This is a genomic window from Streptomyces sp. NPDC041200 (genome assembly GCF_055591805.1).
The window spans coordinates 85,339-140,804 of sequence record NZ_JBVIZF010000017.1 but is presented as its reverse complement, the minus strand read 5'-3'; the positions used below and the strand labels follow the sequence as shown (position 1 = coordinate 140,804).

The 55,466-nt window shown below is 72.3% G+C and carries 41 protein-coding genes and 3 pseudogenes; 28 read left to right on the top strand and 16 right to left on the bottom strand.

Going from position 1 to position 55,466, the window contains the following annotated elements; translation table 11 throughout:
• The coding region (locus ACZ6CL_RS29695; RefSeq protein ID WP_468941017.1) for a spermidine synthase at nucleotides 1–1,261 on the top strand (1,261 nt) is incomplete at its 5' end.
• Between the two features lie 79 nt (nucleotides 1,262–1,340).
• Here the strand turns inward: ACZ6CL_RS29695 and ACZ6CL_RS29690 are convergent.
• Both ACZ6CL_RS29690 and ACZ6CL_RS29685 read right to left on the bottom strand, forming a co-directional pair.
• On the bottom strand, nucleotides 1,341–2,399 hold the full coding sequence (locus ACZ6CL_RS29690; protein ID WP_468941014.1) for a hypothetical protein: 1,059 nt from the start codon (nucleotides 2,397–2,399) through the stop codon (nucleotides 1,341–1,343).
• A gap of 90 nt (nucleotides 2,400–2,489) precedes the next feature.
• Nucleotides 2,490–3,464, bottom strand: a complete 975-nt coding sequence (locus ACZ6CL_RS29685; RefSeq protein WP_468941011.1) for a D-2-hydroxyacid dehydrogenase — start codon at nucleotides 3,462–3,464, stop codon at nucleotides 2,490–2,492.
• Between the two features lie 507 nt (nucleotides 3,465–3,971).
• On the opposite strand from ACZ6CL_RS29685, the gene ACZ6CL_RS29680 reads away from it, so the two are divergent.
• From ACZ6CL_RS29680 to ACZ6CL_RS29665, 4 genes are all read left to right on the top strand, one after another.
• Nucleotides 3,972–5,291, top strand: coding sequence for an MFS transporter (locus ACZ6CL_RS29680; protein ID WP_468941008.1), 1,320 nt, complete (start codon nucleotides 3,972–3,974; stop codon nucleotides 5,289–5,291).
• A 39-nt stretch (nucleotides 5,292–5,330) separates the two neighbouring features.
• Nucleotides 5,331–5,996, top strand: coding sequence for an HAD-IA family hydrolase (locus ACZ6CL_RS29675; RefSeq protein ID WP_468941006.1), 666 nt, complete (start codon nucleotides 5,331–5,333; stop codon nucleotides 5,994–5,996).
• A gap of 54 nt (nucleotides 5,997–6,050) precedes the next feature.
• On the top strand, nucleotides 6,051–7,433 hold the full coding sequence (locus tag ACZ6CL_RS29670; protein ID WP_468941004.1) for an NAD(P)/FAD-dependent oxidoreductase: 1,383 nt from the start codon (nucleotides 6,051–6,053) through the stop codon (nucleotides 7,431–7,433).
• Between the two features lie 97 nt (nucleotides 7,434–7,530).
• Complete coding sequence (locus ACZ6CL_RS29665) at nucleotides 7,531–9,132, top strand: PucR family transcriptional regulator (protein ID WP_468941002.1); 1,602 nt, start codon at nucleotides 7,531–7,533, stop codon at nucleotides 9,130–9,132.
• A 23-nt stretch (nucleotides 9,133–9,155) separates the two neighbouring features.
• Here the strand turns inward: ACZ6CL_RS29665 and ACZ6CL_RS29660 are convergent, their stop codons facing one another.
• Nucleotides 9,156–10,121, bottom strand: coding sequence for a D-2-hydroxyacid dehydrogenase family protein (locus tag ACZ6CL_RS29660; protein WP_468940999.1), 966 nt, complete (start codon nucleotides 10,119–10,121; stop codon nucleotides 9,156–9,158).
• A gap of 73 nt (nucleotides 10,122–10,194) precedes the next feature.
• Here ACZ6CL_RS29660 and ACZ6CL_RS29655 point away from each other — a divergent pair, with 73 nt between their 5' ends.
• Together ACZ6CL_RS29655 and ACZ6CL_RS29650 are read left to right on the top strand one after the other, a co-directional pair.
• Nucleotides 10,195–11,214 carry a ketopantoate reductase family protein gene (locus ACZ6CL_RS29655; protein ID WP_468940996.1) on the top strand — a complete coding sequence of 340 codons (1,020 nt, stop codon included), beginning with the start codon at nucleotides 10,195–10,197 and terminating at the stop codon, nucleotides 11,212–11,214.
• Between the two features lie 286 nt (nucleotides 11,215–11,500).
• A complete protein-coding gene (locus ACZ6CL_RS29650; RefSeq protein WP_468940995.1) occupies nucleotides 11,501–12,310 on the top strand; it encodes a prephenate dehydrogenase in 810 nt (269 codons plus the stop codon).
• Between the two features lie 176 nt (nucleotides 12,311–12,486).
• Here the strand turns inward: ACZ6CL_RS29650 and ACZ6CL_RS29645 are convergent, their stop codons facing one another.
• On the bottom strand, nucleotides 12,487–13,617 hold the full coding sequence (locus ACZ6CL_RS29645; RefSeq protein ID WP_468941035.1) for an MGDG synthase family glycosyltransferase: 1,131 nt from the start codon (nucleotides 13,615–13,617) through the stop codon (nucleotides 12,487–12,489).
• A gap of 133 nt (nucleotides 13,618–13,750) precedes the next feature.
• Here ACZ6CL_RS29645 and ACZ6CL_RS29640 point away from each other — a divergent pair, with 133 nt between their 5' ends.
• Genes ACZ6CL_RS29640 through ACZ6CL_RS29630 form a run of 3 tightly spaced genes read left to right on the top strand, consistent with a single transcriptional unit; the run spans nucleotide 13,751 to nucleotide 16,300 of the window.
• Complete coding sequence (locus ACZ6CL_RS29640) at nucleotides 13,751–14,584, top strand: SDR family NAD(P)-dependent oxidoreductase (protein WP_468940992.1); 834 nt, start codon at nucleotides 13,751–13,753, stop codon at nucleotides 14,582–14,584.
• Nucleotides 14,585–14,597: 13 nt separating this feature from the next.
• Complete coding sequence (locus ACZ6CL_RS29635) at nucleotides 14,598–15,539, top strand: DMT family transporter (protein WP_468940990.1); 942 nt, start codon at nucleotides 14,598–14,600, stop codon at nucleotides 15,537–15,539.
• Entirely contained in the window at nucleotides 15,536–16,300 is a 765-nt protein-coding gene (locus tag ACZ6CL_RS29630; RefSeq protein ID WP_468940988.1) for a polysaccharide deacetylase family protein, read from the top strand. Before ACZ6CL_RS29635 ends, ACZ6CL_RS29630 begins: the two co-directional genes overlap by 4 nt.
• Before the next feature lie 26 nt (nucleotides 16,301–16,326).
• Here the strand turns inward: ACZ6CL_RS29630 and ACZ6CL_RS29625 are convergent, their stop codons facing one another.
• Entirely contained in the window at nucleotides 16,327–17,277 is a 951-nt protein-coding gene (locus tag ACZ6CL_RS29625; RefSeq protein ID WP_468940986.1) for an anti-sigma factor RsbA family regulatory protein, read from the bottom strand.
• 185 nt (nucleotides 17,278–17,462) lie between these two features.
• Between ACZ6CL_RS29625 and ACZ6CL_RS29620 the strand changes: the two genes are divergently transcribed.
• The 3 genes from ACZ6CL_RS29620 (at nucleotide 17,463) to ACZ6CL_RS29610 (ending at nucleotide 19,730) form a co-directional block, all read left to right on the top strand.
• Nucleotides 17,463–18,344, top strand: a complete 882-nt coding sequence (locus tag ACZ6CL_RS29620; RefSeq protein WP_468940983.1) for an alpha/beta fold hydrolase — start codon at nucleotides 17,463–17,465, stop codon at nucleotides 18,342–18,344.
• 173 nt (nucleotides 18,345–18,517) lie between these two features.
• A complete protein-coding gene (locus ACZ6CL_RS29615) occupies nucleotides 18,518–18,841 on the top strand; it encodes a hypothetical protein (RefSeq protein WP_468940980.1) in 324 nt (107 codons plus the stop codon).
• Between the two features lie 52 nt (nucleotides 18,842–18,893).
• The gene (locus ACZ6CL_RS29610) at nucleotides 18,894–19,730 is read left to right on the top strand and encodes an SAM-dependent methyltransferase (RefSeq protein WP_468940978.1); all 837 of its coding nucleotides are present in this window, start codon (nucleotides 18,894–18,896) and stop codon (nucleotides 19,728–19,730) included.
• A gap of 38 nt (nucleotides 19,731–19,768) precedes the next feature.
• Here the strand turns inward: ACZ6CL_RS29610 and ACZ6CL_RS29605 are convergent, their stop codons facing one another.
• From ACZ6CL_RS29605 to ACZ6CL_RS29595, 3 genes and pseudogenes are all read right to left on the bottom strand, one after another.
• A complete protein-coding gene (locus tag ACZ6CL_RS29605; protein WP_468940975.1) occupies nucleotides 19,769–22,573 on the bottom strand; it encodes an AfsR/SARP family transcriptional regulator in 2,805 nt (934 codons plus the stop codon).
• A gap of 147 nt (nucleotides 22,574–22,720) precedes the next feature.
• Complete coding sequence (locus tag ACZ6CL_RS29600) at nucleotides 22,721–23,662, bottom strand: TauD/TfdA dioxygenase family protein (protein WP_468940972.1); 942 nt, start codon at nucleotides 23,660–23,662, stop codon at nucleotides 22,721–22,723.
• A 477-nt stretch (nucleotides 23,663–24,139) separates the two neighbouring features.
• Nucleotides 24,140–25,057, bottom strand: a pseudogene (locus ACZ6CL_RS29595) (IS5 family transposase).
• A gap of 183 nt (nucleotides 25,058–25,240) precedes the next feature.
• Between ACZ6CL_RS29595 and ACZ6CL_RS29590 the strand changes: the two are divergent.
• From ACZ6CL_RS29590 to ACZ6CL_RS29580, 3 genes and pseudogenes are all read left to right on the top strand, one after another.
• The gene (locus ACZ6CL_RS29590; RefSeq protein WP_468940970.1) at nucleotides 25,241–29,650 is read left to right on the top strand and encodes a non-ribosomal peptide synthetase; all 4,410 of its coding nucleotides are present in this window, start codon (nucleotides 25,241–25,243) and stop codon (nucleotides 29,648–29,650) included.
• Between the two features lie 90 nt (nucleotides 29,651–29,740).
• A pseudogene (locus ACZ6CL_RS29585) lies at nucleotides 29,741–30,415 on the top strand (cytochrome P450); the annotation flags it as partial.
• Nucleotides 30,416–30,722: 307 nt separating this feature from the next.
• Nucleotides 30,723–31,727, top strand: coding sequence for a terpene synthase family protein (locus ACZ6CL_RS29580; RefSeq protein WP_468940968.1), 1,005 nt, complete (start codon nucleotides 30,723–30,725; stop codon nucleotides 31,725–31,727).
• 86 nt (nucleotides 31,728–31,813) lie between these two features.
• Here ACZ6CL_RS29580 and ACZ6CL_RS29575 read toward each other — a convergent pair.
• Both ACZ6CL_RS29575 and ACZ6CL_RS29570 read right to left on the bottom strand, forming a co-directional pair.
• A pseudogene (locus ACZ6CL_RS29575) lies at nucleotides 31,814–32,731 on the bottom strand (IS5 family transposase).
• 52 nt (nucleotides 32,732–32,783) lie between these two features.
• The gene (locus ACZ6CL_RS29570; protein WP_468940965.1) at nucleotides 32,784–33,704 is read right to left on the bottom strand and encodes a LysR family transcriptional regulator; all 921 of its coding nucleotides are present in this window, start codon (nucleotides 33,702–33,704) and stop codon (nucleotides 32,784–32,786) included.
• A 121-nt stretch (nucleotides 33,705–33,825) separates the two neighbouring features.
• Here ACZ6CL_RS29570 and ACZ6CL_RS29565 point away from each other — a divergent pair, with 121 nt between their 5' ends.
• Both ACZ6CL_RS29565 and ACZ6CL_RS29560 read left to right on the top strand, forming a co-directional pair.
• Nucleotides 33,826–34,206 carry a YybH family protein gene (locus ACZ6CL_RS29565; RefSeq protein ID WP_468940963.1) on the top strand — a complete coding sequence of 127 codons (381 nt, stop codon included), beginning with the start codon at nucleotides 33,826–33,828 and terminating at the stop codon, nucleotides 34,204–34,206.
• Nucleotides 34,203–35,390, top strand: coding sequence for a flavin-dependent oxidoreductase (locus ACZ6CL_RS29560; RefSeq protein WP_468940960.1), 1,188 nt, complete (start codon nucleotides 34,203–34,205; stop codon nucleotides 35,388–35,390). The genes ACZ6CL_RS29565 and ACZ6CL_RS29560 overlap by 4 nt, the downstream gene beginning before the upstream one ends.
• A 16-nt stretch (nucleotides 35,391–35,406) precedes the next feature.
• Here the strand turns inward: ACZ6CL_RS29560 and ACZ6CL_RS29555 are convergent, their stop codons facing one another.
• Together ACZ6CL_RS29555 and ACZ6CL_RS29550 are read right to left on the bottom strand one after the other, a co-directional pair.
• Nucleotides 35,407–36,066 carry a response regulator gene (locus ACZ6CL_RS29555; protein ID WP_468940959.1) on the bottom strand — a complete coding sequence of 220 codons (660 nt, stop codon included), beginning with the start codon at nucleotides 36,064–36,066 and terminating at the stop codon, nucleotides 35,407–35,409.
• The gene (locus ACZ6CL_RS29550; RefSeq protein ID WP_468940956.1) at nucleotides 36,042–37,202 is read right to left on the bottom strand and encodes a sensor histidine kinase; all 1,161 of its coding nucleotides are present in this window, start codon (nucleotides 37,200–37,202) and stop codon (nucleotides 36,042–36,044) included. Before ACZ6CL_RS29550 ends, ACZ6CL_RS29555 begins: the two co-directional genes overlap by 25 nt.
• A 110-nt stretch (nucleotides 37,203–37,312) precedes the next feature.
• On the opposite strand from ACZ6CL_RS29550, the gene ACZ6CL_RS29545 reads away from it, so the two are divergent.
• The 6 genes from ACZ6CL_RS29545 (at nucleotide 37,313) to ACZ6CL_RS29520 (ending at nucleotide 44,138) form a co-directional block, all read left to right on the top strand.
• Nucleotides 37,313–38,068, top strand: a complete 756-nt coding sequence (locus ACZ6CL_RS29545; RefSeq protein ID WP_468940954.1) for an ABC transporter ATP-binding protein — start codon at nucleotides 37,313–37,315, stop codon at nucleotides 38,066–38,068.
• On the top strand, nucleotides 38,068–40,437 hold the full coding sequence (locus ACZ6CL_RS29540) for an ABC transporter permease (RefSeq protein ID WP_468940951.1): 2,370 nt from the start codon (nucleotides 38,068–38,070) through the stop codon (nucleotides 40,435–40,437). The genes ACZ6CL_RS29545 and ACZ6CL_RS29540 overlap by 1 nt, the downstream gene beginning before the upstream one ends.
• Nucleotides 40,438–40,520: 83 nt before the next feature.
• Nucleotides 40,521–41,663, top strand: a complete 1,143-nt coding sequence (locus ACZ6CL_RS29535) for an inorganic phosphate transporter (protein ID WP_468940949.1) — start codon at nucleotides 40,521–40,523, stop codon at nucleotides 41,661–41,663.
• 52 nt (nucleotides 41,664–41,715) lie between these two features.
• Nucleotides 41,716–41,973, top strand: a complete 258-nt coding sequence (locus ACZ6CL_RS29530; RefSeq protein WP_468940947.1) for a hypothetical protein — start codon at nucleotides 41,716–41,718, stop codon at nucleotides 41,971–41,973.
• A gap of 84 nt (nucleotides 41,974–42,057) precedes the next feature.
• A complete protein-coding gene (locus ACZ6CL_RS29525; RefSeq protein ID WP_468940944.1) occupies nucleotides 42,058–42,903 on the top strand; it encodes a pentapeptide repeat-containing protein in 846 nt (281 codons plus the stop codon).
• Nucleotides 42,904–42,938: 35 nt separating this feature from the next.
• Nucleotides 42,939–44,138: a damage-control phosphatase ARMT1 family protein gene (locus ACZ6CL_RS29520; RefSeq protein ID WP_468940941.1), complete on the top strand. Its 1,200-nt coding sequence runs from the start codon at nucleotides 42,939–42,941 to the stop codon at nucleotides 44,136–44,138.
• 10 nt (nucleotides 44,139–44,148) lie between these two features.
• On the opposite strand, the gene ACZ6CL_RS29515 is transcribed toward ACZ6CL_RS29520, so the two are convergent.
• Genes ACZ6CL_RS29515 through ACZ6CL_RS29500 form a run of 4 tightly spaced genes read right to left on the bottom strand, consistent with a single transcriptional unit; the run spans nucleotide 44,149 to nucleotide 50,636 of the window.
• Nucleotides 44,149–45,417 (bottom strand): alpha-L-fucosidase, encoded by a 1,269-nt coding sequence (locus ACZ6CL_RS29515; RefSeq protein ID WP_468940938.1) that lies wholly within the window; start codon nucleotides 45,415–45,417, stop codon nucleotides 44,149–44,151.
• Nucleotides 45,418–45,421: 4 nt separating this feature from the next.
• Nucleotides 45,422–48,532 carry an alpha-mannosidase gene (locus tag ACZ6CL_RS29510; protein ID WP_468940937.1) on the bottom strand — a complete coding sequence of 1,037 codons (3,111 nt, stop codon included), beginning with the start codon at nucleotides 48,530–48,532 and terminating at the stop codon, nucleotides 45,422–45,424.
• Between the two features lie 11 nt (nucleotides 48,533–48,543).
• Nucleotides 48,544–49,890, bottom strand: a complete 1,347-nt coding sequence (locus tag ACZ6CL_RS29505; RefSeq protein ID WP_468940934.1) for a 6-phospho-beta-glucosidase — start codon at nucleotides 49,888–49,890, stop codon at nucleotides 48,544–48,546.
• On the bottom strand, nucleotides 49,887–50,636 hold the full coding sequence (locus ACZ6CL_RS29500) for a DeoR/GlpR family DNA-binding transcription regulator (protein ID WP_468941032.1): 750 nt from the start codon (nucleotides 50,634–50,636) through the stop codon (nucleotides 49,887–49,889). Before ACZ6CL_RS29500 ends, ACZ6CL_RS29505 begins: the two co-directional genes overlap by 4 nt.
• Before the next feature lie 127 nt (nucleotides 50,637–50,763).
• Here ACZ6CL_RS29500 and ACZ6CL_RS29495 point away from each other — a divergent pair, with 127 nt between their 5' ends.
• From ACZ6CL_RS29495 to ACZ6CL_RS29480, 4 genes are all read left to right on the top strand, one after another.
• Entirely contained in the window at nucleotides 50,764–52,047 is a 1,284-nt protein-coding gene (locus tag ACZ6CL_RS29495) for an ABC transporter substrate-binding protein (RefSeq protein ID WP_468941029.1), read from the top strand.
• A complete protein-coding gene (locus tag ACZ6CL_RS29490) occupies nucleotides 52,044–53,015 on the top strand; it encodes a carbohydrate ABC transporter permease (RefSeq protein ID WP_468940932.1) in 972 nt (323 codons plus the stop codon). The genes ACZ6CL_RS29495 and ACZ6CL_RS29490 overlap by 4 nt, the downstream gene beginning before the upstream one ends.
• A gap of 37 nt (nucleotides 53,016–53,052) precedes the next feature.
• Nucleotides 53,053–53,880 (top strand): carbohydrate ABC transporter permease, encoded by an 828-nt coding sequence (locus ACZ6CL_RS29485; protein ID WP_468940929.1) that lies wholly within the window; start codon nucleotides 53,053–53,055, stop codon nucleotides 53,878–53,880.
• The coding region (locus ACZ6CL_RS29480; protein WP_468940927.1) for a glycoside hydrolase family 2 TIM barrel-domain containing protein at nucleotides 53,880–55,466 on the top strand (1,587 nt) is incomplete at its 3' end. The genes ACZ6CL_RS29485 and ACZ6CL_RS29480, both read left to right, overlap by 1 nt.

Below are 55,466 nucleotides of genomic sequence, written 5' to 3'. Positions count from 1 at the left end.
CCGGGAGACGCCGCGCAACTCGCACCGCCGGGTGCTGGTCATCGGCGCGGGCAACGGCAACGACGTGGCCCTCGCCCTCGCGCACGGGGCCCGGCGCGTGGACGCCGTGGAGATCGACCCGAGGCTTCAGGAGATCGGCGCCTCCCTGCACCCGGCCAGGCCGTACGACAACCCCCGGGTGCACGTCCACATCAACGACGGACGGGCCTTCCTGGAGCAGACCAAGGCCCGCTACGACCTGATCGTCCTCGCGTTGCCGGACTCCCTGACCCTGGTGTCCGGGGCCAGCAACCTGCGGCTGGAGAGCTACCTGTTCACCCGGCAGGCGTTCGAGGCGGCCCACAGCCACCTGGCCCCCGGCGGCGCGTTCGCCATGTACAACTACTACCGGCAGAACTGGCTCATCGACCGCTTCGGCGGGACGCTCACCTCCGTCTTCGGACACGCCCCCTGCATCACCCACTACGGCAACCAGAGGGCCGCGATCCTCGTCGCGGGCACCACCCCGGCCGCCCAGTCCTGCGGCGCCACGTGGAAGGCGTCCGGCCCGGTGCCGAAGGCCGCGAGCGACGACCACCCGTTCCCGTATCTGCTGCACCGCACCGTTCCCACCCTCTACCTCGGGGTGCTGGGCGCGATCCTGGTGGTGACCCTGGCGTCGGTGCGGCTGACCGGCGTACGGCTGCGGCGGACCGTCCGGTACGCCGACATGTTCCTGCTCGGCGCCGCGTTCATGCTGCTCGAAACCAAGAACGTGATCGGCTTCGCGCTGTACTTCGGCACCACCTGGCTGGTCAACGCCATGGTCTTCGCCGGTGTGCTGCTGGCCGTCCTGTCCGCGGTCGAGGTACGGCGGCGGATCGTCAAGCTCAACCAGCTGGCGCTGCAGCTGCTGCTCTTCGCCACGCTGGCCGTCTCCTGGCTGATCCCGGCCCATCTGGTGCTCGGACTGCCCTTCGCGGGGCGCCTGGCCGCCGCGATCGCGCTGGCCTTCGCCCCGATCTTCTGCGCCAACCTCATCTTCTCCGACCGGCTGGCGGTGGCCTCCGACCCCACGGCGGCCTTCGGCGCCAACCTGCTCGGCTCGCTGGTCGGCGGAACCCTCGAATACCTCGCACTGGTCACCGGCTACCAGGCCCTGCTGCTGGTGGTGGCGGTGCTGTACGCGGGTGCCTGCGTCCTGATGCGCTTCACCCGGCCCGGTACGGGCGAGCGCGCCGAACACGAACCGGTCAGCGTGGCCACCGCGCCACGGACGTGACCCGGCCGCGTCTCCTGACGAAGCCGCCCCCGGTCCGACGGACCGGGGGCGGCTTCACGCGCGTCACTGGGATGGCGTGTCACTCGAACATGACGTAGTCCGGCCGTGGCCGCAGGGCCAGCACCTCCTTCGGTGTCATCAGCCGGCTGGTCTCGGCGTCCTCCTCGTAGAAGAGCTTGAAGCCGGTGCGCACGCCCTCCGGCTGGTCCTTCACGAGCTGCCGCCAGGTGTCCCGCTTCATGCCCGGCGAGCCGATGCCGTCCGCGCTCTTGATCACGACGACCCCGGGCTGCGGGCGCAGCGCGGACTGGTCGCGGACCACGGACACCGCCACCTGGTGGAAGACGAGCGGCTTCTCCGGCAGATCGTGTTCCTCGACGATGTCCGAGAGATAGCGCGCCACGTCGGTGAGTTCCTGTCCGCTGGTGTGGCCGTAGGTATCGCCCGGCACCTCTCCCGGGCCCATGTCCCACTCGGGGTCCAGCGCGACGCCCACATCGGGCTCGACGAGCCACTTGCGCAGCGCTTTGACCTCGTCCAGCACCGACGCCCGGCCCGGCTGGATGTTGAGCAGCAGCAGCGCGTCATGGCGCCGGGCCGCTTCGTGGAAACGGCGGACCGTGTCGTCCGGGACACGGGTGCGGTAGGTACCGTCCGGTCCCGCGGAGCTGTTGGTGATGGTCGCGAGCAGTTCGAGGACCGGCAGTGGCTCCCGGTCCGCGGCGTAGTCGCGCGCGGTCTTCTCGATCTCCTTGGCCCGCTGGTTCAGGTCACCGGTACCGAGCCGGCCGAGTGCGGCGGCGCCGGGCAGTCCGCAGTACCCCACCATGCGGTACCTGGACAGATCGCGGCCGCCGCGGGGGAGTTCGGGCCGCCGCTTCGTCGGCCGCGGCGACGGGGAGCGGCTGGCCTTGTTGTCGGAGCCCGCGGCGGAGGTCCCGCCGCCCTTGGAGGGCGTGGGGCTCCTGGAGGGACTGGACCAGTCGGTGTTCTGCTCGCCGCATCCGGCGAGCAGACCGAAACCGGCCGCCGCCGTCACCGAGAGCAGCCCCCGCCGGGTCGGCGGGGTGCCCTGCCCTCTGGCGTTCTCCCGGATCCGTTCGGCGCCGGTGCCCTGACCTGGTGTGGTGTGCGCCACGTTCCCCTCCGTCTGCGGGCCGTTGGTGTTTTTCCCCGTCCTCTGCGGCTTTCCGGCCGGAGCGAGGTGAAACGGAGCGGTGGCCACCACTTACCTGACGTAACCCAGCGCCTTGTCGACCACATTGCGCAGCGGACGGCCCTCGGCCCTGCGGAGCAGGTTGTCCAGGAACAGCTCGGCCAGGTCGTCGCGCCAGCGGATCACCTCACCCGCGGTGTGCGGGGACACGATGACCCCCGGCAGCTCCCACAGCGGCGAGGCGGCGGGCAGCGGCTCCTGGGCGAACACGTCCAGCGCGGCACCGGCCAGCCTGCCGCCGGACAGCGCGTCGATCAGGGCCGCCTCGTCCACCAATTGGCCGCGCCCTACGTTGACCAGCCGGGCGCCGGGCTTCATGGCGGCCAGCACCGAGGCGTCCACCATGCCGTGGGTGGCCGGGGTGAGCGGGGCGGCCAGCACCACGTAATCGGCCTCGCCCAGCCCGGTGCGCAGCGTCGCCGGACCGTGCACCGTGCCGAAGTCGGGGTCGGCGTCGCGCGGGGTGCGGCCCGCGCCGCTCACCCACATGCCGACCGCGCGCAGCAGCCGGGCGACGGCCCGGCCGATCGACCCGGTGCCCCAGACCAGAGCGGCCCGGCCGCCGACGCGCTCGCTGTCGCGCGGCCGCCACTGACGGCCGCGCTGGTGGTCCCACATGCCGGGGAAGTCCTTGGCGAGGGACAGGACCAGCCCGAGGACGTATTCGGCGATGGGCTGGTCGTACACCCCGCGCGAATTGGTGAGCACCACATCCGGGTTGCCGGTCAGCGCGGGAAACAGATACGGGTCCACGCCCGCGGCGGCCACGTGCACCCAGCGGGGGGCCTTCGCGGGGTCGTCCGGCCACGAGGCGGCGACGGCCGGGCTCAGTGGCCACCAGGCGAGCAGGGTGTCCGCGCCGGGGAGGAGGTCCGGCAGTTCCTCCTCGGTCGCGTACACGGTCCGCGCCAGGGACTCGATCCGCTCCCGGTTGTTCGGCAGATGGTCGTTGTACAGGACGATGAGCGGGGCACGCCGGTCACCCACGGCCGCCTCCCGGCGGGTCGCTCAGGCCGCCCGGGGGTTCGCACCGGAGTGTCATGACGGTTCTCCCGAGGTCAGGAAGGGTGCGGATCGGATTCCCACACCCTGACCGCGGCCGCGCTCCGGGGCAACGGGCACAGTGTCCGCCCCGGCGGGCCGTTGTGGACGCTGTGTCCCCGACGGAGCCGCCTCCCGGGACCAAAGTCCTGCGCATCCCCGGTGCGGAGCGGGCGTACAGAGTGTCCACCACCGAGCCGCCGATGGAACAGGATGGCCGTTGACGGTGCCGGACCGCTGAACCATGGTGATGGCCATCCAACCTCCCTTCACCTGCCCGTCCCCGGCAGCACACCCCGCGGCCCCCGCGGCGCCCCGCACGAATGCTTGACGCCCGATGCCCACCCCCTGTGCCGCATCGCCCAGCGCCCCGGCGCCACCTCCTCGTCCCCAGGAGTCTCAAGCATGTCCTTGTCCAGCCCGTCACCTTCGCAAGAAACCACCACTCGAACCGTGAGCCTGGACGAAGCCCCCGTCACCGGCTTTCACCGCAGGATGGTCGCCGTCGCCATGGGCGGGCCGTTCTGCGACGGCTATCTGCTCGGCATCATGGGCGTCGCCCTCAGCCTGATCACCCCGGCGCTCAGCCTGAACACCATGTGGGAGGGGCTGATCGCCGCCTCCGTCCTGGTCGGCGTCTTCATCGGCGGCGCGGTCTTCGGCCCGATCACGGACCGGGTCGGCCGCCATCTGATGTACGTGCTCAACCTGCTGACCTTCGTGGTCTTCTCGGCCCTCCAGTTCTTCGTCACCGAGGCGTGGCAGCTGCTGGTGCTGAGGCTGCTGATCGGCATCGCGATCGGCGCCGACTACCCGATCGCGTCCGCCCTGACCTCCGAGCTGGTCCCGCGCAAGATCCGCGGCCCGGCCCTGTCCGGCCTGGTCCTCGCCTGGTGGGTCGGCTACGGCGTCAGCTTCTGGGCCGGCTGGCTGCTGATGGGCACCGGCGACGACGCGTGGCGCTGGATGCTGGCCTCCGGTGCGGTCCCCGCCGTGATCTTCATGTTCTTCCGGGCCGGAGTGCCCGAGTCGCCCCGCTGGCTGGCCTCCCGCGGCCGGGTGGAGGAGGCCAAGGAGGTCGTACGCCGCCACCTCCACCAGGAGGTCAGCAGCGAGGAACTGCTCGCCGAGAGCGGCACCCGGCGCGGCGGCTCGGGCCTGGGCAACCTGGCGGAGATCTTCCGCCGCGGCTACGCGATCCCCGCCCTGTTCTGTTCGGTGTTCTGGATCTGTCAGGTGGCGCCCGCCTTCGCCGTACGGTCCTTCCAGCCGCAGATGCTGGAGTCGTTCGGGGTGACCAGCACCTTCGGCGCCAGCGCCCTCATCACCACCATCGCGGTCGCGGGCACCGCGGTCGGGCTGCTCGTGGTCAACCGGATCGGCCGGCGGCCCCTGCTCATCAGCAGCTTCGCCAGCATCAACGTCTGCCTCATCGCCCTGATCGTGCTGCCGCTGCACTACGCGTTCCTGGTGGTCGCCCTCTTCGCCGGGTTCCAGTTCTTCGAGGCCGCGGGCAGCGGACTGCAGTTCGTGTATCCGAGCGAGCTGTTCCCCACCGACCTGCGCGCCACCGGCGTCGGCGTCGCCACCGCCATGAGCCGGGTCGGCTCCGCCTCCAGCACCTTCCTGCTGCCCATGCTCACCGCCGACTTCGGCGTCCGCGGCACCCTCGCGATGGGCGCGGGCATCACCATCATCGGCCTCGTGGCCTCCATCATCCTCGCGCCCGAAACCAAGGACCTGGGCCTGGCGGAAGCCAGCCGCCGCGCCTGACCGCGTCCCGCGCCTCCTCCTCTCCGAAAGGACCCCTCCATGCGCAAGCTCGTCTCCTTCGACTGCTACCGCACCCTCATCAACTTCGACACCCAGGGCGCCACCCACGAGATCGTCAAGGACCGGCTCGCCGAGTACGGCGTCGACCCCAAGCAGTTCCACCACGACGCGTACGTGATGCGATTCCAGGGTGTCGTGGACGAGTACCGTCCGTACCGGGAGACCGTCCGCCGCACCCTGCGCAACGTCATGCTGCTGCACGGGCTGCCCTACCGCGACGAGGATGGCGACGCCCTCATCGAGGCCATCAAGCGGTTCAAGCCGTTCCATGAGGTGCCCGACGCGCTGCGCCGGCTCAAGGGCGAATACGACATCGCCATCCTCTCCAACAGCGAGGACGACCTGATCTCCTACGCGGTCGACGAGCTGGGCGTGGAGTGGGACTACGTCCTCACGGCCGAGCAGGCGGGCGCGTTCAAGCCGCTTCCGCAGGCCTTCGAATACCTCATGAAGGCCACCGGCCGCGGGCCCTCGGACATCATCCACACCGCCCAGGGCTGGGAGTACGACATCATGCCGACCAAGCGGTACGAGGGCATGCGGCGGATCTGGGTCAACCGGTACGGCTTCCCCGGGTCGGCCGCCTATCAGCCGTACGAGGAGATCAAGGACCTGTCCGAGCTGCCCGGTCTGCTCGGCGTCTGACGTCCCGGCGTCCGACCCGGCTCCCCGGCCACCCCCACACCGCGAGAGGACCCCATGTCCGCCACCACGGCACCGGTCAACGGGCGCGTCGCCCACTGGTTCGCCGAACTGCCCGCCCCCCGCCCGGCGCTGCCCGGCGACCGCGACGCCGATGTGTGCGTCGTGGGCGCCGGAATGACCGGACTGTGGACCGCCTACTACCTCAAGAAGGCCGACCCGTCCCTGCGCGTCACGGTCCTGGAAGCCGAGTTCGCTGGCTTCGGAGCCTCCGGCCGCAACGGCGGCTGGGCCTCCGGACTGATCCCCGGTGCCCGCGAGCGGCTGGCCAGCATGTACGGCCGCGACGCCGTCCTCGACTGGCAGCGGGCCATGAACGAGGCCGTGGACGAGGTCATCGCCGTCGCCGCCCGCGAGAACATCGACGCGGACATCGTCAAGGGCGGCACCCTGCGGGTCGCCCGCACCCCCGCCCAGGCCACGCGGCTGCGGCACAAGATCGAGCAGGACCACGCATGGGGTGTGCCGGAGTCCGTCCTGCTCACCCCCGCCGAGTCCGCCCGGCACATCGCCATCGACGGGGTGACCGCGGGCGCGTACACCCCGCACTGCGCCCGGCTCCAGCCCGCCGCCCTGGTCCGGGGGCTCGCCGAGACGGTGGAACGGCTCGGCGTCACGATCTACGAGAAGTCACCCGTCACCGCCATCGAGCCGGGCCGCGCGCTCACCGCACACGGCACCGTCCGCGCCCCCGTGGTGCTCCGCGCGACCGAGGGGTTCACCTCGTCCCTCAAGGGGCTGCGGCGGGCCTGGCTCCCGATGAACAGCTCGATGATCGTCACCGAGCCGCTGCCGGAACAGGTCTGGAAGGAGATCGGCTGGGAGGGCCGGGAAACCCTCGGCGACACCGCACACGGCCACATGTACGCCCAGCGCACCCCGGACGACCGGATCGCCATCGGCGGGCGCGGTGTGCCGTACCGCTTCGGCTCCCGCACCGACGACTCGGGCCGGGTCAGCGACCGTACGATCGGCCAGCTCACCCAGACCCTCCAGCGCATGCTGCCGCAGACCACCGGTGTCCGGGTCGACCACGCCTGGTGCGGGGTCCTCGCCGTCCCCCGCGACTGGTCGGCCACCGTCGGCCTGAACCGGGCCACCGGCACCGGCTGGGCGGGCGGCTACGTCGGCCACGGCGTCACCTCCACCAACCTGGCCGCCCGCACCCTCACCGACCTGGTGCTGAGGCGGGACACCCGGCTGACCCGGCTGCCGTGGACCGGGCACCGCCCCGGCACCTGGGAGCCGGAGCCGTTCCGCTGGCTCGGGGTGCGCGGACTGTACGTCGCCTACCGCCTGGCGGACCGGCACGAGGCGGGCGGCCGCACCCGTACCTCGCCCATCGCCACCGTCGCCGACCTCATTGCCCGGCGACCCTGAGATCCTGGAGTCCCGGCGCCCCGTCTCCCCGCGCGCCGCCGGGGCTCCAGAGATCCGCCCGCCACGGCGGGCACCGTGCAGGGAGGAAGCGGGCCGGATGGCATTGCTCACCGTCGCCGACGTACTGCGGCTGCCCGTGATCGCCGCGGGGCTGCCCCGGGTCATGGCCGGGGAGGACCGGCTGAACCGTCCCGTCCGCTGGGTCCACGTCACCGAACTGCTGGACCCGGCGTCGTTCCTGGAGGGCGGCGAGCTGGTGCTGACCACCGGCATGCCCCAGCCCAACGACCCCACCCGGCTGCGCGGCTACGCCGACCAGCTCGCCGATGTCGGCGCCGCCGGGCTGGTCGTGGAGCTGGGCCGCCGGTACCAGCAGGTGCCGCCGGACCTGGTGGCCGCTTGCCGGGCCCGGGACCTCCCGCTGATCGTGCTCTCCCACGGCATCCGGTTCATCGAGGTCACCCAGACCGTCCACGCGCTGATCCTGGACGCCCAGGGCGAACTGCTGCGCCGCTCCCACCAGGTCCACGAGCTGTTCACCGACCTGACGCTGCGCGGCGCACGCCCGGAGGAGCTGGTCCAGGTCGCGGCCGACCTGATGGGACGGTCGGTGGTGCTGGAGAACCTGGTGCACCACGCCGTGATCGTCTGCACGGCGGGCCGCCCCGGCGGCCCGATCCTGGAGGCGTGGCAGCGCCGGTCCCGCGCCACGCCGACGCCCGACCACGCGGCGCCCAGCGGACCGGAGGGCTGGCTGGTGGCCCCCGTCGAACACGACGGGCAGCGCTGGGGGCGCCTTGTCGCGCTGCCCGACCAGACCGGCCCGGCCTCCGGACCCGAGCACACCCTGGTCCTCCGGCGCGCCGCGACCGCCCTCACCCTGGCCCGGATGACCGGCCACACCCAGTGGGACCGGCAGGCCCGCGCGTCGGCCCTGCTGGAACTGCGGCACGCAAAGCCCCTCAGCCGCACCGAGTCCCGCATCCGGGTCGAGGCCCTCGGGCTGCCGACCGTCGGCCACCTCTTCATCGCCCTGGCCGTCGGCCACCGGCCCGACGCCGCCGACCGGGCCGACCTGGACAGCCACCTCGGCGAGGACCTGCGCGGCGCCGGAATCCACGCGCTGGTCGGCAGGCTCTCCCCGGACCGCACCGGCGTCCTGCTCACCCTGCCGCTCGCCGCCGCGTGGCAGCCCGTGGTGGAGCGCATCGGCCGGGTCGCCGAGGAAACCCTCGGCGCCCTCGGCGAGGAAGCCGTCCTCGCGGTCGGCCCCGGGGTGACCGCCCTCGACCAGGTGGCGCGGTCGTTCACCGAGGCCGAGGAGGTCGCGGACGCCATCGGCCCCGGCACACCGCGGCGGCCGTTCCACGTGCCCGCGGACCTCGGACTGCCGGAACTGCTGTACACCCTGCGCGACGACGTCCGCGTCCAGAACTACGTGGAACGGCAGCTGGGCAGGCTGATGCGGTACGACGAGCGGCACGGCGGCGATCTGCTGGCCATCCTGCGCCAGTACCTCGACGCCGCGGGCAACAAGTCCGTCGCCGCCAAACAGGCCGGACTGTCACGGCAGGCCTTCTACCAGCGCCTGCACACCATCGAGCGACTGGTCGGCGGCAGCCTGGAGTCCGGCGCCCAGCGATCGCGGCTCCATGTCGCCGTCATGGCCCTGGACACCCTGGGCACGGGGCCGGGCTGACGCCGTGCGTCCTCCTGCGGCGGCTACGGAGCGGTGAGGACGCGGACCGGCTCGCCCGCGAGATACGCGAGGATGTCCTCCACCGCGTCGCGGTAGTAGCCCTCGTAGTTGCCCCGGGTCACATAGCCCAGATGCGGGGTGCCGAGCAGGTTCGGCAGCGTACGGAACGGGTGCTCCGGACCCAGCGGCTCCTCCTCGAACACATCGACCCCCGCGCCCGCGATCCAGCCGCCCCGCAGGGCGTCCGCGAGGGCGGCCTGATCCACGATGGCCGCGCGGGAGGTGTTCACGAGGTACGCCGTGGGGCGCATCCGCCGCAGCTCCGGCGCGCCGAGCAGCCCCCGGGTGCGGTCGCCGAGCACCAGATGTACCGAGACCACATCGCTGGTCTCCAGCAATTCTTCCTTGGAGGGGACGAACCGCACGCCCTCCTCAGCCGCCCGCTCGGCCGTCAGATTCTGACTCCACGCGGCCACGTCCATGCCGAACGCCTGGCCGATCCGCGCCACCTTGGCCCCGATCTTGCCGAGGCCCAGCAGCCCGAGCCGACGGCCGTGCAGATCCAGGCCGACCGTGCTCTGCCACGGCCCGCCGTCCCGCAGCGCGGTGCTCTCCGTCACGAGGTGGCGGGCCAGACCGAGGATCAGCGCCCAGGTCAGCTCGACGGGCGGCTGGGAGGCGCTCGCCGTGCCGCACACGGTGACCCCGTGCCGGGCGGCCGCCTCCAGATCGACGGACGCGTTGCGCATCCCGGTGGTGATGAGCAGCCGGAGCCGGGGCAGCCGGGCGAACAGCTCAGCGGGGAACGGGGTGCGTTCCCGCATGATGACCACGATCTCGCAGTCCCCGATCGCCTCGACGAGCGCGTCCCGGTCGGTGAAGTGACTCCGGTGCGACACCACGTCCACCGCGTCGCTGACCCCCGACCAGTCGGCCGAGGACAGGGCCACGTCCTGGTAGTCGTCGAGCACGGCACAGCGCAGTTTCATCGTATCCCCTCGGGCTCTTCCAACAGGTCCGTGCAGGTACGTTGTTTCTACCACCCACGGGGAAGGGGGCCCGGTGCGCTACATCATCATCGGAGCGGGCGCGGTCGGCGGCACGATCGGCGCCCGGCTCCATCTGGCCGGTCATGACGTGGTCCTGGTGGCACGCGGAGCGCACTACGAGGCGCTGCGCCACCACGGACTGCGCTTCACCGCGCCCGGGACCACCCATGAGGTCCCGGCACCCGTCGTCACGGGACCCGAGGGCGTCGAACTGGGCCCCGGCGATGTGCTCGTTCTCGCCGTGAAGACCCAGGACAGCGCCGCGGCGCTGGACGCCTGGGCGCCGCGCCCGGTCACCGGCGGCGGCACCGCGGGGGAGCGGCTGCCGCTGCTCTGCGCCCAGAACGGCGTGGAGAACGAGCGGTTGGCGCTGCGGCGCTTCCGCCGGGTCTACGGCGTCTGCGTCTGGCTGCCCGCGACGTACCTGGAGCCGGGGGTGGTCGCCGCGCCGTGCGCCCCGTACACCGGCATCCTCAGCCTGGGCCGTTATCCGTCGGGGGAGGACGACACCATCCGGCGGGTGTCCGCGGACCTGGAGGAGTCCGTGTTCCTCGCGCCGGTCGTACCGGACGTGATGCGCTGGAAGTACGCCAAGCTCATCAGCAACCTCGTCAACGCCGTCGAGGCGATCTGCGGACCGCTCACCGGGGACGAGGCCCAGGCCCTCGCCGCGCGGGCGAAGGCGGAGGGGGCCGCGGTCCTCGACGCCGCGGGCATCGCCCACGCCGACGCCGCCGAACAGGCCGCACTCCGCTCCGGAAAGGTGGAGACGCGCCCGGCCGACGGTGTGGAGCGCGGCGGCGGCTCCTCGTGGCAGAGCCTGACCCGGGGGACGGGCACCATCGAGGCGGACTATCTCAACGGGGAGATCGTGCTGCTCGGACGCGAACGCGGCATCCCGGCCCCGGTCAACGAGACGCTGGGACGGATCGCGGGCACCTGCGCCCGGGAGCGCCGCGCACCGGGCAGCATGACCCCCGGCCAACTCACCGCGCTCGTCGACGCGGCGGCGTCTCCCTCAACCCCTCGGTGAGGACAACACCTCGGTGAGGAAAGCCCGCTGAGGTGGCATGGGGGCGCGCGGTGTATTTCGCGCCTGATGTGTCGTCATCACGACGCGCGCCACCACTCCTGCGGATGACACGGAGGGTCTGACGAGGGGGTTCGTGCCACGTGACTTCACGGAAAGTTGGCTGCTCCGTAGCCGTCAAGGCGGTCCCAGTTGTTTTGCGTGGTGGCACACAGGGCACCGCACACACCTAACAGCAGGCATAATCGCAGCAACGATGGGCGCAGACGCCCAGAAAGGGGACGAAGTGATGGTGAACGCGCTGAGTGCCGACAACAGTGTGGGCTCGACGATCGAGGCACTGAAGGCAGAGCTTCCGCAACTGGAGAAGCAACAGGAGGCCCTCAAGGGTGATTTGGACGCCGTCACCCAGCGGTTGGAGGTGGTCAGTACCGCTCTGAGCAGCCTTCAGGCCCTTTCGGGAGGCCACTCGCTCCCGCAGGCGGGCAACGGTGACATCGCGGAGGCGAAGCCGGTGTCCAAGGACACCGCCACCGCCAAGGCCACCGCCACGGAGGCGGCCACCGAGGGCGAGTCGAAGCAGGCCGCCGAGGCGGCTCCGGCGACCCGGACGCCCGCCGCCACGCGCAAGGCCGCCATCGGCCGTCAGCGCAACAAGGCCGCCAAGTCCACCACCGGCGGCCGGGCCGCGAAGACCGCCACCAAGGCGGCGGCCAAGAAGACCGCCGCGAAGAAGCCCGCCAAGAAGGCGGCGGCCAAGCCCGCCGCCAAGCCCACCGCCAAGGCCACCACCAAGGCGGCCAAGGCCACCGAGAAGAGCGCCCCGGCGAGCGAGAAGGCCACCGCCAAGGCCCCCGAGAAGACGGCCAAGGCGGCGGGCACTTCCTCCGAGCGTTCCACCGGGCTCGCCGAGTCGGTGCTCGGCGCCCTGAGGAAGGCGGGCCGTCCGATGCGCGCGTCCGAGGTCAACGACGCCCTGGGCCGCGACGAGACGCGCACCAACGTGAACTCGGTGCGCAACACGCTGGAGCGGCTGCGCACGACGGACCGCGCCAAGCGTTCCGGGCGTGGCCTGTACGAGGCCGCGGCCACCAGCTGACCGCCGCTCTCCCGTCAGTGCGCCGCCACTTCAGCGGTAGCGGGGGCGGAAGTGGCGTTTGGGGAGGGTGGACCCGGATGTTTCGGCGGCCGTGCGCGCGCCGAACCTGCGGTCCACCCACTCCCGTCCACCCACTCCTTGGGGTCCCACCCACTCCTTGGGGTCCACTCACTCCTTCAGTGGGATTCGCCCACGGCCACGATGTCGGCCAGCCGGGCGGCGACATCGGCGGGATCGGTGGTGAACAGCCGTCGGCCCGCGGTGATACGGCGTTCGCGCAGCGCGGACGCTGCGGTGAGCGCGTCGAGCAGGCGCAGCAGTTCCCATGAGTCCGTCGCGTGGTCCGTCAAACCGAGGGCGGCCATCCGGCGGACCCCTTCGCGCCCATGGCCCGGGATGGGGCGGTAGCCCACCACCGGGACTCCGGTGGCCAGTGCTTCCAGCGCGGTCTGTCCGGCCGCGTTGTCCACCAGCGCCCGCGTGGCGCCCAGCAGTCCGGGCAGATCCGGTTCCCAGCCGAGGGCCGCCACCTGCGGCCACCGGGACAGCCGGTGGCGCAGCCGTTCGTCCCGGCCGCACAGCACCACCGGCAGATAGCCCGCGGCGGACAGCAGCCGCGCGGTGGCCACAAGCCGCGTACCGGCCCCCCAGGCCCCGGCGGACAGGACCACCGGCGGCCGTCCGGGGGCGTGGCGGCCGAAGCGGCGCCGCCAGTCCGCCGCCCCGGCCGCCGGACCGAGAAAACGCCCCGCCACCAGCGGGCCGGTGGCCACCGCGGGTCGGCCGAGGGCCTGCCGTACCCGTTCGGCGGCCTCCTCGGTGACACACAGGTGCAGATCGTTGCCCGGGTGCAGCCACTGGCGGTGCACCGCGAAATCGGTGACCACCACCGCGCTGGGCACGGTCAGCGCCCCGCGCGCCCGCAACCGCCCGGTGAGCTGGGCGGCGAGGTGGAAGACGGGCACCACCGCGTCCGGCCGCAGCTGCCCGGCCAGCGCCAGCAGCCGGTCCTCGGCGAGCGCCGCCAGCGGTGCGGTGCCGGGCCGTGGCCCGCCGCCACAGCCGGGGCCGGGCTGGAAGAACGCCCGGTAGATGCCCGCGTAGACCGCCGGGGCCCGGCGGACCGCCGCCCGGTAGAAGGCGCGCAGCCCCGGTCCGATCCCGGCGGGCAGCAACTCCAGCACATCCACCCGGTCCGCCCGGTGCCCCGCGCGCTCCAGTCTGCGCGCCAGCTCCCCGGCCACCGCGTCATGACCGGCTCCCATGCTGGCGCTCACCACGAGGAAACGCTGCGACGGCAGGTGCATCATCACCTCCGATGGTGCGAGGCGCGGCCGCTCATGGCTCACTGGAGGTATCCGCTCCGCGTGCCGCCAAACCGCGCGCTCGACGGCCGGTGGGTGCCGATGCCGCCGGTCAGCAGCGAGACAGGAAGGTGCCATGGCCCGCCCTCTGCCGGACGCACAGCCGCAGCACGGCGCCGCGCGTGACCTGGCCGGACCCACCGCCACCGGGGCCGCCCCCACCGAAACCGCGGTAGCGCTGGTGACCGGCGCGTCCTCGGGTATCGGCGCCGCCGTCGCGCACCGGTTCGCGGCGGGCGGCGGATGGCGGCTGCTGGTCAGCGGCCGCCACCGGGAACGTCTCGACCGGGTGGCCGCGCACACCTCGGCCGTCGCCCTGCCCGCCGATCTGGCCACTCCCGAGGGCGGTCGCGGCCTGGTCGACGCCGCCTTCCGTACCGCCGGGCGGGTGGACCTGCTCGTCGCGGGGGCGGGCATCGGCTGGGCGGGTCCCTTCAGCGCGATGCCGCCCGCCGCCATCGACCGGGTGGTGGGCGTCGACCTGCTCGCCACCATGCGGCTGGTGCGGCTGGTCCTGCCGCACATGCTGGCCGAGCGGCGCGGCCACATCGTGCTCATCGGATCGGTCGCGGGCAGCGTCGGGGTGCGCGGCGAGGCGGTGTACTCCGCGGCCAAGGCGGCGCTCGGCGTCTTCGCCGACGCCCTGCGCCACGAGCTGCGCCGGGGCGGCGTCCGCGTCACCCATGTGGTCCCCGGCGTGGTGGACACCCCGTTCTTCGCCCGCCGCGGCGTCCCGTACACCCGCCGGATGCCGCGCCCGCTGCCGCCCGAGCGGGTCGCCGACGCCGTGTGGGACGCCGTCGCGCGCGGCCGCGACGAGGTGTACGTACCGGCCTGGCTGCGGGTGCCCGTGCTGGTGCGCGGCGCGGCCCCGGGGCTGTACCACCGGCTGGCCGCCCGCTTCGGGTGAGGGAGACGGTGACATGGGCGCCCTGACCGTCCTCCTCGCGTTGCTGTCCGCCCTGGGCAACGGCGCGGCGTCGGTACTGCAGCGGCGCGCCGCGATGGACCAGGAGCGGGAGGTGCCGGCGGCAGGTGGCGGGCTGGGGCAGACGCTGCGGCATCTGTCGCGGCTGTTGCGGCGGCCGTACTGGCTGGCCGGGGGCGCGGCGATGGTGGTCTCGGCGGTGGCCCAGGTGGGGGCGCTGGCGGTCGGGCGGCTCTCCGTCGTCCAGCCGTTGCTGGTCAGCGAGCTGCTGTTCACCCTGGTGGTGGGCAGCCTGGTGTTCCACCGGCGGCCGGGCGGCCGGACCTGGCTGGCGTTCGTGATGCTCGCCGCCGGGCTCGCGCTCTTCCTCGTCGCTGCAGACCCCTCGCACGGCCGGAACACGGTCCGGAACGGGCTCTGGCTGCCCGCCGGGGTGGTGCTGGTGCTCGTCGTGGGCGCCCTGGTCCTGGTGGCGCGGGCGCTGCGGGGCGCGGCGCGGGCCGCGGCGCTCGGCTGCGCGACCGCGGTCGGCTTCGCGTGCACGGCGGCCCTCATCAAGGAGTTCACCGGCCACTTCGGCGGGGGAGTGGCCGCCGTGTTCACGAGCTGGCCGCTGTACGCGGTGTGCCTGGTGGGGCTGCTCAGCTTTCTGCTGCTCCAGAGCACTCTGCGCGCGGGCACCCTGGCCGCCTCCCAGCCCGCGCTGACCCTCGGGGACGCGCTGGTGAGCATCGCGCTGGGCTGGGTGCTGTTCGGCGAACGCGTCGAACTGGGGCTGCGCCTGCTGCCCGAGGCGGTCGGCATCGTCCTGATGGCGGCCGGGATCGTCGGCCTCACCCGGTCGCCGGCCATGGCCGAGGGCTGGGACGCGGACACCTCGGGCACGGCGGTGGGGCCGACGGTACGGCGCGTCCCGGACGGCGGGAGCCCGCCGTGACCGCCGGGCGCGCGCGGGTGGCGTCCCGGACCGGTGCGCTGGCCCGGAACGCGGCGGTGCTGGCCGCGGCCGCGCACCTGGTCCCGGCGGGCACCTGGCTGCCGTTGCCCCGGCGGGTCCTCTTCCCCGCGCTGGCCGGACGGGGCCGGTCCAACCACATCGCCCTCACCTTCGACGACGGCCCCGACCCCCACTCCACCCCGCGCTTCCTGGACGCCCTGGACGAGCTGGCGGTGAGCGCCACGTTCTTCGTCCTGGGCGAGAGCGTGCTGCGATACCCCCGCACCACCCGCGAGATCGCGCTGCGCGGCCACGAACTCGCCGTCCATGGCTGGACCCACAACCGCCCCTGGCTGCCGAGGCCGGTCCGGGACGTCGCGGAGGTCGCGTACGCCGCCCGGGCGGTGCGGCTGGCCACCGGTGCCGAACCGCTGTGGTACCGGCCCCCGTACGGCGTCCTGACCGGTGGCCGCTGGCTCGCGGCCGTACGCGCCGGGCTGCGGCCGATCCTGTGGTCGGCCTGGGGGCGCGACTGGTCCCCGAACGCCACCCCGGCCTCGGTGCTCGCCACCCTGCGCGGCGGCCTCCGGGGCGGCGCCACGGTCCTGCTGCACGACACCGACCGGGCGGGCTCCCTCGGCTGCTGGCGCGTCACCCTGGCCGCCCTGCCGCACCTGGTCACCGCGTGCCGCGCCGCGGGTCTTGAGGTGGGCCCGCTGGCCGACCACGGGGTGCCGGAACTCCCCGCGTCGCGAAGGTGACCCCCCTGGTGGTCAGAGCCCGGGGGTCACAGCCCGGTGCGCAGCCTGATCAGGGTGCCATCCGCGTCCGCCTGCATCTGGACGACGTCGCACAGCATCCGCACGCCCCACAGCCCGAACCCGGTGTCCGAGCCCTCCGGCGGGGTGAAACCCCAGAGGGCGTCCGGGTACCAGTGGCCGGGCCCGGCCAGCTCGCAGACCAGGTCGCCGTCCTCGGTCCACACCCGCAGCTCCGCCGGGGCGCTGCCGTGGCGGAGGGCGGTGTTCGCCACCTCGGCGACGGCGGCGACCATGTTGCGCAGGGCCTCCAGGCCCATGCCGTGGCGGCCGCCCCGCTCGGCGATGAAGACGCGCACGGCGTCCAGATCGGCCCCCTCGACCGGCAGCCGGTCGGCTCCTCGCGGGGCGGGCGGCAGCGCCCGGCGGTCGCAGGTGGCGCTGAACGGGCCGGGGGCCAGGTAGTCCAGGCTCTCCTCGGGCCCCTGACCGTCGATGATCTCGGGGTGGGTCCGGCGCGCGTACGTCAGGATCTCGGGGTGCAGCACACGGCGGTCGTAACAGCAGATGGCGCGGGCACCGGAGTGGGCGAACGCCGCGTTCACGATCGACTCGTAGCGCGCCCACTCCACCACCTCCAGCGGAGTGCGGCCCTGCCACACCGGCTCGGCTATCACCCGGACCCGGCGCGGTGACTCGGCCTTCACGAAGGAGTCGTACGCGGCGATGGTCTTCACCGGGTGCTGGTACCAGCTGAGCGCGTCCTCGAACTGCACCGCCGGGGCGTCCCGCCCGAGCGCGTCCCGCAGCGCCGCGATGTTCGACTTGGCGGCGACGACGGCCACCGCGTCGTCGGCCTCCAGGCCCTCGCGCAGGAAGGGCACGCAGACATCGACCACTTCCCCTTCGTCGCGGTAGAGGAACCCGCGGTGCACCATGGCCTCGTGGTGATCCGCGACGGGGCTGCTCGGGCTGGTCATGGGGCCTCCCTCGGGCCGGGCGGGCGGTCAGGCGGAGGTGCCCGTTCCCGGTCGGGTGGATCCGGACGGCACAGCGCGCAGTCTGCCACCCTCCCGGCCACCGCGCAGCCGGATGATCGGGTGCTGAGGAATTCCCCGTTGGCGTGCGTGGACGTGTTCCTGACGGTGAATTAGCATCGCTGAGCGTGACACAGGTCAAGAGCATCACCGCGAATGGACTCGAGTTCGGCTATCTCGAAGCGGGCCCGGCGGACGCCCCGCTGGCTCTCTGCCTGCATGGCTTCCCCGACACCGCACACTCCTGGCGCCACCTGCTGCCCGCCCTCGCGGACGCGGGTTACCACGCCGTCGCCCCCTTCCTGCGGGGGTACGCACCCACCGGCATACCCGACGACGGCGCCTACCAGGCGGGCGCCATCGCCTCCGATGCCAACGCCCTGCACGAGGCCTTCGGCGCCGACGGCGACGCGGTGCTCATCGGCCACGACTGGGGCGCCATCGCCGCCTACGGCGCCATCGCCCACGCCCCCGAGCGCTGGCGGCGCGCCGTGACGATGTCCGTGCCCCCGCTGGGCGGCGTGCTGGCCGATTTCTTCGGCTACGACTACGGCCAGTTCAAGCGCTCCTTCTACATCTTCCTGTTCCAGACCCCGCTGGCCGAGGCGGCCGTCGCGGCCCATGACATGGCGCTCATCGACGGTCTGTGGCGCGACTGGTCGCCCGGCTACCACGACTCCGCGCAGGACATCGCGCAGGTCAAGGAGAGCCTGAAGGACCCGGCCCACCTCGCCGCCGCGATCGGCTACTACAAGGCCCTGTTCGACCCGACCCGCCACGTGCCGGCCTACGCGGCGGAGCAGGCGGCGATCACCGCCACCGGTGAGCGGCCGATCCTCTTCCTGCACGGCACCGACGACGGCTGCATCGGCTCCGATGTGATCCACAGCGCCAAGGACCACCTCCCGGCGGGCTCCCGGATCGAACTCGTCGACGGCGCGGGCCACTTCCTGCACCTGGAGCAGCCCGAGCGGATCAACCGTGAGGTGCTGGCCTGGCTCGCCGACTGACCGGGTTCCGTCCACCTCGTATCTCCCGCACACCCCGTACGACCTCGTACGTCCCGGCCGGTATAGCGCGGTCGCATCCCGCTTTACCGCCGCTATACCGCCGGTAATCCGCCCTCTCCGATGCTGGACGCATCGCCAAGCCCCGCCGGTAGAGACGCGTCTGGAGAGGGCCCGTGAACGTCGACCAGCAGCAGCAACCGCATACCGAGGACGAAGCCCTCTACGCCTGGAGCACCTATCAGGTGTCCGGCGGGGTGGAGGGCTCCGGCCCGAGCGGCACCTGCCGTGCGGAGCGGACCGCGCGCGCCTGCCTCGAAGCGGCGCTGCACGCCGCCGTGGTCCACTCCCACGCGTATTCCTGGGGGCAGCTCAGCCGGGTGTCCGCCGACGTCGACCTGCCGTTCCACCTCTGGTCACGAGCCCCGGTCGCCTGGGCCGAACCGGGACCCAGCGACACGGTCACCTGGCGTCCCGGCCCGGCACCGCATCCGCGGTGACGACCCGGCAGGCGGGAGAGGCGACGCAGTTTTGAGGGCAGGGGATTCTCGGATGAACAGCAGCGGGCCCGGCATCGGGCTCACCACGGTGGAGTGGCAGCCGGTCGACCACGGCCGCCATCCCGGTCACCGGGCGAACCCGGCCCGGGTCTACAACTACCTCGTCGGCGGCAAGGACAACTACCTCGCCGACTACGAACAGGCCCAGCGGTTCCTGCGGATCGCGCCGGAGATCCGGGACACCGCCCTGTCCAACCGCCGCTTTCTGCAGCGGGCGATGGCCGAACTGGCCGACGCGGGGATCGGCCAGTTCCTGGACATCGGCTCGGGCCTGCCCACGACGCCGAACGTGCATGAGATCGCCCAGGCGGTCAATCCCCGGTCCCGCGTGGTCTACGTCGACAACGACCCGATCGTGGCCAGCCATGGACAGGCCCGGCTGGCGGTCCCCGGCACCACGATGATCAATGGCGATCTGTGCGAGCCCGAGAAGATCCTGGCCCATGACGAGGTGCGCCGACTCCTCGACCCCGGGCAGCCGGTGGGCATCGTGCTCACGTTCATCCTCGACTACTTCGACGACAAGGACGATCCGTACGGCATCGTCGCCCGGCTCATGGAATGGGCCGCCCCCGGCAGCTGTCTGATCCTGTCCCATGCCACCGGCGACTTCACCGACGAGACGCCCGAGGACCGGGACTGGGAGCCGCTCAGCGTCAGCCCGGTGACCGCGGCGCCGCGCGACTACGCCCAAATCATGCGCTTCTTCCAGGGGCTCGACGTGCTCGAACCGGGCCTGGTGCAGCTGGCCGCCTGGCGCCCGGGCATCGGCGCCGAGCACGACCCGAGCCGGGTGTGGGCCTATGGCGGAGTGGCCCGCAAGCCGTAGCGCTCTGGAGCCGTGGCGACGAAGCCCCCGCCCCGCCCTCAGTGCGGGCCGGGGCCCATCTGCAGCGTCATGCAGGCGGGGAAGAGCCCGCTCCAGGTGTGCCCGCGCCAGCTCTCGTACGTACCCGGCCGCTGCCACACCGGCAGCGCCTCGTCCAGGTGCGCCCGGCCCTCGGGGAACTTGCCCTGCTCCATGTACGTGATGCCGATCTCGTACATCGCGAAGCCCTGGTGATGGACGTCGCCGGTCCGCCGGGCCGCCTCCAGGCTCTCCTTGAAACACGTCAGGGCGGCCTCGGACTGGCCGAGGCCGCGGTGGGCGCGGCCCAGGTTGCCCAGGCCGATCACCTCGGCCGCCAGGTCCCCGGTGTCCCGGGCCAGCGCGAGCTGACGCCGCTGCACCGCGATGGCCTGCTCGAACAGCCCCAGTTCTGACAGCGCGTCGGCCAGGTTGCACAGCGACCGCTGCTCGCCCCGCGGATGGCCGATGGCACGCCAGATCTCCAGCGCCGACTCCAGGGTGGCCCGCATCTCCTCGTAGCTGTGCTGCAGCCAGTGCGCGCCCGAGAGGTGATCCAGCGCCCACGCCTGGCTCTCCAGGTCGCCCAGCCGCCGGGCGGCGCCGATCGCCAGCTCGTTGACCGTCTGCAGAGCCTGGGCCTGCGCGCGCGGATACAGGAACCACTGCAGGGCCTGGGCCAGCCGGATGCCGAGCCGGGCGAGCGCGTCGGACTGGGTGACGGCGTGGGCGACAGCGGCCAGCAGATTGCCCGCCTCGGCCTTCAGCCACGCCTCCGCCTCCGTGGCGTCCCGCAGCGGGATCACGGTGCCCTCGACCGGATGGCGGGGCCAGGGGCGGCGCGGGTCGAGCAGGGCGACCGCCCGCTGGGTGGTGGCCACGTACGCCGACATCGCCCGCTCCAGCGCCGCGGCGGGTTCGGCCTCGGGCTCCTCCTGCTCGGCCCGCTCCGAGGCGAACAGCCGGAGCAGATCGTGCATGTGGTACCGGACCGAGTCCGGGCTCTCCAGCAGTTGCGCGTCGACCAGCCGCTCCAGGGCGTTCTCGGTGCGGTCGGCCGGCTGGTCCAGCAGCGCGGCCGCCACCGGCACGCTCACGTCCTGCCCGGGCACCGCGCTGAGCAGCCGGAAGGCGCGTACCGCGTCCGCGTCGTCGGAGCGCCCGCCGAGCCGGAAGGCGTCGTAGCTCACCTCGAAGCTGGTCCGCACGGCCAGGTCGCCGAAGCGCAGCTCGTCCAGCCTGCCGCGGGCGTCGGTCAGCTTCGCCACCAGGGTGCGCAGCGGCCACGCCGGGCGGGCGGCCAGCCGGGCGCCCGCGATCCGCAGCGCCAGCGGCAGACGGCCGCACAGCCGGGTGATGTCCTCGGCCTCGGCGCGCTCGGCCCGCACCCGCTCCACCCCGACGATCCGCTCCAGCAGCGCGACGGCCTGGTCGTGGGGGAGGACGTCCAGATGCAGATGGGTGGCGCCCTCCAGGGTGGTCAGCATCTCGCGGCTGGTGACCAGCGCGGCGCAGTCGGGCCCGGCGGGCAGCAGCGGACGGACCTGGTCCACGGAGGCGGCGTTGTCGAGGATGACCAGCAGCCGCCGCCCCGCCACCAGCGAGCGGAACTGGGCCGACGCCTCGTCCGTGTCACCCGGCACGCTCGACCCGTCCACGCCCAGGGCCCGCAGGAACCGTCCCAGCACCTCGGCCGGTTCGAGGGGCGAGAGCCCGGCGGTGGTGCCGTGCAGATCGACGTAGAGCTGGCCGTCCGGGAACCGCTCGGCGAGCTGGTGCGCGGTGTGGATGGCCAGCGTGGACTTGCCCACGCCGCCGGTGCCGTCGATGGCCGCGATCACCACGGGACCGCTCTGGTCGCCTTGGTTTCCCTGGCCGTCTCGGTCGCCTTGTTCGCCCTGTTCATCTTGGTTCAGGAGTGCCTGGATCACCGCCACCTCGCCGTGACGGCCGGTGAACGCCTGGCTGGCGGGCGGAAGTTGGCGAGGACCCCGGGCGGCCGGGCGCGTGGCCGCCCGGGCGGGCTTCTCCCCCTTGCGGGGGGCCGGGGGCGCCAGCAGGGAGGCGTCGGCGGTGAGGATCCGCTGCTGGAGCCGCTGCAGCGGCGGAATCGGCTCGACCCCGAGGTCCTCGGCCAGCAGCCGGTGCAGATCGCGGTAGGCGGCCAGGGCATCGGCCTGCCGACCGGAGCGGTAGAGGGCCAGCATCAGACGGCCGCGCAGCCCCTCGCGGTACGGATGCTCGGCGGTCAGCGCCTCCAGCTCGGCCAGGACGTCGGTGTGCCGACCGCACCGCAGATCCGCGTCGATACGGGCGTCCACGGCCTGCAACCGCAGCTCCCCGAGCCGGGTGGTCTCCGCCTCCACGGACGGGGTGGCGGGCACGTCCGCGTACGGTGTGCCCCGCCACATCACCAGCGCCTCGCGCAGCCGCTCGGCCGCGTCCTCCGGGGACTCGGAGGCCCGGTCAAGGCCGCGCCGCCCCTCCTCGACCAGCTGCTCGAACCGGTGCGCGTCGAAGTCGGCCGCCTCCACGGCCAGTCGGTAGCCGTGTGCCTTGTAGCCCTGCTTATCGGTGATCAGGGCCTGGCCGGAGGTGTCACCCAGGCTCTGCCGGAGCCGCGAGACATACGTCTGCAGCAACTTGGCCGCGCTCTGCGGTGCCTGGCCCTCGCCCCACAGCTCGTCGAGGAGCCGCTCGGCCGGGACGGTCCGGTTGGCGTGGCACAGCAGCACCGCGAGCAGCATCCGCCACTTCGCCGGGCCGAGGGTCGTCCATCGGTCACCGTCCCACAGCTCAAGCGCCCCAAGGACCCGGTATCGCACCCGTAACCTCCGAGGCCCCCTGCCACAGCCCGGCCTCTGTCTCGTCGGTCCGTGTGGACCGTTCGGCCCGTGAGGACCGTCAACTCGTTGCCCCGGTAACGGTATACCTCACCCTTGGCCATGGCTGTGGCGATATCCCGGCATCCGTCAGAACGGGCGGTCCCCCTCGATGGCCACCCGCTCGGCCACGCGCGGGTGCGGCGCGTAGTCGTTGACCGCGTAGTGCTGGGTGGCGCGGTTGTCCCAGAACGCCACGTCGCCGGGCTGCCACCGGAAGCGCACCTGGTACTCCGGGACCTGCGCCTGACGGCACAGATAGGCCAGCAGCCGGTCGCTGTCCTCCCGGTCCAGGCCGGTGATCCGGGTGGTGAAGGAGGTGTTCACGAAGAGCATCCGCCGCCCGGTCTCCGGATGGGTGCGCACCACCGGGTGCTCGACGGGCGGGAACACGTCCTGGAACGGGGCGAGCCGCTCGGGGCCGAAGAAGCGGGAGAAGCCGGGGATGAAGTCGTGCACGGCCGTGGCGCCGTCGATACGGTCCCGCACCTCCTGGGGCAGGTTGTCGTACGCGGCGGCCATGTCCGCCCACATGGTGTCCCCGCCGACGGGCGGGACCTCGCGCAGCTGGAGCACGGCGCCGAGCGCGGGCCGCTCCCGGAACGTGACGTCGGCGTGCCACACGTTCTCGAAGGTGACCGGCGCGCCCGCGCTCTTGTCGAAGCGCACCACGTCCTCGCTCGTACCGCTGAACAGCAGGGGGTTGGTCTCCAGCGCGCCCCAGTGCCGGGCGAAGTCGCGCTGCTGCGCGGAGGTGAGGTGGGCGCCGCGGAAGAAGAGCACCTTCCACTCCAGCAGGGCGCGGTTCAGCTCCTCGCGCAGCCCCGGATCCAGCGGCCGGGAGAGGTCCGCCCCGCGGATCTCGGCCCCGATGACACGCCCCTGGGGCACCAGCTCGAAGCGCTCGTACGGGCGGTCCTGCCACTCCTCGGGCACCCGGCGCAGCGTGCGCGGTCCCTCGTACAGGCCGCCCGCGGGGATGCGCGCGTCGCGCAGCACCGGCGGGTTCGGCGGGGTGTCGATGACGGTCATGGTGTTCTCCTCATGCGTGACGCGGCGGCGGAGCCGCGGGGACGGATGGCAGAGAAGCCCTCGCGCCGCGCACAGGGGGAGACCCGGCGGGATGCGGTGCGGATCATCGCGGACGGGCGCTCGACGGCGTCGGCGGGTCCGGGAGTGTCAGGAAGCAGTCCGGGCGCGGGCCTGGTGGCACGTGACGGCTCTCACGAGGGCCGGGGAAGGCCGACTAGAGGCCCGAGCGCTCACAGCCGGTCCGATCCGGGGCGCGAAGGTGTCCCGTCGTCTCGAACCAGTTCCTGATCATGGGCCAATGATGGGATCCGCCGTTCGCCGCTGTCAATGGCCGTCTCACACCAGGAGACGGGGCAGATCGCGATCCCGCCTCGTTCGGCCGGTGCACCGACTCCCCGCTGACCGGCATCGTCTGCCGACCGGACGCCGCCCCGTGGTGTGACCGCCTAGGACTTGTCCGGGCGATCACGTGCGAAGTCAAATGACCAGGGCGGCTGTGGTGGCGGTGCCGAGGAAGACGTAGCCGCGTTTGTCGTAGCGAGTGGCCACGGCCCGGGACTGCTTCAACCTGTTGATCGCCCGCTCGACCGTGTTGCGCTTCTTGTACCGCTCCTCGTCGAATCCGGGTGGCCGCCCGCCGCGTGAGCTTTTGCGTAAGCGGGCGGCCTGGCTGTCGGCCTTCTCCGGGATGGTGTGCCGGATGCCTCGTCGTCGCAGGTAGTCGCGGCAGGGCCCGTTGCTGTAGGCCTTGTCGGCGGCGAGGCTGTCGGGCTTCGTGCGCGGTCTGCCCGGTCCCGGCCGTGGAGCGCGGATTCTCGAGCACCGGCTGGAACTGGGTGCAGTCGGCCCGCTGTCCCCCGGTGACTATCAGGGACAGGGGGCGGCAGCGGCCGTCGGAGCTCAGGTGGAGCTTGCTCGTGAGCCCGCCGCGCGAGCGGCCCAGGCCCTCACCTCCTGCACCACCTCCACCAGGCGGGCGAGCAGGCTCTGCCATGGTGGCTCGTCCTGGTGTTCTGCTGTTTCGGCCCCCTTTGACGCGGTCGCCGTCGGCGGATCGATGCGGGCACCGGCCGCGTGCTGGTGAGCGCGCACGACGGTCGAGTCGACCGCGATGTCCCAGTCGATGTCGCCGACGACGTCGGCCGCGGCCTGGACCTGCTGCAGCAGGCGTTCCCAGGTACCGTCGGCCGACCACAGCCGGTGGCGTTCGTAGACGGTCTTCCACGGCCCGAACCGTTCGGGCAGATCACGCCACTGCACCCCGGTTCGCACACGGTGCAAGATCCCGTCGATCACCTGCCGGTGATCCCGCCACCTGCCACAACGCCCGTTGCTGACCGGCAGGAACGGCCGCAGTCGTTCCCACTCCGCATCGCTCAGATCACCCCGCCCCATGCCACCTCAACGACCAAGACACGAGACAGTCACATGATCGCCCGGACAAGTCCTAGTTGTAGGACTCCTGCGATGGTGTAGGGAACCCTCACGCTGGACGGTGTAGGGAACCCTCACGCTGGACACCATCCCCTGGTCATCGTCGACTGAGTCGGTGCGCACATCTCTACTTTTGGGAAACAAGTGACGGACATTCTCGAATTGCACGAGGCCGACTCCGAACTGCCACCATCTTCCTTCGAAGCGAATGCCACCCTGTGGCATCTGCTGTGCGAGCGTGCTCAGGGGTGCTCCGGAGCGACGGCCGTGACTGATGCGTCGGAGAGCCTGACCTTCGCCCAGCTCATGGACGAAGCCCGAGGGTGGGCCCGGATTCTGCACGCGGACGGGATCCGGGCGGGCGACGCGGTGGCCTGTGCGATTCCGCGCAGCGTACGAGCGGTGGTGGCGCAGCTGGCCGTGTTCGCGGCTGGCGCGGTGTACGTACCGGTGTCCGCCGACGAACCGCCGGACCGGCTGCGGGATCTGCTGGCGGGAGTGGACGTGCGGCGGGTGCTCGCACTGCCCGGGCAATGTCTGCCGGACTGCGTGGCCCGGGTGGACCTGACCGGGCCGACGCCCCGTCGGTCAGCCGCCGGCGCCGGGGACGCCTCACTGGCGGACGACGCCGGGAGCCTCCCGGGGCCCACGCCCGGGATGACCGCGTACATCATCCATACCTCGGGCACTTCAGGGCGGCCCAAGCCTGTCGCGGTCGGACACCGCGCGATCGCGCACACCATGCGTGCTTATGCCCACCGGTTTCCCGTACCGGTCCGGCACATGATGATGGTCTCCCCCATGACGACGGACGCGTCGCTGCCGGGGATCTGGTGGACGCTGCTGGCGGGCGGAACCGTGCGTGTGGCATCCCCGGCCCCCCAGCGGGCCGTGTCCGAGCTGGCCGAGCAGCTTTCGCGGGGGCCCATTAGCCATGTCGTCCTCACGCCTTCGATGTACGGGGTGGTGCTGTCGCGTCTGGAGGGGCCCTCGCCGGACTTGCGGCAGGTCCTGGTGGCAGGCGAGCCGTGCCCGAGCGAGCTGGCCGCCGAGCACCACCGCAGGATGACGGGTGTGGAGCTCGTCAACGCGTACGGCCCCACCGAGGCGGCCGTGTGGTGTGCGGCCGGCGTGCTGCGGCCGGGAGATCCGGTGACGGCTGGCACGTCCCTGCCGGGCACACCGGTGCTCGTGGTGGGCGCGAACGGGCGGCCCGTTCCGGCCGGTGAGGTCGGGGAGGTGTGCGTGGCGGGCGCGGGGCTGGCCGAGGGATATCCGGGGGATGCCGAGCTGACCGCCTCCCGGTTCGTCGCACACGCGCAGGACCCGCGGGAACGGATGTACCGCACCGGCGATCTCGGACGCCTCGATGCGAGCGGCCGTCTGGAGCTGCTGGGCCGGTGCGACGCTCAGGTGAAGGTGCGCGGGTTCCGCGTGGAGCCCGAGGGAGTCGCCCGCGTGCTGCAAGAAGTGCCCGGGGTACGGGATGCAGTGGTGGGCATCCATCGGGGGCGGCTGCTGGCCCATGTCGTCCCGAACTGGGATGAACAGAGCGCTGCCCGCCACCTGCACGAAGCCTGGGACGAGTTGTTCAGCGGGCTGGATTTCCGCGACGAGCGGACGGGCTGGACCAGCAGCTACACCGGTGAACAACTGCCGGATGCGGAGATGGACGAGTGGATTGGCGCCACGGTGCGCCTGGCCAACGAGGGCGGGCCCCCGAACAGTGTCCTGGACCTGGGCTGCGGCTCAGGCATGATGCTGACCCGGCTGGCCGGGGCGGCCTCCCGCGCCGTGGGCGTGGACATCTCCGCCGAGTCCCTGTCCGCGCTGCGCACCCGCCTCGATGATTCCGCTCTGTCCCATGTCGAGCTGCGGCGCGGGGATGTGACCAGCGCCACAGACGTCACGGGGATGGAGCTCGTGCTGTGCAACTCGGTCGTGCCCTACCTGCACGGAGACGCTCACCTGTCCCGCGCCGTGACGGGCGCGCTCGGGGCGGCGGCTCCCGGAGGGCGGGTCGTGTTCTCAGACGTGAAGGACCGCACGGTGCAGGACGCCTTCCACGCGGCCGTAGTGCTCCACGGGGCCGAGGACGACACGGATGTGGAGGTACTGCGCGCCCGGTGGCGGCGCCGGATCGCCCTCGATCCTCATCTGCTGGTGGATCCACGCTGGTTCACCCGTTTCGGTGCACCCCACGCGGAGGTGCGGCCTCGCACCGGGCAAGCCCGCAACGAGATGAACGACTTCCGCTTCGACGCGGTTCTCACACCCGAGCCGCCGGGCTCCGTACTCGAAGTGGAGCAATGGCGCTCCTGGCCCGGCACGCCGGAGGGCCTGCGTGAGCTGTTGACGGCCGAGCCCGGGCCGGTGGGTGTGCTGCGTGTGCCCAATCGCCGTACGGCCGGGGCCTGCGCGGTACGGGACGTCCTCGCCACCGGCCGCAGCGACCTTACCGCGGGCGACCTGCGCACCTTGGCCGCCCGCGCGGAAGCTGACGCCGTACACCCCGCCGAAGTGGCGGAACTCGCCGCCGAGCTGGGGCGCGAGATGCGGCTGTCCCGCGCGGCGGGGTACCGCGACGGTGCCTTCGACACCGTTTTCCTCCCGGCTGCCAGCCCGTCCTCGCCGAAGGCCCACACAGGGGCGCCGGTAAGCGTCCGGTGGCCGCAGCCAACGTACGACGGTGAGCTCCTCTCCGCCCCTGTGCACCGGCACGTACTGGCCCGGGCGGCCGACGACCTGCTCCCGGCACTGCGACGGCAGGCCGAGGCTCGCCTGCCTGAGCAGGAACGGCCCAGCCGGTATGTGCTGCTGACGGAGCTGCCCTTGGGCGCCAACGGCAAGCTCGACCGGGCGGCCCTGCCCGCGCCGTCGAACGAGCGGCCGGTGGTGTCCACCATCTACCGGGCGCCCGAACTCCCCTTGGAGGAGACCCTCGCTTCGATCCTGGCATCCGTCCTGGAACTCGACCAGGTGGGCGTGGACGATGACTTCGTCGAGCTCGGTGGCGACTCGCTGAGTGCGGTACGGGCCGCTACCCAGATCGGCTCCGCCGTGGGCCGCCGTCTTCCGGCCCGTACGGTGCTGGAACACCCCACCGTGGCCCGGCTGGCTGCCCACCTGGCTGCCCCGGATACCTCGCCGTCCGGGCAGAGGGCTGCCTCCTCCGCGGACGCTCTCGGGGACGTCGGGCCGGCGGGGGTGCGGCTGCCCGTAAGTCCCACTCACCAGTTCCTGCGGGTCAACGACGACCGGGCCGGAGGGATCCTGCCCAGTCACGGGCCGCGCTTCGCGCTGGAATGCCACTACCGCATCCGGGGCCCGCTCGACTTCGGTGCCCTGTCGACGGCTGTCGACCGCCTGGTGGCACATCAGCCGGCGCTGCGCACCGCGGTACACCTGACCGGCGAGCTGGAGGAACTGCACCAGACCGTGCACCCCGCTCACGATGGGCTCCTGCGTCGCCCCCGCTTCGACACGGCAGGCAACAGCAGTCCCGAAGAGTTCCTGGCAGCCCTGGACGCCGCCGATCCCCTCGACGCGTCCGCCGGGCACGTCTTCGCCGTGACTCTGCTCGACGTCGGGCCGCACGACCACCTACTGAGCCTGCGACTGCACCACCTCATCTCCGACGGCTGGTCCCTCAATCTCGTCGAACAGCAACTGTCCACCCTGTACGCGGACGCCGTAGCGGGCCGCACCAGTACCCTCCCGGCCACTGACTACTGCGCCCTGAACGCACCGGAGGAGCCACGCTCCGAAGACCTCGACTTCTGGACTCGGCAGCTCACCGGCGCGCGGCCCGGCCTCTTGATCCCGCCTGCCCGGCTGGGCTCCTACACCGAGGTCCACGACGCGCTGCTGCGCACCCTGCGCATCCCCGCCGCCACCACCGCCGCGTTCCGGGCGCTGACTCGCGCCGAGTGCATGACCCCGGCCAGCGCCCTGTACGCGCTCTTCGCCGCAGCCGTGGCAGCCGACACCGGACAGGACGAGACGCTGCTGTTGGCAGTCAGCGCCGCCCATCCCCAGAATATGGCCCACACCGCGGGCCTGTACGGCCAGGCTGTCCCCGTACGCCATCGCGTCCCCCAGGATCCGGCGCTGACGGTGCGAGAAGCACTGCACACCGCCGACGAGGACCTGCAGCAGGCACTGCGCCACGACAGTGCCTCTCTGCTCACCCTGGCGGGAGTCCACCCGCACATCGGGGAGCTCTTCGCCTCCTCACAGTTCGTCTTCTACGACTACCTGCCCCCGGTCGAGGGACTGCGCCTCACCGGCTGCGACACCGTGCGCACGGACCAGCTCGACCCAGCCTTCTGCGGTCACCTCTTCCAACTCCCCTGCGACCTCGGCCTGCTGGCCCGCGAGAGCGGCGACGCACTGGACCTCGCGGTCATCTTCGACCCGGCCTACGCCCCGCCCCACTACGCCGAGAACCTCCTGGCCCGTCTGGCGGACGCGCTCGCCGCCCTGGCCGGTTCGGCCGATCTGCCGTGGAAGGGCCTGGTCCCTGCCGACTCCTGGCTCACCGGCCCGCGCTGACCGCTCCGAGCTAGTCACCCGTTCGCTCCTGCGCTGTCCGTGACCGGCCACAGCCATCCCCTCCACCACCCACCATGTGAGGACGCGTCCATGCTCAACGCCCACGACGAACACCGCGAGGCCACGGTCGTCGGCCGGATCGGGACCGCCATGGTGGCGCTCTTCCTGGGCGCTGCCCTTCGTCCGCAACCCTCTGAGCCGTCCCTCCCCTTACTGGAGCGACTCCTCCGAGAGCATCGGCACATGGTTCGCCGAGAATCCGTCGATCTCCGGCTACACCATCGACATCGCCTTCGGCCGGCACATCCCCGCGACGACCTCCTGTCGGCCTTCTGCATCGCGGAGATCGACGGATTCTCTCTCACCGATCAGCAGACCCAGGCGCACTGTTCGACCCTCATCGCGGCGAACGGGCACGGGACGAGCGCCACGATCACGTACACGCTGAAAGAACTGCTCCTGCGTCCCGAGCACCTTCAGGCCATGCTGCACGACAGAAGCCTGATCGATCGGATGCACCTGGAGGCGACCCGGCTGAACCCTCCAGCCCACATGCTCCTGCGCTTCACTGCCAAGGACGTGGACCTGCCCAGCGGGCGCATCCCTGCCCGGTCGACCGTCGCCTGCATAGTGGCTGCCGCCCAACGGGACCAAACCCGATTCGACGAGCCCGACAATTTCAACCCCTACCGTGCAGAGATCGATCCGGCGCGAGACTTCACCCCGTGCGGCTCCATCCTGCACTTCGGCCGGGGCCGGCACTACTGCCTGGGCGCACACATCGCACGGATTACCGTCGACAGCGCCGTCAACCAGTTGCTCGAAGCGCTCCCCGATCTCCGTCTCGCCGAAGGCGCCAACCTGATCGAGAAAGGCATCTTCACCCGCAATCTCACGCGGCTCCCCGATTACCTTCACGCCCACCCCGCACGCTGCGACCACAGGGGTCCATCCGAGGACCGCTCCGGCCTGCCTCGCGTGATCACCCTGCACGACGCGAACTGCGCTCACCACGGGCGACGGCAGAGCGAAGGGCATTTGCCGCCGGACCCATCCAGGAAGGAAGCAAGGCATGCCTCAGGACATCGAATTCTTCATGCCGATCCCGTCACGCCGCAGCCGGGACTACGAACGAACCAAAGCCCACCACCTGGCCTGGCCCCGGGCGCTCGGCCTCATCAACTCCGAAGCCGCCGAGCAGCGCCACCTCCACGCCGACTACGCCGACCTGGCCGCCCGCTTCTACCCGTCCGCCACCGGACCGGACGCGGACCTGGGCGTCGACCTGATGACGTTCTTCTTCCTGTTCGACGACTTGTTCGACGGCCCGCGCGGTGAAGACCCCAGGACAGCACGCGCTCTCACCGACGCCGTGGCCGCCGCGCTCCACGGGCCACTGCCCGCTGACGCCCCGGCCATCGCGCACGGATTCGCCGACGTCTGGCGGCGGAGCTGCCAGGGAATGTCATCGGCGTGGTGCGCGAGGGCCGCCCGGACGTGGCGCGGATACCTCTCGAGCTACGTGGACGAAGCCGCCAGCCGTCACCGTCGCGCGCCCTGCAGCTCGATGGCTGAGTACCTGGCCATGCGCCGCCACACCATCGGGGCGCAGCCCACCGTGGACCTCGCCGAGAGAGTGGGTCACTACGAAGTGCACCAGGGCCTCTTCGACAGTGCCGTCATCGCCGCGATGCTGCGGATCGCCATCGACACCAACCTGATCGACAACGACATCACCTCGCTGGAGAAGGAAGAGGCCCGCGGGGAGCAGAACAACATCGTCCTGGTCGTCCAACGGGAGAGAGGCTGGCCCGTCCCGCGCTGCATCGCGTACCTGCAGGATGAGGTACGCACCCGCATGGAACAGTTCCTGATGATCGAGGCCTGCCTGCCGAAGGTCTACGACTCCTACAGTCTGCCCGCCGCCGAACGCGCCACCGCGGACGAATACCTCAACGACGGGATCCGCGCGCTCATCCGCGGAGCCTACGACTGGCACCGGCGCTCCGGACGCTACTCGCCCGAGTACGCGATTCCGGCCGGACGGCTCGGCTATCTGGAGGAACTGGGCGCATGATCCCCCTGGCACCCAGAGCGCTGCCCCTTGCAGGACACGCCCACTCCATCATCCGCTAGGACTCGTCCGGGCGATCACGTGCGAAGTCAAATGACCAGGGCGGCTGTGGTGGCGGTGCCGAGGAAGACGTAGCCGCGTTTGTCGTAGCGAGTGGCCACGGCCCGGGACTGCTTCAACCTGTTGATCGCCCGCTCGACCGTGTTGCGCTTCTTGTACCGCTCCTCGTCGAATCCGGGTGGCCGCCCGCCGCGTGAGCTTTTGCGTAAGCGGGCGGCCTGGCTGTCGGCCTTCTCCGGGATGGTGTGCCGGATGCCTCGTCGTCGCAGGTAGTCGCGGCAGGGCCCGTTGCTGTAGGCCTTGTCGGCGGCGAGGCTGTCGGGCTTCGTGCGCGGTCTGCCCGGTCCCGGCCGTGGAGCGCGGATTCTCGAGCACCGGCTGGAACTGGGTGCAGTCGGCCCGCTGTCCCCCGGTGACTATCAGGGACAGGGGGCGGCAGCGGCCGTCGGAGCTCAGGTGGAGCTTGCTCGTGAGCCCGCCGCGCGAGCGGCCCAGGCCCTCACCTCCTGCACCACCTCCACCAGGCGGGCGAGCAGGCTCTGCCATGGTGGCTCGTCCTGGTGTTCTGCTGTTTCGGCCCCCTTTGACGCGGTCGCCGTCGGCGGATCGATGCGGGCACCGGCCGCGTGCTGGTGAGCGCGCACGACGGTCGAGTCGACCGCGATGTCCCAGTCGATGTCGCCGACGACGCCGGTCGCGGCCTGGACCTGCTGCAGCAGGCGTTCCCAGGTACCGTCGGCCGACCACAGCCGGTGGCGTTCGTAGACGGTCTTCCACGGCCCGAACCGTTCGGGCAGATCACGCCACTGCACCCCGGTTCGCACACGGTGCAAGATCCCGTCGATCACCTGCCGGTGATCCCGCCACCTGCCACAACGCCCGTTGCTGACCGGCAGGAACGGCCGCAGTCGTTCCCACTCCGCATCGTTCAGATCACCCCGCCCCATGCCACCTCAACGACCAAGACACGAGACAGTCACATGATCGCCCGGACAAGTCCTAGGAGGGCGCGGCCCGGTCGTCCGGCACACGGCGGGCGCGCTCGGCCAGCGCCGGGCAGGCGCGGGCGACGAGCGCGCGCCCGGCCGGGCCGCTCGGGCCGCCCGCCCGCCACGCGAACACCAGCCGCCCGCGCATCGACGGCCGGGTGATGCGGACCGTCCGCAGCCGGTCCGCCCGCGCCTCGGCGAACGAACCGGGCAGGATCGCCGCGCCCAGACCGCGCTCGGCGAGCTGGGCGAGCACCTCCGGATCGCTCGCCTCGAAGGCGATGTGCGGCGCGAACCCGGCGGCCGCGCACGCCTCGTCGAGCCGGGTGCGCAGCCCCGTACCGGGCGGCAGGCTGATCAGGGCCCGCCCGCGCAGGGTGTCCAGCGAGACGGCGGAGTGCACGGCCAGCTCATGGCCGGGTCCGACCGCCGCGACGATCGGCTGGTCGGTGAGCACCTGCATCTCGATCCCGGGCGGCGTGTGGCGTCCGACGCTGACGATCGCGGCGTCGAGCCGCCCCGTCCGCAGGCCCTCCAGGAGCTGGTCCGAGTTGGCCTCGGACAAGGTGATCTCCACCGCCGGATGGGCGTCGTGGAACTCGGCCAGCAGGTCCGGCAGATCGGCGGTGTGCGAGGTCACCGTCCCCACCGCCACCTGCCCCCGGAGCAGCCCGGTCAGCTCGTCCACGGCCTGCCGCGCGCCCTCCACCGCGGACAGCGCCGCCCGCGCGTACGGCAGGACGGCCTCGCCCGCCTCGGTCAGCCGCACCGAGCGGCCCGAGCGGTCCAGCAGCTCCTGGCCCAGCTCGCGCTCCAGCCGCCGGATCTGGGCGCTCACCCCGGGCTGGGCCACATGCTCCCGCTCCGCGGCCCGGGTGAAGTTCCGCTCCTCGGCCACCGCCACGAAGTACGCGAGCTGACGCAGTTCCATAGCCACCAATTCTATAACCAACACTTCTGACGGTCAGACCCACCATCTCTTGGACTTCTGATCCGCGCGGCCGGAGAGTGGAGAGACAGGACACCGCGGAGAACACACAGGAGGACCCGCCATGACCGGCACGCGCGAACGCGCCACCATCGCCGAGGACCTGACCAGGCTGTTCGTCGAGCGCGCCAACGCCGGTGACGCCGAGGGCATGGCCGAGCTGTACGCACCCGACGCGGTGCTCGCGTACCCTCCGGGGTCCGTGACCGTGGGCCGGGAGGGCATCCGCGCCGTGTGCCAGGCCCTGCTCGACCACACGACGGAACCCTTCCGGCTGGAGGAGCCGCTGCCCACTGTCCGTTACGGCGACCTCGCCCTCACCTCGACCCCGTCCGGCGACAACACCGGCGGCCGGGTGCAGGTCGTCCGCCGTGAGCCGGACGGCACCTGGCTGCGCGTCATCGACCGCCCGGAGATCCGCCCCGCCGCTCGGCCCGGGGCATGAGCGTCCTCATCGCCGGAGCGGGCATCGGCGGGCTGACCGCCGCGCTCAGCCTGCACGCCGCGGGCATCGAGGCCACCGTCGTGGAGAGCGCCCGGGAGATCCGCCCGCTCGGCGTCGGCATCAACCTGCTGCCCCACGCCGTACGGGAGCTGACCGAACTCGGCCTCGGCGACGCCCTCGCCGACCTCGGCGTGGCCACCGCCGAGAACGTGTACGCCGACCGGCACGGCCACCGGATCTTCAGCGAACCGCGCGGAGTGGCCCAGGGCTACCGCTGGCCGCAGTACTCGATCCACCGCGGCGAGCTGCAACTGCTGCTCCTCGCGGCGGTCCGGGACCGGCTGGGCCCCGGCGCGATCCGCACCGGAGCGCGCGTGACGGGCTTCGCACCCGGACCAGGAGAGACGGTCCGGGTGCGGGTGCTCGACCGCGCCACCGGCACGGCCGGGGAACAGGACGCCGAGGCGCTCATCGGCGCCGACGGACTGCATTCGGCGGTGCACGCCGAACTCCACCCGGACGGCAGACCGTTGCTGTGGTCGGGCGTGCGGATGTGGCGGGGTACGACGAAGGCCGCTCCGTTCCTCACCGGCCGCTCGGCGGCCATCGTGAGCGACGGGAACGCCGAGCTGATCGCGTACCCGATCGGCCGCGACCGGATCAACTGGGTGTGCCTGGTGAGGGTCGCCGCACCGGGCCCGCTTCCCGGGGACGCGGCCTGGAACCGCGCCGGGAGGGTGGCCGATGTGCTGCCGCACTACGCGCACTGGGCGCTCGGCTGGCTCGATGTGCCCGCCCTGATCGCCGACTGCGGCGAGATCCTGGAGTACCCGATGGCCGACCGGGACCCGCTGCCGTCCTGGGGGAGCGGCCGCGTCACGCTCCTCGGCGACGCCGCGCACCCGATGTACCCGGTGGGCGCCAACGGCGCGTCCCAGGCCATCGTCGACGCCCGGGTCCTGGCGTACGAACTCTCCGGGCCGGACGGGGTACGCACCGGGCTGGCCCGCTACGAGGCCGCGCGCCGCGACGCGACGGCCGCCGTCGTACGGGCGAACCGGGCCATGCACCGCGACGGCGGGAGCGACCCCCGGGAGCTGGCCCGGATCACCGACACCTATCGGCGCGCCACCGGAAGCGAGGTGGAGACGCTGAACACCCGCCCGTCCCTGACCCGCCGCTGAACGCGGCGATCCCGCCTCACGCGCGCAGATAGGCGAGCACCGCCAGGACCCGCCGGTGGTCGTCGGGGGCGTCGGGCGGCAGGTCGAGCTTCAGCAGGATGCCCGCGATGTGCTTGGCCACGGCCGCTTCGGTGACGACGAGACGGCGGGCGATCGCCGCGTTGGACCGGCCCTCCGCCATCAGGGCCAGCACCTCGCGCTCCCGTGGTGTCAGCCGGGCCAGCGGATCGCGGCGGCGGGCGAGGAGCTGGCGCACGACCTCGGGGTCGACGACGGTGGCGCCCGCCGCGACCCGGGCGACGGCGTCGGCGAATTCCTCGACGTCACCGATGCGTTCCTTGAGGAGATAGCCCATGCCCGCGCCGTCGCGGCGGTCCTCCAGCAGCTCCTCGGCGAAGGTCTGCTCGACGTACTGGCTGAGCACGAGGACCGCCAGGCCCGGCTGCCCGGCCTGGAGTTCGCGGACCGCCCGCAGCCCCTCGTCGGTGAAGCCGGGCGGCATCCGCACATCGGCGATGACCAGGTCCGGCCGGTGCTCCCGGGCGGCCGCCAGCAGTCCCGGGCCGTCGCCGACGGCGGCCGGGACCCGGTGGCCGAAACGGCCCAGCAGATGGACCAGGCCCTCGCGCAGCAGGACGGCGTCCTCGGCGATCACGATACGGAGGGACTGTCGCACGGACGGCACGGGATCTCCGCTCTCAGGAGGGTGGGCCCGCCGGGTGGGCTGGACAGCAGCATTCTGCCGTCCGCGGCGGCGATACGGTCGGCGAGCCCGACGAGTCCCGTACCGGGGCCGGGGGTGGCGCCGCCGACCCCGTCGTCCTCGATGTCGACGCGCAGCTCACCGTCGTGGACCCGGGCGGCGATCCGGCCACGGCAGGCACCGCTGTGCTTGGCCATGTTGCTCAAGCCCTCGGCGGCCACGAAGTACGCGGTGGATTCCACGGCGGGCGGCAGCCGCCCCGGAAGGTCGACGTCGAGGTCGACGGGGATGGGGGAGCGGCCCGCGATGTCCCGTACGGCGGCGGGCAGTCCGCGTTCGGTGAGGACCTGCGGATGGACCCCGCGGATCAGTTCCCGCAACTCGGCCAGCGCCTCCTTGGCCAGGCCGTGTGCCTCCCCGACCTCCTTCGCCGCCTCGCTGCCGGGCGGCAGGGCGAGCGTGGCCAGGCCCAGTTTCATGGTGAGCGCCACCAGCCGCTGCTGTGCTCCGTCGTGCAGATCGCGCTCGATGCGGCGGCGTTCGGTCTCGAAGGCGTCGACCAGCCGGGCCCGGGAGCGCACCACCTCGCGCAGTTCGTGGTCCCGGGGAGCCAGCACGGCCTGGGCGACGGTGGCGCGCGCCCTGGCCCACGCGCCGATGGGCCAGGCGGCCACGGGCAGCAGCAGGGCGCCCGCGACCGGGCCCGCGACCGTCTGCCAGGGCGCGGCGGTCGGCTGGAAGGGGGTGAGGAGCAGCGCACCGGGGATGCCCAGGGAGACCAGGACGACGGCGAGGTCGGCCCAGCCGGCCGCCAGGACGGAGACCGCGCCGTAGCCGACCGTCCGCCAGGTGTCCGGCGGGCGCGGCAGACCGGGTACGACGAGGGCGAGCCGGCGGTGCTCGAACGGACCCGCGAGCGCGACCGCGAAGGCCACGGCCAAAAGCCCGCAGACCACCCGGGCCACCAGCCCGATGGGTGCCGTGAGAAGTCCGCCCAGCCCGACGTAGACGACGGCCGCGAACAGCCCGCCGGACAGCAGATAGCCCACCGCCCGCCCGAGCAGGGTGAAGGGGCGGAGGAGGATGCGGGGCACGGTGCGGGGGATCACGGGATCCGACGGTAGCGGGGCCGCGGCCTCTTGACGGTAGTGCCAGGTGGAGTATGCGTACTCGCCCTGGCACCCATGTGCCGCGGTCCCGGGCCGGGTTGGCTGGATCCATGACCACGACACCCACCACCCGGGCCACCGTCCCGGTCGAACTGCGCTCGGTGACCAGACGCCACGGCACCGGAGAACACGCCGTCACCGCCCTGGACGCGGTGACGACCGGCTTCGCGGCGGGCACCATGACCGCCGTCATGGGCCCCTCCGGCTCCGGCAAGTCCACCCTGCTGCACTGCGCGGCGGGCATCGAGCGGCCCACGTCCGGGGAGGTGCTGATCGACGGCACGGAGCTGGGCGGGCTCGACGAGAACGCGCTGACGCTGCTGCGCCGGGACCGGGTCGGCTTCGTCTTCCAGTCCTTCAACCTCGTCTCGGCGCTGACCGCGGCGCAGAACGCCGCGCTGCCGCTGCGTCTGGCCGGGCGTCGCCCCGCCGAGGGCGAGGTGGCGGCGGCGCTGGCCCGGGTCGGCCTCGCGGCCCGGGCCGGGCACCGGCCGGGCGAACTGTCGGGCGGCCAGCGGCAGCGGGTCGCGATCGCCCGGGCGCTGATCACACGGCCTGCCGTCCTCTTCGCCGACGAGCCGACCGGGGCGCTCGACACCCGGACCTCCCGGACGGTGCTGCGGATGCTGCGCGAACTGGTCGACGCCCAGGGGCAGACGGTGGTCATGGTCACCCACGATCCGGTGGCGGCCGCCTCCGCGGACCGGGTGGTGCTGCTCGCGGACGGGCGGCTCGCGGGTGAACTGCCGGGCGCGGCCGGCGCGGAGGCGATCGCGGCACGGACGGCCGCCCTGGAGGTGTCGTGATGATCGCCATGGCGACGGTGCGTGAGCGCTGGACCTCTTTCCTGGGTGCCTTCGTGACCACGGCGATGGGCGTCGCGCTGATCCTGCTGTCCGGCGGCCCCGGAGTACCCGAGCGGCTGGCGGGGGCGCCGGTGCTGGTACGCAGCCCCGAAGGGGCCCGGACCAGCGGCGTGTTCGCGCAGAACCCGCCGTGGGCCCCGGAGCGGGCCGAGCGGCTGCGGCGCGCCCTGGCGGACCTCCCCGGCGTCGCGGAGGCGGTCGCCGACCGGTCCTTCTACGCGCAGGCGGCCGGTACCCGGCAGCGGGCGGGGGAGCGGCAGGGCCACAGCTGGCCGAGTGCGGCGCTCGCCTCGTACGGGCTCAGCGCGGGCGGCCCACCGGTGGCCGACGACGACATCGTCGTGGACCGCGCCCTCGGGCACGCGCCCGGCGACCGGATCACGGTGCTCACCGCGCACGGACCGCGGCGCTTCACGGTGTCCGGGACGATGGACGGCCCCGGCTACTGGACCACCGGCCACCGGGCCGCCGGACTCGCGGGCGGGGTCAGGGCCATCGGACTGGTCCTGGAGCCCGGCGCCGACGCCGGTGCGGTCGCGGCCGCCGCGCGCGGGGCCGTCGCAGGCGCCGGTGAGGTGCTGCGCGGCGCCGCCCGCGACGAACTGGCCCCTCCGCGGGACGAGATGACGCGCTGGATCGGCGCCCAGGTCCTCACCGCCATGACCGTGCTCTCCGCGTTCGTCACCGTTCTCGTCGTGTCCTCGGGTTTCGCGTTCACCGTCGCCCAGCGCCGGCGCGACCTCGGCCTCTTGCGCACCATCGGCGCCACCCCGCGGCAGCTGCGGCGCCTGCTGTACGGGGAGGCGCTCACGGTGGGCGCCATCGGCGGCGCGGTGGGCGCGCCGCTGGGCGCTCTGCTCGCGCCCGCGCTGGCCGGGGTGTTCGTTGACGCGGGGTTCCAACCGGCCGGGTTCGAGGTCCGGATGCGGCCCTGGGTACTCGCCGCGGCCTTCGCGCTGGGGCTGCTGGTGGCGCTGGCCGGGGTCTGGTCGGCGTCGCGGCGGGCGGCGCGGGTCGCACCGCTGGAGGCGATGCGCGAGGCGGAGGTGGACAGCCGCGCGATGACCCGGCGCCGGTGGGCCACCGGGACGGTGGCCGCGGCGCTGGGCCTGGCGTGCGCGGTCGGCACCGCCTTCGCGGGGCCCGACGCCATGGTGCTGTTGTGCCTGGGCGCCGCGATGGGGCTGACCACCGGCCTCACCCTGCTCATCCCGGCGCTGGTCAGCCCGGTGGCCGGGGCGCTGACCCGGCCGCTGGCCCGCCGTCCGGGGGCGGTCGCCCTGCTGGTCCGCGCGAACATGGTCACCGCCGTCCGCCGTACCTCCGCCACCGTCGCCCCCGTGCTGGCCACCGTCGCCTTCGCCACGATGATCACCAGCGCCGTGCAGACCACCGCGGCCGCCGATGCCGCCGGGCGGGCCGCGGCGGTGCGGGCCGAGGCGGCGGTCGTCCCCAGCGGCACACCGGGCCTGTCGGACGCGGTGGCCGCCGGGGCCCGGGGGACGGCACTGCTGTCGACCACGGTCTACGGCGGCCACGGGGGCGCGGCGCTGTCGGCGGCCGGGGTGTCGCCCGGCTTCGGCCGCGTCTACGGCACGCCCGCGCCGCGGGCCCGGACGGCCGTCGTCACCCGGGCCGTGGCCGCGGCCCACGGCTGGCGCCGGGGGCGGACGGCCGCGCTGACCTTCGAGGACGGCCGTACGGTACGGCTGCGGGTCCTCGCGGTGGCGGACGACTCCCTGCCGTACCAGCTCGTCCTCCCGCGCGAACTGGTGCGTGCCCACGATCCCTCGGCGCTGGCCGACGTCGTCTACCGCACCGGCGGCCCACCGGCCCGGCCCGCGCCCGGACTGGGCGCGCACGAGGTGCCGGTGGCGGAGTACGCGGCCGCGGCCGACGCCGAGGACGACCGGCTGGTCCGGGTCTTCACCCTGATCCTGACCGCCATGACCTCGGGGTACACCGCGATCGCCGTCGCCGCCACGCTGCTCGCCGCCACCGTGGACCGGGCCCGCGATCTGCACACCCTGCGGCTGTCCGGCGCGACCCGCCGACAGGTGCTGCTGGCCGTCACGGGTGAGACGGTCTGCGTCGTGGCCCTCGGCGCCGCCCTGGGCGTGGCGGTGGCCGCGCCCGTGCTGCTCGGCATGGTCCACGGGCTGGGCACCGCCCTCGGCGTCCCGGTCGCACTGGAGGTCGCCTGGCCATGGGTGGCGGCCGCGGCCGGCGGATGTCTGCTGCTGGGGGTGGTGGCGGCGGTGCTCCCGGCCCGGGTGGGCTTACGCGGGGGTGCGCTGGCGGGCCGGTGAACCCGCCCTTAGCTTGGGAGAGGCAGCGAATTCGCGGACGGTTCGGTGCGACGGCGCGCGGAACCCCGGCGCGGGAGGTCCGGATGGGATCCGTCTCCTTCCTGCTCATCATAGTGATCATCACGGCGCTGGCCTTCGACTTCACCAACGGCTTCCATGACACGGCCAACTCCATGGCCACCTCCATCGCCACCGGGGCGCTGTCCCCGCGGGTCGCCGTCACCGTCGCCGGAGTGCTGAACCTGGCGGGTGCGTTCCTGTCCACCGAAGTGGCCAAGACGATCTCCAACGGCATCGTGGACGATGGCCGGGTCTCCCTGGCGATGATCTTTGCGGGGCTGGTCGGGGCGATCCTGTGGAATCTGATCACCTGGCTCGCCGGGCTGCCCTCCAGCTCCTCCCACGCCCTCTTCGGCGGGCTGATCGGGGCGGTGTGGGTGGGGGCGGGAGGATCCGCGGTGCGGTTCGCCGAGATCCTCGAAAAGATCGTGATCCCGGCGATCGCCTCCCCGCTGGTGGCCTGCGTGGTGGCCACGCTCGCCACGTATCTGGCCTACGTCATCACTCGCCGCGCGGCGCGCGGGGCGGTCCGCAAGGGCTTCCGCGCGGGCCAGGTCGGATCGGCCTCCCTGGTGGCCCTGGCCCACGGCACCAATGACGCGCAGAAGACGATGGGTGTCATCACGCTGTCCCTCATCTCCGCCGGGATGCTCGGCCATGGCAGCGGGCCGCCGTGGTGGGTGGTGCTGACCGCGGGTCTCGCGATCTCCCTGGGCACCTACGCCGGGGGGTGGCGGATCATCCGGACCATGGGCCGCGGTCTGACCGACATCCAGACCCCGCAGGGCTTCGCGGCCGAGACCAGCGCCACCGCGGTCATCCTGTCCTCGTCCCATATGGGCTTCGCGCTGTCCACCACCCAGGTCTGCACGGGCAGCATCCTGGGCGCCGGGCTCGGCCGCAAGCTCGCCCAGGTGCGCTGGGGGATCGCCGGGCGGATCGCGGTGTCCTGGCTGCTCACCCTGCCCGCGGCGGCGGCCGTGGGAGGCGTCGCGGCCTGGGTCGCCGACCGGGGCGACGCGGGCGTGGCCCTGGTGGCGAGCATCGCGGTGGTGGCGGCCGCGGCCTTCTACGCGCTCTCCCGCCGCCGCCCGGTCAACTCGGGCAACGTCAACGAGCTGCCCGCGGCCGAACGCCCGGAGGACTCCGTGCGCCCGGCGGCGTGACCCGGGACCACGGACGCGGATCACGGACGGCGCGACGAAGGAGCTGGGCGCGATGGACATCGAGTGGGGCATCCTCGGAGGGGTCTTCGGAGTCAGCCTGGGGATCACCGTCGTGGTGGTCGTGATGTTCTCGCTCGGCATCGCCGCCTGGGCCCGCGCCGCGGGCGAGTCCCATGATGTCCCGGACCTGGGCGGCCTGGCCATGCCGCCCAGGAGCCGGGGGAAGGGGGCCGCTGCCGTCGCGGTGGTGTGCTTCGCCGCCTGCCTGGCGGTCGCCGCGTACGGGATCGACCTGATCATCCCCGGCTGACGGGGCCGCCGCGTCTGGGACCATGGGAACTCGCAACAGCGCCGCCGGGACCAGGGCGGTGCGCGACCCCTGGGAGAACACACGGTGTCAGCCGGAGCCGAAGCCCCGATATCCGACGCGGTCCGCCCCGATCTGCGGGCCGACTGCGCCAGCTGTTTCGCACTGTGCTGTGTGGCCCTGCCCTTCGCCGCCTCGGCCGATTTCGCCGTCGACAAGGCGGCCGGGCGGCCCTGTCACAACCTGCGGACCGACTTCCGCTGTGGTATCCACTCCCAGCTGCGCGAGAAGGGCTTCGCGGGCTGCACCGTCTTCGACTGCTTCGGCGCCGGACAGAAGGTGTCGCAGACCACGTTCGAGGGCCGTGACTGGCGGGCGCACCCGGGGAGCGCGTCCCGCATGTTCGCCGTCCTCCCCGTGATGCGGCAGCTCCACGAACTCCTCTGGTACCTCACCGAAGCCCTCACCCTCCCCGCGGCCCGCCCCCTCCACGGCGAGCTGCGCGAGGCGCTCCGTACCACCGAGCAGCTGACCGAGGGCGGCGCTGACGAACTCCTCGCCCTGGACATGGCCGCCCACCGGGACGGTGTCAACGCGCTGTTGCTGCGGACGAGCGAGCTGGCCCGGGCCCGGGTCCGGGCCGGGCGCCGGGGCAAGCCGAAGAACCACCGGGGAGCCGATCTCGTCGGGGCCCGCCTCCGGGGGGCCGATCTGCGCGGCGCGAGTCTCCGCGGGGCCCTGCTCATCGCGGCCGACCTCACCGGCGCCGACCTGAGCGCCGCCGATCTGATCGGGGCCGACCTCCGCGACGCCTCCCTCAGCGGTGCCGATCTGACCGGCGCCCTCTTCCTCACCCAGGCCCAGCTGAACGCCGCCCGGGGCGACGCCGCCACCCGCCTGCCGTCCTCCCTGACGCGTCCCGCGCACTGGTAGCCCGTCAGCCGCCGTGGTGTGAAACCCTGGCTGCCATGTCCGAATCCGCCGCGTCCGAATCCGTCGCCTCCGAATCCGCCGACGCGCCCGTGATCCTCGGTGACGAGCCCGGATCGTTCGCCCGGAGTGTGCTGACCGAGCGGCATCCGGCGCTCATCGAGAAGGTACGGGACGCCTTCCCGTACGGCCCCGAACAGCACCGCGCGCTCGACGCCCTGCGCCACGAGCACGCCGAGGGCGTCATCACCCCGCTCGACCCGGGGGCGCACGACCACGACCGGTGGCAGCGCTGGGGGCGGGAGTACGTCGGCCGCTCGTGGTTCGAGGTCCCCTTCCTCTGGATCGAGAGCTACTTCTACCGCCGCCTCCTGGGTGCCGTCGGCTACTTCGCCGACGGCCCCTGGCAGGGCATCGACCCGTTCCGGCCCTTCAAACAGGCCGAGCTGGACACCCCCGAGGCCGCCCGGGAACTGACCGCCCTCGACCACATCCTGGACCGCCCCGCCGACGAGGCCGCGGACGCGCTGCTGCACGGCGCCCTCTGGGGCAACCGCGCGGACCTCGGCTTCCGCATCTCCTCCGGCGGCGCCGCGGCGTCCGAGGGGGAACCGCTGGTGGCCGACGAATCGGCCGCCCTGTGGCGGCTGCTGCCCGCCGGGGCCCCGGCCACGGTGTGCCTGGTCGCCGACAACGCGGGCCGTGAACTCCTGCCCGACCTGGTCCTCATCGACCATCTGCTCCGCCACCGGCGCGCCGAGCGGGTCGTCCTGCAGGTGAAGCCGTACCCGTACTACGTGTCCGACGCCACCACCGCCGACGTCGTCGACTGTCTGCGCCATCTGACGCGCGCCGAGGGCGCCGCGGGCGAGGCCGGGGCGCGGCTGTGGGAGGCCATGGCGGATGGGCGGCTCACCGTCCGGGCGCACGACTTCTTCTGCGCGCCGCTGCCGTACGCCGAGATGCCGGACGATCTCCGGCGGGAGTTCGCGGGCGCCACCGTCACCGTGCTGAAGGGCGATCTGAACTACCGCCGCCTCGTCGGCGACCGGCTGTGGTCCCCGACCACCCCCTTCGCCGACCGCACCGCGTACTTCCCCGGGCCGGTGGCAGCCCTGCGCACCCTGAAGTCGGACGTCATCACCGGCCTCGACGCGGACACCGAGGCCGCGCTGGACGCGCGGGAGCGCCACTGGCGTACCAGTGGCACCCACGCGCTGATCCAGGTGCGGCCCTGAGCCACGCGACTCAGCTGCGCCCGGAACCCCGGTACAGCTCCAGCTCGCCGTCGAGTTCCACCGCGAGCACGGTCGCGTGGCCGTCCAGATCGGCGGCCCCGGGCGGGTCGATCCACAGCACCCCCGGCACCTCGTGGAGACCGCCGATGACCTGGTGTTCCAGCGGGGTGCCGGTGCCGAGCACCCGGACCCGGCGGACCGGGGTGCGCAGTCCCCGTACGCCGATGGGGCCGCGCGGGATGTCGAAGACGGTCAGATAGAGGGTGCGGCGGTCGGCCGAGAGGGTGCTCGGGCCGTAGTGGTGTCCGGCGGGCAGGCCCGCCACCGTGCCGTGGACGGCCTCCGCGTGGCGGGCGATCCAGTCGCCCATGCCCTCCAGCCGCTCGACCTGCTCGGCCGGGATGGTGCCGTCCTCCTTCGGGCCCACCGACAGCAGCAGATTGCCACCGGCGCCGATGGTCTCGGCGAAGTAGCGGATCAGCTGCCCGGTCGACTTGTAGTTGTGGTCGTGGTGCTGGAAACCCCAGGAGTCGTTGAAGGTCAGACACAGCTCCCAGGGCCCGGTGGGCGGCTCGATCGGCACGCCCTGCTCCGGCGTCGCGTAGTCGCCCTCGCTGAGCATGCGCGCGTTCAGCACACAGTCCGGCACCTCCGCGCGGATCCGCGCGGCCAGCTCCCGGATCCCCCACTGCTCCTCGGTGCGCTCCCACTCGCCGTCGAACCAGAGCAGATCGGGGCGGAAACGGGTGCTCAGCTCGTGCACCTGGGCGTCGCGGTAGGCGAGGTAGCGCGCCCAGGCCACCAGATCCGCCTCTTCCTCGGGGACCTCGGCGTACGGGTTGTTCTCCTGCTCCGGGGGTCTGCCCGTGTAGCGGGTGGTGGCGTAGTCGGGGTGGTTCCAGTCGCTGTGTGAGTAGTACAGCCCGACCTTCAGCCCCTCAGCGCGCAGCGCGTCCACGTACGGGGCGACCAGGTCGCGCCCCGCAGGGGTGTGCCGTACGACGTTCAGGTCGCCCTCGGCGGTGTCCCACAGGGCGACGCCGTCGTGGTGGCGGCTGGTGAGCACCGCGTAGCGGGCCCCCGCGCGGGCGAACAGCCGGGCCCACGCGGCGGGGTCGTAAGCCGAGGCGGTGAACCCGTCGAGCTGCGCCATGTACTGGTCGTGCGGAACGTCGCCCTCGAAGAACGACCACGACTCCTGCACACCGTCGACGGCGTAGATGCCCCAGTGGATGAAGATGCCGAACTTGGCGTCGGGGAACCAGGGTCGCATGGCCATGCGGTCAGCTCCTCGTGAACCGGAGGGTGAGGATCTGGAAGGGCCGCAAGGAGACGGTGACGCTGCCGTCCTCGTGCGCGGTGACGGGCTGGGCGTCCGCGACCGGTCGCTCCAGGAGGTCCGTCACCACGGCACCGGTGTGCGCGAAGCCCGGGTGGAGGGTGGTGCGGGTGCGGCCGCCGAGCGATTCGTAGAGCCGCACGACGACGTCGCCGGAGCGGTCGTCGGCCTGTTTGACGGCTTCGATGGCGGCGGCCGGACCGTCCGTGGTGACCAGCGGGGTGGCGGCGTCCCGCGCTTCGGCCACCCGCAGCGGGAGGTTGAGCGCGTACCCCTCGGCGATGGCGTCCTGGACGGTGGCGCCGGGGAGCAGGGCGTACGTGAAGCGGTGCCTGCCCTGGTCCGCCTCGGGGTCAGGGACGCGCGGGGCGCGCACCAGGCTGAGCCGTACCGTGGTCGTCGTACCGCCGTCCTCGCGGGTGGTGCGGGACACGTCGTGCCCGTACGTGGCGTCGTTGATCACCGCGACCCCGTAGCCGGGCTCGCCCACGTGCACCCACCGGTGGCCGTACACCTCGAACCGGGCCGCCTCCCAGCTGGTGTTGGTGTGCGTCGGGCGGTGGACGTGACCGAACTGGATCTCGGCGGTGGAGCGATCGGCGTGGATGTCGACGGGGAAGGCCGCCTTGAGGAGCTTCTCGGATTCGTGCCAGTCGATGTCGGTGTCGATGTCGATACGGCGGCTGCCCGCCCGGACGGTGATCGTCTGGACGATCCGCGAGCCCTTGCCGAAGGCGCGCTCGACCCGCAGCGCGCCGAGCAGCGGGCCCTTCTCGGCGACGGTGACCGACTCGGCGTCGAGCAGGTCGGTGTAGCGCTGCTGGTAGTGCTTGTCGACGTCCCAGGCGTCCCAGCAGTTGGGGAGGTCGGTGTGGAGCCGCAACAGGTTGCCGGGGGCGCCCGGGGCGAAGACCTCGCGGTCGGCGGTGAGGTCGCGGAGGGAGGCGAGGGTGCCGTCCTCGGCCAGTTCGAGGCGGATGAGGCCGTTGTCGAGCACCCGGTCGCCGACGACGACGTGTCCCGGGTCCGCGCCGGTGGCCAGCGGAGCGCTGCCGGACGCGGGGACCTCGGCGTAGACGGCGACCCGGCCGTCGGAGAGCGGCTGCCCGTCGGCGGTGCCCGCGGGCACGGCGATGACCTCGGCGCGGGGACGCGGGCTGGTGTTGTACACGTGCGGGCGGGCGTCCGCGCCACCCGGCTCGGTACCCAGCGCGTCCAGGGCCGCGGAGGTGATCTCCGTCAGCTCCGCGGCCACCCTCGCGTACTCCGCCTCCGCCTCCCGGTGCACCCAGGCGATGGACGAGCCCGGCAGGATGTCGTGGAACTGGTGCAGCAGCACCGTCTTCCACAGCCGGTCGAGCCGCTCGTACGGGTACGGGTGGCCGGAAGCCCGCAGCGCGGCCGCCGTCGCCCACAGCTCCGCCTCCCGCAGCAGATGCTCGCTGCGCCGGTTGCCCTGCTTGGTGCGGGCCTGGGAGGTGTACGTGGCGCGGTGCAGCTCCAGATACAGCTCACCCGACCACACGGGGGCGTCCTCGTACTCGGCGCGCGCGGCGGCGAAGAAGTCGTCCGGGTGCTCGATGACGACCTTCGCCGAACCCTCCAGATCGGCCAGCCTGCGCGCCCGCTCCAGCATCTCGCGGGTCGGGCCGCCGCCTCCGTCGCCGTGTCCGAACGGCGCCAGCGAGCGCGTACCGCGCCCCTTGTCGGCGTAGTTGCGGACCGCGTGCGCCATCTCCTGGCCGGAGAACTCGGCGTTGTAGGTGTCCACCGGCGGGAAGTGGGTGAAGATCCGGGAGCCGTCCAGGCCCTCCCACCAGAAGGTGTGGTGGGGGAGCTTGTTGGTCTGGTTCCAGGAGAGCTTCTGGGTCAGGAACCACTCGTTTCCGGCGAGCCGCGCCAGCTGCGGGAAGCAGGCGTTGTAGCCGAAGGAGTCCGGCAGCCACACCCCGTTGGTCTCGATGCCGAACTCGTCCAGGAAGAAGCGCTTGCCGTGCACCAGCTGGCGGGCCATGGCCTCGCCACCGGGCAGGTTGCCGTCCGCCTCGACCCACATGCCGCCGACCGGCGCCCACTGCCCGGCCCGTACCGCCTCGTGGATCCGCTCCCAGACCCGCGGGTACTCCTCCTTGACCCAGGCGTACTGCTGCGCCTGCGAGCAGGCGAAGATGAACTCGGGGTACTCGGCGGCCAGCGCCGTGACATTGGAGAAGGTGCGCGAGGTCTTGCGCTTGGTCTCGCGGATCGGCCACAGCCACGCGGAGTCGATGTGGGCGTGGCCGACGGCGGACATGGTGTGGGCGGAGGCGTGCGCGGGGCGCTCCAGGACACCGCGCAGCGCGTCGCGCACGGCGGCGGCGGTGCCGGACACGTCCTCCAGGTCGAGGCGGCCCAGCGCGCGGTCGATGGCGTGCGCGATCTCGTGGCGGCGCGGCTGGTGTTCGTCCAGCTCCAGCATCAGTTCGCGGAGCACCGCGAGGTCCAGGGCGAGGTGCCACACGTCCTCGTCCAGCACCGCGAGGTCGGCGCGGGCGAAGGTGTACAGCGGGGCCCGGCCCGCGGTGAGCTTGTCGCCGAGCGGGGTCGGGGCGGCGAAGTCGTTGGCCAGGATGTCGGGGTTGGAGGCGGCCTCGATGAGGTACGCGATCTGTTCGCCGCCCCCGGCCGGATTCGCCACGGCCACGTACTGGTTCTGCGGATTGACGGCCTTCAGCGGGTTGCCGTCCAGGGTGTGGACCAGCGCCTCGGCCTGGTTGCCCGGCCAGTCGCCGACGAAGCCCAGGTCGAAGACGGCCTCGACGCGCCGCCCCGCCCACGCGGCCGGGACCTCGCCCCGGACCCGGAACCAGGTGGTGCCCCACGGCGGCCCCCAGGGGGTACCGAGGGCGAACGGCTCGTACGGGGCGGCCGCGGCCTCGGCGAACGGCACCGGCTCGTCCGGCACCTGCCACGCCTCGATGGTGAGGGGCACGGACGCGGCGTGGACGGCCGGCTGTATGCGCTGCTTCAGGACGCGCTCGACGCGCTCCTCGATACGGCGGCGTTCATCGTGCATGACGGGGGTTCCTACTTCCGGTTCAGATACGCGAGGCCGGGGTGCCCGCTCGCGTAGTCGTCGACGAGACGGCGGGCGACGGTGACCGAGTCCACGAGCGGATGGAGGGCGAACGCCTTGGCGGCGGTGGCGCGCGAACCGCTCTCGGCGGCGGCCATGACCTCGCGTTCGACGGCCTTGACGGCGCACACCAGGCCGGTGGCGTGGTGGGGGAGGGGAGCGACGGAGACGGGCCGGGCGCCGTTCGCGTCGACCAGGCAGGGCACCTCGATGACCGCGTCCTCGTCCAGGACGCCCAGGGTGGAGTGGTTGCGCACGTTCAGGATCAGCGTGGCGCGCTCGTCGCGGGCGATGGCCCGCATCAGGGCGAGCGCCACCTGCTCGTAGCCGCCGGACTCCAGGTCGTGGCTGTCGCGCTCCCCGGCGCCCGCCGCCTCGCGGTTCTCGGCCATGTAGGTGGCCTCGCGCTCGGCGCGGGTGCGGTCCCAGGTGGCCAGCGGCGGGGCGGCGGGGTCCCGCATCGCGTCGTAGAACACCGCCTGCTGGTCACGGAGGAACGCGCCGCGGGTCTGCTTGGCCTCCTGGAAGGCCTGCACCGCCTCGCGGTTGAAGTAGTAGTAGTGCAGGTATTCGTTGGGGATCGCGCCGAGGGCGCGCAGCCACTCGCGGCCGAACAGCCTGCCCTCCTCGAACGCGTCGAGGGCGGTGTCGTCGGCGAGCAGCCGCGGCAGCTCGTCGCGCCCGTCGATCCGCAGGCCCCGCAGCCAGCCGAGGTGGTTGAGCCCGACGTAGTCGATCCACACCCGGTCCGGGTCGGCGCCGAGGACGCGGGCGACCCGCCGTCCGAGTCCCACCGGGGTGTCGCAGATGCCCATGACCCGGTCGCCGAGGTGGCGGGACATGGCCTCGGTGACGAGCCCGGCCGGGTTGGTGAAGTTGATGACCCAGGCGTCGGGGGCGAGCCGGGCTATGCGCCGCGCGATGTCCACGGCGACGGGTACGGTGCGCAGCCCGTACGCGATGCCACCGGCGCCGACCGTCTCCTGGCCGAGAACACCCTGGTCGAGGGCGATCCGCTCATCGGCCGCCCGGCCCTCCAGACCGCCGACCCGGATCGCGGAGAAGACGAAGTCGGCCCCGCGCAGCGCCTCGTCCAGATCCGTGGTGACGGCCACGTCGGGGGCGTCCGGTATGCCGTCGGACTGCTCGGCGAGCACCCGGGCGACGGCCGCGAGGCGGGCGGGGTCCAGATCGTGCAGGGTGACCTCGGTGACGCGGCCCTCCGCGTGATCGCCGAGCAGGGCCCCGTATACGAGCGGCACCCGGAATCCGCCGCCGCCGAGGATCGTGAGTTTCATATCCGTACCACTTCCACTCCGGCCTCCTCGAACGCGGCGCAGGCCGGCAGGTTCGAGGGGGCGTTGGTCACCACGGCGTCGAGGTCGCCGGGGTCGCACACCTTGGCCACCCCGGTGCCGGGGAACTTGGCCGCGTCGGCGAGGAGAACCACCCGGTCACAGGCGGCGATCATGGCCCGCTTGACCGGCACCTCGACGACCGTGGTGTCCATGACCTGGCCGCCGGGGCGGACACCGCTGGTGCCCAGGAACAGCCAGTCGGCGTGCAGCTGGCGCAGGTTGTCCTCGGTGAGGAAGCCGACGAGCGAGCGGTACTCGCGCCGGAGCACCCCGCCGAGCAGCACCAGTTCGATGGCGTCGTCGTCGGCCAGCTCCTCGTAGACCACCAGATTGCTGGTGATCACGGTCAGTCTGCGCCCGTGCAGCTGCCGGGCGAGGCGATAGGCGGTGGTGCCGATGTCCAGCAGCACGGTCTGCCCGTCCTCGATCAGCTCGGCGGCGCGGCCCGCTATGGCGTCCTTCTCCGCCACCCGCACCTCCGCGACCTCGGCGAAGGGCTGATCGCCGCCCTCCACGACCGCGCCGCCGTGGACCCGGGTGAGCAGTCCCTCCTCCTCCAGCTTCAGCAGATCGCGGCGGATTGTCGCGGCGCTCACGTTCAGCTGGGCGGACAGGTCCGCCACAGCGGCCGGTCCACCGGAACGCAGCGCCCGCAAGATCATCTGATGTCGTCGCTCAGCCAGCACGACGTGCACAGTACTCGTCATTCTCAATCATTTCTATGCTTGCTTCTGCTCAACTATTGCTCTTTCTGATCGGGGAGCGCACGATCCTGTGCCATATCTTGCACACTTTTGAAGGGTGGTGGGAGCGGTGTACCTCTCCCGGAGAGGGCTGCTGCGCGCGGGGCTGGCCACTACGGCGGTCGCGACGCTCGGTGGCACCACGGCGGGCTGCTCGGTACCGAGCGGTTCCACGGGCCGCGACATGACCCTCTGGTACTGGACCGGCGGGCTCAGCGACAAGGTCGTCGCCGACGCGAAGACGCGCTTCACGGACGTCTCGCTGAAGCCGGCCCAGATCGGCGGCTACTTCAAGTCCAAGCTGCTGACCACGATGGCCGGACGGTCGTACGTCCCCGACATCACCGGCCTCAAGGGCGAGGACATGGCCTCGTACCTGCCGAACGCCGGACAGTTCGTCGATCTGCGCACCCTCGGCGCGGAGAAGCTCAAGAGCCAGTACCTGCCCTGGAAATGGGCGGAGGGCTGCGCCCCCGACGGCCGCGTGGTCGGCTTCCCCATCGACACCGGCCCGGTCGCCCACTACTACATGCCCGCCGTCTTCGACCGGGCCGGACTCCCCACGGACCCCGCCGACGTCGCCCGGGAGATGAGCACCTGGGACGCCTACCTCGCGGCGGGCGAGCGGCTGAAGCGAAAGATCCGGGGCGCCTATCTGCTCATCGACGCGCTCACGGTCTACCAGTACATGGTCGCGCAGAGCACCATGCGGTACGTCGACAAGGAGCGGCACTTCATCGGCGACAAGGAGCATGTGCGCCGCGCCTGGGACACCGCCGTCGAGGCGTACCAGCGCGGGCTGTGCTCCAAGTACCAGTCCGGTACGCCGGACTCCAACGCGGCGATCGAGAAGGGCCTGCTGCCCAGCCAGCTCGGAGCCTCCTGGGCGGCCGGGGACCTCAAGCTGACCGTGCCGAAGACCAGCGGCAAGTGGCGGGTGGCGGCCATGCCCGGCGGCGCCGCCAACAACGGCGGCTCCTTCCTCGCCATCACCAAGTACTGCCGGGAACCCGAGCAGGCCTATCAGATCATCACCTGGCTGCTGAACCCCGCCAACCAGGCCCGCGGCTTCACGGACGCCACCCTCTTCCCGTCCACCCCCGCCTCGTACCGGCAGAAGGCGATGCGCGCACCGGACCCGTTCTTCGGCGGCCAGGTCACCATCGACGTCTTCGGCCCGGCGGCCCAGAAGATCCCGGTCGCCTACCACAGCCCCTATGACTACGCCCTGGACCAGGTCGTCTCCGATCAGCTGCGCGCCGTGAACGCGCTCGACAAGAACCCCGTCCGGGCCTGGAAGGACGCCATGAGCAAATGCCGACGCATAGCGGAGCACATGGGGGTGCTGGTATGACCGCCGTGCCCGGGCTCGGTGCCCCGCCCGCCGCCCGCGGCGGCGCGAAGGCCGCCCACGCGCGACACAAGCCCCGGTCCGTCTTCGGATACTGGCGGCTCTACCTCGCGATCTCCCCGTTCTATCTGCTCTTCCTCTGCTTCGGCCTGATCCCGGTGGGGTACTCCCTCTACCTCTCGTTCCACCGCTGGGACGGGCTGGGGACGATGGAGTACGCCGGGCTCTCGCAGTACCGCTATCTGCTCGGCGACGCCCAGTTCTGGCACTCCCTCACCAACACGCTGACCATCTGGGCCATGGCCACTCTGCCGATGCTCTTCATCGCGCTGGTGACCGCCGTGATGCTCAACTCCGCGGTGCGCTTCAAGAACTTCTACCGCTTCGCCTACTTCCTGCCGAACGTCACGTCCGTCGTGGCCGTCGCGATCATCTTCTCCTCGGTCTTCTCCACCAACTTCGGCCTCGCCAACGCCGTGCTGCAGGGTCTCGGACTGGACCAGGTGGCCTGGCTGAACTCCGCCTGGGGCATCAAGGTCGCCATCGCCGTGCTGATGACGTGGCAGTGGACCGGTTACAACGCGCTGATCTTCCTCGCCGGGCTGCAGACCATCCCGACCGAGCTGTACGAGGCCGCCCGCGTGGACGGCGCGGGGCCCGTGCAGACCTTCTTCCGGATCACCGTGCCGATGATGCGGCCGATCATCCTCTTCGCCCTCATCGTCTCGACCGTCACCGGCCTGCAGAGCTTCACCGAACCCCAGGTGCTGCTCTCCAACACCAACAACACCTCGACCTTCGCGGGCGGCCCCGGCAACTCAGGCCAGACGATGGTCCTCTACTTCTTCCAGCAGAGCTTCGACAACAACGACTTCGGTTACGGCGCCGCGATCGCCTGGGGCATCTTCCTCGTCGTCGCGCTCTTCTCGATCATCAACTGGCGCCTGGTGCAGCGCAAGGAAAACGCGTAGGGAGACCGTCATGCAGGGTATAAAAGGTGTGAAGGGCATGAAGGGCACACGTGCCCGTGGGCTGAGCCTCCATATCTCGCTCATCGCCGGGGTGCTGCTCTCGCTCTTCCCCTTCTACTGGACCATCGTCATGTCGACCCGCACGTCGACCGAGATCTTCCAGTTCCCGCCGAAGTTGCTGCCGGGCACCCATTTCCTGGAGAACGTCCGCCATCTCTTCCAGAACATCGACTTCTTCGGCTCGATGGCCAACACCCTGATCGTCGCGGCCTCCGTGACCTTCCTGGTGCTCTTCTTCGACTCACTCGCGGCCTTCGTGTTCGCCAAGTACGAATTCCCCGGCCGACGGCTGCTGTTCGTCCTGATGATGGGCATCTTCATGGTGCCCGCCCAGCTCCAGGCCATCCCGCAGTTCGTCATCATGGCGAAGCTGGGCTGGATCGGCTCCCTCACCTCCCTGGTGGTACCGGCCGCGGCCAACGCCTTCGGCATCTTCTGGATGCGCCAGTACATGAAGGGCGCCATCCACGACGAGCTGATGGACTCGTCCCGGCTGGACGGCTGTGGCTTCCTGCGGCAGTACTGGCACGTGGCGCTGCCCGTGGTCCGGCCGGGCCTCGCCTTCCTCGGCATCTTCACCTTCATGGGCCAGTGGAACGACTACGCCTGGCCGCTGATCGCGCTGATCAACCCGGACCATGTGACGCTCCAGGTCGCGCTGTCCCAGCTCAACAGCGTCCATGGCACCACCGACTACGGCATGGTGATGGCCGGGGCGCTGCTCGCGCTGCTCCCGCTGCTCGTGGTGTTCTTCATCGGCGCCCGGCAGATCATGGCGGACCTCGGCAAGGGGGCCATCCGCTGATGTCCGTACCCCCTTCCCTGTGGGGCGAGCTGCGGCCGTGGGATTCCCCCGAGCTGACCTCCTGGCGACGGCTGCCGATGCACGCGGTCGACCGCAGGCCCGGCAGCCTCTCCCTGGACGGCCCGTGGCGCTTCCAGCTGCTGCCAGGACCCGCCACTTTGCCGGGTGACACCTGGACCCGGCTGGAGGTCCCCGGGCCCTGGACCACCCAGGACATGGGCGACATCCCCCGGTACACCAACTGGCGCATGCCCTGGCCGGAGTACCCGCCGCACCCGCCCGCCGACAACCCCACCGGAGTGCATGAGCGGGAGTTCCACATCCCGGCCGCGTGGGCGGGCCGCCGCATCGTCCTCCAGGTCGGCGCCGCCGAGAGCGTGCTGCTCGCCGAGGTGGGCGGCCGCCCGGTGGGCATCGGCAAGGACTCCCACCTCGCGAGCGAGTTCGACATCAGCCACGCGGTACACCCCGGGGCGGCCGACACCCTCCGGCTGACCGTGGTGAAGTGGTCCGACGCCTCGCACATCGAGGACCAGGACCAGTGGTGGCACGGCGGCCTCACCCGGCCGGTCCTCGTCTACGCCACCGATCCGCTGCACCTGGCCGATGTGCGGATCACCGCCCCGGCGGACGGACGGCTGCGGGTCGACGTCCAGGCGCGCTCGGCGTACGGCGCGCTGCCCGCCGGGTGGCGGGTCTCGGCCCACCTCGACGGGGTCGGGGACCTGGCCGTGGACGAGGAGTACGCCGCGTGGTGCGCCGAGGAGGCGCGGGTCTCGGACTTCCTCGGCGAGGCACGGCTGCGGCTGGCCGTGCCCGGCGTCCGCACCTGGTCCGCCGAGACGCCCGAGCTGTACGGGCTCACCGTACGGCTGCACCGCCCCGACGGATCGGCCGCCGACACCTCGCACCACCGCGTGGGGTTCCGCACCGTCGCCGTCGAGGGCCGGGACCTGCTGGTCAACGGCGAGCGGGTGTTCATCCGCGGCGTCAACCGGCATGACTTCCACCCGCTCACCGGGCGCACGGTCACCCCCGCGGAGACGCGCGCTGACCTGGAGACCATCAAGCGCTTCGGCTTCAACGCCGTCCGCACCTCGCACTACCCCAACGATCCCGCGCTCCTCGACCTCGCCGACGAACTCGGCCTCTACCTGGTCGACGAGGCGGACATCGAGAGCCACGACCACGCCCACGAGATCGCCGACGATCCGCGCTACCTGGCCGCCTTCACCGACCGGGTCGCGCGCATGGCGCTCCGGGACAAGAACCACCCGAGTGTCATCATCTGGTCGCTGGGCAACGAGAGCGACTACGGCGCCAACCACGACGCGGCCGCCGGGTGGCTGCGCCGCTACGATCCGACCCGTCCGCTCCAGTACGAGGGCGCGGCCAAGACCGGCTGGGCCTCGCCCGATGTGGCGAGCGACATCGTCTGCCCGATGTACGCCTCGCTGGACGAGATCGTGGCGCACGCCACCTCCGGCGAGCAGATCAAACCGCTCATCCTGTGCGAGTACTCGCACGCCATGGGCAACAGCAACGGCACCCTCGCCGACCACTGGGCCGCCATCGAGGCCACCCCG

What these genes read in the sequence shown, in the direction of transcription:
- ACZ6CL_RS29645 (WP_468941035.1), bottom strand. Translation starts at nt 13,617, where the DNA reads ATGCACCTGCCGTCGCAGCGTTTCCTCGTGGTGAGCGCCAGCATGGGA.
- ACZ6CL_RS29560 (WP_468940960.1), top strand. Translation starts at nt 34,203, where the DNA reads ATGAGCGTCCTCATCGCCGGAGCGGGCATCGGCGGGCTGACCGCCGCG.
- ACZ6CL_RS29670 (WP_468941004.1), top strand. Translation starts at nt 6,051, where the DNA reads ATGTCCGCCACCACGGCACCGGTCAACGGGCGCGTCGCCCACTGGTTC.
- ACZ6CL_RS29490 (WP_468940932.1), top strand. Translation starts at nt 52,044, where the DNA reads ATGACCGCCGTGCCCGGGCTCGGTGCCCCGCCCGCCGCCCGCGGCGGC.
- ACZ6CL_RS29600 (WP_468940972.1), bottom strand. Translation starts at nt 23,662, where the DNA reads ATGACCGTCATCGACACCCCGCCGAACCCGCCGGTGCTGCGCGACGCG.
- ACZ6CL_RS29565 (WP_468940963.1), top strand. Translation starts at nt 33,826, where the DNA reads ATGACCGGCACGCGCGAACGCGCCACCATCGCCGAGGACCTGACCAGG.
- ACZ6CL_RS29530 (WP_468940947.1), top strand. Translation starts at nt 41,716, where the DNA reads ATGGACATCGAGTGGGGCATCCTCGGAGGGGTCTTCGGAGTCAGCCTG.
- ACZ6CL_RS29520 (WP_468940941.1), top strand. Translation starts at nt 42,939, where the DNA reads ATGTCCGAATCCGCCGCGTCCGAATCCGTCGCCTCCGAATCCGCCGAC.
- ACZ6CL_RS29625 (WP_468940986.1), bottom strand. Translation starts at nt 17,277, where the DNA reads ATGACCAGCCCGAGCAGCCCCGTCGCGGATCACCACGAGGCCATGGTG.
- ACZ6CL_RS29675 (WP_468941006.1), top strand. Translation starts at nt 5,331, where the DNA reads ATGCGCAAGCTCGTCTCCTTCGACTGCTACCGCACCCTCATCAACTTC.
- ACZ6CL_RS29580 (WP_468940968.1), top strand. Translation starts at nt 30,723, where the DNA reads ATGCCTCAGGACATCGAATTCTTCATGCCGATCCCGTCACGCCGCAGC.
- ACZ6CL_RS29665 (WP_468941002.1), top strand. Translation starts at nt 7,531, where the DNA reads ATGGCATTGCTCACCGTCGCCGACGTACTGCGGCTGCCCGTGATCGCC.
- ACZ6CL_RS29640 (WP_468940992.1), top strand. Translation starts at nt 13,751, where the DNA reads ATGGCCCGCCCTCTGCCGGACGCACAGCCGCAGCACGGCGCCGCGCGT.
- ACZ6CL_RS29660 (WP_468940999.1), bottom strand. Translation starts at nt 10,121, where the DNA reads ATGAAACTGCGCTGTGCCGTGCTCGACGACTACCAGGACGTGGCCCTG.
- ACZ6CL_RS29570 (WP_468940965.1), bottom strand. Translation starts at nt 33,704, where the DNA reads ATGGAACTGCGTCAGCTCGCGTACTTCGTGGCGGTGGCCGAGGAGCGG.
- ACZ6CL_RS29510 (WP_468940937.1), bottom strand. Translation starts at nt 48,532, where the DNA reads ATGCACGATGAACGCCGCCGTATCGAGGAGCGCGTCGAGCGCGTCCTG.
- ACZ6CL_RS29515 (WP_468940938.1), bottom strand. Translation starts at nt 45,417, where the DNA reads ATGGCCATGCGACCCTGGTTCCCCGACGCCAAGTTCGGCATCTTCATC.
- ACZ6CL_RS29505 (WP_468940934.1), bottom strand. Translation starts at nt 49,890, where the DNA reads ATGAAACTCACGATCCTCGGCGGCGGCGGATTCCGGGTGCCGCTCGTA.
- ACZ6CL_RS29540 (WP_468940951.1), top strand. Translation starts at nt 38,068, where the DNA reads ATGATCGCCATGGCGACGGTGCGTGAGCGCTGGACCTCTTTCCTGGGT.
- ACZ6CL_RS29610 (WP_468940978.1), top strand. Translation starts at nt 18,894, where the DNA reads ATGAACAGCAGCGGGCCCGGCATCGGGCTCACCACGGTGGAGTGGCAG.
- ACZ6CL_RS29535 (WP_468940949.1), top strand. Translation starts at nt 40,521, where the DNA reads ATGGGATCCGTCTCCTTCCTGCTCATCATAGTGATCATCACGGCGCTG.
- ACZ6CL_RS29650 (WP_468940995.1), top strand. Translation starts at nt 11,501, where the DNA reads ATGGTGAACGCGCTGAGTGCCGACAACAGTGTGGGCTCGACGATCGAG.
- ACZ6CL_RS29485 (WP_468940929.1), top strand. Translation starts at nt 53,053, where the DNA reads ATGAAGGGCACACGTGCCCGTGGGCTGAGCCTCCATATCTCGCTCATC.
- ACZ6CL_RS29545 (WP_468940954.1), top strand. Translation starts at nt 37,313, where the DNA reads ATGACCACGACACCCACCACCCGGGCCACCGTCCCGGTCGAACTGCGC.
- ACZ6CL_RS29635 (WP_468940990.1), top strand. Translation starts at nt 14,598, where the DNA reads ATGGGCGCCCTGACCGTCCTCCTCGCGTTGCTGTCCGCCCTGGGCAAC.